The organism is Campylobacter corcagiensis (genome assembly GCF_013201645.1).
Taxonomy (GTDB): Bacteria; Campylobacterota; Campylobacteria; order Campylobacterales; family Campylobacteraceae; genus Campylobacter_B; species Campylobacter_B corcagiensis.
In genome coordinates, this window is record NZ_CP053842.1 from 1,607,825 (window position 1) to 1,655,616 (window position 47,792).

Genomic DNA, 47,792 nt, shown 5'->3' on the forward strand with positions numbered 1-47,792 from the left:
TTTATTTTTTTCAAGATTTTTAGCCTCTTCTTTTATCTCTTTAGCTTTTACAGCATCAATTACTTCAAAATCTTCATCTTTTGGAGTCTCTTTTATGTAGAGGCTTTGACTGGGATATGCAAAATCAAGTTTGTTTTTAGCCAAAATATCCATCATCCTTAACATAACATCTTGCTTAACTTCTAAAAATTCACCCCATATAACACTTTTTGTAAAACAATACACCATTATGTTGATTGAAGAGTCTGCAAATGAATCAAGGCATACAAAAAGAGTGCTTTTATATCCTGCCAAATCATCAATAGATACTATGTTTTGTCTATACTTAAACATTGAGTTATTGTAATTTGACTGTGCTGATTTGGCAATTCCAGGATGTTCCATTAGCATTTTTCTTATCTCATTTATAGCACTTTCTATCTGCTCTCTTGATGAAGCGTAATCTATCTCAAGATACATTTTTATCTGTCTTCCCATTTTTCTTCTTGACCAGTTAATGATATTTCCGCCAATAATTGTTGAGTTTGGTACAAAAATTAAGGCATTATCAAAGGTTCTAATAGTTGTCTTTCTAAGTCCTGTTTCAACAACAGTTCCTTCAACCCCACCAACAACTATCCAATCTCCTTGCGAGAAAGAGTTATCAAATAAAACCATAACAGAAGCAAAGAGATTTGCTATCATATCTTTTGTTGCTAAAGCTACGGCGATACCACCTATTCCAAGAGAGGCTACAATTGCTGAAACATTTACGCCTAAATTTGATAAAATTAACAAAATAGCCACAACTACAACAACTATATATAAAAGCCTTACTACAAGATTTAAAACCTCTTTTCTACTACCTTTATTTGCAAGTTTGCTTATTATCATTATTCCAAAACCATCAATTATCTCAATAACAAGCCACGCATATAAAACAATATAAACTATATTAAAAATACTAGCATAGATTAGCGGAACTGGATTTGGGTAGTAAAATATACTTGTACAAATATCAACACCGTATGCAATTAGTAAAATTCCCATTGGTTTTTTGATAAGATCTATTACTTGTGTTTTTATGCTTTCGCTTTGTTCTTTATTTCTTATAAAAAATGAAAATACAAAATATATAATATTTGCTAGAAATTTTCTGGTTGAAAAAAGAATAACCATTATAAAAATAATAGGTATGATTTTTCCTAAATTTATCTTATTTGGATTAAATGGTGACTTATCATTTATATAGTCAATAAAAAATTTCATATTAAGACCAGTAAACAGAGCACTTGTACTTAAAAGGTTGCTTTTTTTATTTAAAAAGTCCAAAACCTCTTCATATATCTTTTTACTAGCTACCAAATCATCATACTTATCTTTTAAAGCTTTAGTCTCTTCTTCGCTTCCTTTGAAATTCTCAACTGACTCTTTTAAAGGTGCTAAATCAAAAAGTTGAATTTTAAGATATGGATCTTGTATGGCATTTTTCATCTCTCTTTCACTTGCACCATCACTAAATAGCTTTTCAAGCCTTAAAATAACACCATAAAAAATTTCAGCAGTTTCCATTTTAGATAAATCAATACTTGATTCTATATAATCAAAACTTTTAGGTTTATTCTTATTTTTATCATTCCTATCTTTTATATCTTTTTTTGAAGCCAAATAGTTTATAAGCGTTTTTTCATCAATAACTTGCCCTGTTATAGCAGCTGGAATCTCATTTAGAAGTGAGGTTTTTGAGCTATTTAAAGCCTCTATTTCTGAACTTGAAGCATTTGTGTCTTTGTTTACATTTTTAAGAAGTTCGATTTTTATATTTATATCTTTTAAATCCATTACTATATCAAAAACGCTTCTTTTTGTTGGATCTTTTGGAACTGAATTAACAGCTTTTTCAGCAACAAGTTCGGCCATAGCCTTGCTCTCTTCACTTACATTCCCATCATCATTGACACTTGTTAAAAGCTCAACTATACGCTCTTTTTCGGCAGTTTTGTTCTCTTCGCTTAGCTTTGGAGCCTCTTGTTTTAAAACAGAACTAACATTTAAATCCAAAATAGATGTTTTATTGGATTCTGTTTTGTTAGTTTCATTTAAATTTAGATCAACTGTTGCATTATCGCCTGCATATAGCAAGCTAAGCATGCTAATTAGCAAAAATTTCGTTATAAACTTTTTCATAATCGCTCTCCTCGTTTAGTAATTCAAATTCTTTAGTAATCATATCGTATGAAAAAAGACTTCCTGTTTCTATGATATAGTGCCAGCCATAAATTCTTATTTTTCCTAGCTTAACACCCTCTTTTATGCCTGGATATGTTAAAAGGTTACTAACAGAATTTATAATATTAAGCCTTTCTATAAGCCAAAGTTTTTTTGCAGGAGTATTTAGCTCATCAATCGCATCTGCTTGGGCTTTTAAGTGTTTAATGCTTTCTAGCCAAACTTTAACATTTGGAGTTTTTTCAAATTTAAAGTCTTCATAATACAACGCTGCACATCCCCCACAATTACTATGACCACAGATTATTATGTCTTTTATACCAAGCACATAAAGTGCATACTCAATAGCAGAAGTAGTTGCTAAAAACTCATCGCTTACACGGTATTTTGGAATTATATTTGCTATATTTCTTACCACAAACATCTCACCAGGTTTTGTATTTGTAATCAAATTTGGAACAACTCTTGAGTCAGAACAGCCTATAAAAAGCGTATGTGGGGTCTGATGAGTTGCGATATTTTTAAAGTGCTGCTCATGCTCTTTAAAGTATTTTTCCATAAATTCGATACCGCCTTTAATAGCCTTATTATCCAAATTTTAGCCTTTTTTTAAATTTCAAATCCAAAATTCTAACCAAATATAACTAATACTTAGCTTACTTAAAACTTAAAATTTACAACTAATAGTAAATTTAATAAACATTTACTACTATTTTGTAAAATCATAAAAAAATTTAAAGGAGAGAATAATGAGTTTATACAACAGAGACTACGCAAGAGAGTCTTATGAAGTAGAAGAAGTTTATCAAGGACAGATTAGTACATTTGTAAAAAGCACTTACAAACTAATAGCCGCTTCACTTATAGCTGCTATTGCTGGGGCTTATATTGGTATGGGCTTAAAACCGATGGGATTTTTGATTCCACTTATTGTAGAACTTGGCTTACTTTTTGGTATGTCATGGGCTGATAAAAATGGCAAAGCAAACTTAGCCTTAACACTGCTTTTTGCATTTACATTTGCAACAGGAATCTTTTTAGGACCAGTTATTAGTATGTTTATTGGAGCAGGAATGGGACATGTTGTAACTCAAGCTTTTGTTGCAACAGCTGTTACATTTGGTGGACTTACACTATATGCTATGAATACAAAAAATGACTTTAGCTCATGGGGAAAACCGATGTTTTTCATCCTAATAGGAGTTATCATAGCTGGTCTTTTAAATGCGTTTGTATTTAGAAGCACAATGGGTTCACTTGTGATCTCAAGCATTTCAGCTATACTTTTTTCAGCTTATATTCTTTATGATACTCAAAACATAATAAGAGGAGCTTATGAGTCACCAGTTATGGCAGCAGTTGGAATGTACCTAAATATCTTAAATCTTTTTGTGTCACTTCTAAATATCCTTGGAATCGCAAATAGAGAGTAAAATTTACCGCGTCATTGACGCCAACCTCAACAGATACAAAGAGGGAATTAGAGTCGTAGAGGATATACTTCGCTACGGCTTTGATAATAAAGATATATCCTTAAAACTTAAAAATCTTCGCCACAAGGCAAATTTAAAGTCTAGCTTAGAATTTATAAAATTCAGAGACGCCCAAAATGATGCGTTAAAACCGACTTTAAATTTAGAGCTAAAAAGGGAAAATTTAAACTCCTTAATAACTGCAAATTTAAAAAGAGCCCAGGAAAGCTCTAGAGTTTTAGAGGAGTGTTTTAAGCTTTTTGACGCACAAATTTCAGAAATTTTTAAAAATGCTAGATATGAGCTTTATACAGTCGAAAAGGAAATTTTAAAGCTAAATTTATAAATTTTAAGGTATAATCTTGGGTTTATACAACAAAAAAGGATCAAATTTGACAACATTTTTTTTAGTTTTACAATTCGTTCTTGCAGGACTTTTAACTATCGTAATCCTACTTCAAAAGAGCGAGTCAATGGGCTTTGGCTCATATAGCGGAAGCAACGAGAGTCTATTTGGAGCAAAAGGAGCAAATGCATTTTTAGCTAAAGTTACAGCCGTTTTGGGCTTTGTTTTTATCGTAAATACAATCGCTTTAGGATATAGTTTTTCTCAAAGCGTAAGTAGTTCTGTACTTGATAAAGTAGATACAAAAGCTATCCAAACCGATAATTCAAAACCTCAAGTTCCACAAATTCCAGCAGCAAAATAACTTAAAGGAGAGATATGTTAGAAGAGATTTATGAGAGTCAAAAAGATAGCTCAAACAAAGCCATAGACTCGTTAAAAAGGGACTTTACAACACTAAGAACAGGCAAAGTTAATGTAAATATTTTAGATAATATCTATGTTGATTACTATGGAAACCAAACTCCACTTAATCAAGTAGCTTCAGTTTTAACAACAGATGCTACAACTATCACAATAAATCCTTGGGAAAAACCTATGCTTAAAACCATAGAAAGTGCAATACAAGCAGCTAATATCGGCGTAAACCCAAACAATGATGGTGAAACTATTAAACTTTTCTTTCCTCCAATGACAACAGAACAAAGGCAAGAAAATGTAAAAAAATCAAAAGCCATGGGAGAAAAAGCAAAAGTTAGCATTAGAAATGCAAGAAAAGACGCAAACGATGCTATCAAAAAAGTAGAAAAAGAATTTTCTGAAGATGAGATCAAAAAAGCTCACGATGAAGTTCAAAAAATAACTGATGCCTATATAGAAAAAGTAGAAGAAACTCTTAAAAACAAAGAAGTAGAGCTTTTAAAAGTATGATAAATATTGAAGAAATTTATAAAGAGTGTGGTGCTTACCTAAAAGGCCACTTCCTACTAAGTAGCGGTAAGCACTCACAGTTTTATCTCCAAAGCGCTAAAGTTTTAGAGTATCCGAATTTAGCTCAAAATTTAGCCAAAGAACTAGCTAACATAATCACAAAAAGTGGTATAAAAGTTGACTCGGTATGCTCTCCAGCAATTGGTGGAATTTTAGCTGGATATGAGTTAGCAAGAGCTCTTGATACTCGCTTTATATTTGCTGAAAGAGTTGATGGCAAGATGAATTTAAGGCGTGGTTTTAGCGTAAAAGATGGTGAAACTTTTATAATCTGCGAAGATATAATTACAACTGGTGGTTCAGCCCTAGAAGTTGCCAAACTTATAAATAGTCTAGGTGGCAATGTTTTAGCCTTTGCAGCCTTAGCAAATAGAGGCTTTTGTAAGGTTGAGAATTTAGAAAATTCAAGAAAAGATAGCTGTAAACTACCACTTGATAAACCGCTTTTTTCTCTTGGAAATTTTGAATTTGAAATTTATGACCCTGATGACTGTCCACTTTGCGAAAATGGAAGCAGAGCTATAAAACCAGGAAGCAATACAAACCATGGCTAAAAGAAAGGCTGTCATCGCACCTATTTTTTTGCGAGTTAAGGCCTTTATTTTAGATATTTTTTTTATTGCAATGCCATTTTTCGTCATAATGATGGTCTCATTTAGCTCTAAAGATATCACAGATGAGAAAAAAAATCTTATCACATTGATATGGATTTTTTATGGCATTATCACCTCTATACTCTATGCAAAAAAAGCTCAAACACCAGGATACAAAGCGTGTGAAATTTATCTAATAGACTTAAGAGATGGCAAAAAACCCACATTCTTACAGGCTATATTTAGATACGCTGTTTTTATCGTTTCAGCTGCGTTTTTAGTTGGAATAGTTCTTTGTTTTTTTAGAAAAGACAAGTTAAATTTACACGATATTATTTCAAAAACCGCCCCTATTAAGGAGAAAGTTTAGTTTAAGTTATAAAGTAACATTACCATAATAATATCCTAAATTTAGTTTGTTTTCAGACTTGCTGACTATAATATAAAAATACAATAGTTAAAAAACAAACCTTAAAAAGCGAGCACTGATGGATAAGCAAATTTTAAAACGCGACGGAATAAAAGAAGAATTTCACGCCTACAAGATAGAAGATGCCATTAAAGAGGCGTTTAAAAGCGTATCACAGCCATATGATAAAGATGTATTTTACGGCGTAATCGATGAGATAGCATTTAAAGAGATAGTAGCTGTTGAAGATATACAAAATATCATAGAAAAGGTGCTTTTCAAAAAAGGGTATTTTGAAGTAATGAAAAGCTTTATGCTTTATCGCCACACTCATAAAATGCAAAGAGAGCAAATTTTAGGGCTAAATGACGACACGACTTATATAAACTCGACCCAAACTATAAATGAGTATATAAACGGCACAGACTGGAGAATTTCAGCAAACTCAAACACAAGCTACTCAAACGCAGGACTTATAAACAACACCGCTGGAAAAGTCATCGCAAACTACTGGCTAGACGCTGTTTATAGTAAAGAAGAGGGTCTTGCACATAGAAATGGTGATTATCACATTCACGACTTAGACTGCTTGACAGGATACTGTGCTGGGTGGAGTTTAAGGGCTTTGTTAAATGAGGGATTTAACGGCGTTCGTGGTAGAGTTGAAAGCCGTCCGCCAAAGCACTTTCGTGAAGCACTTTATCAAATGGCAAATTTTTTAGGAATTTTACAAAGCGAGTGGGCTGGAGCTCAGGCGTTTTCTAGCTTTGATACATATTTAGCACCTTATGTTTTTAGAGATAAATTAAGCTATTCTGAGATGAAAAAGGCAATTACAAATTTCATCTTTAACCTAAATGTTCCTGCAAGATGGGGTCAAAGTCCTTTTACAAATATAACTATTGATTTAACGCCCCCACAGGATTTAAAAGATCAAATTCCAACTCATGATGATAGACATCTTTTTAGAGATTTAGAGGGTGATGAGGAACTTTTAGAGTTAGCTAAAAGCCGTGGTAAAAAGCGTTTAATTGATATGACATATGGCGATTTTCAGCCTGAAATGGACGCGATAAATAAAGCATTTTACGAAGTTATGACAAAAGGTGACCGCCTAGGTCAGCCATTTACTTTTCCGATCCCAACTGTAAATATTACAAATGATTTTAACTGGGATAGCGAAGTAGCGGATGCTTTGTTTGAAAATACAGCAAAAATTGGCTCAAGCTATTTTCAAAATTTCATCGGAAGCCAGTATATAAAAGATGAAAATGGAAATTTAGTAGAAAACCCAAAAGCTTATAAACCAGGTCATGTAAGGAGTATGTGTTGTAGGCTTCAGCTTGATTTAAGAGAGCTTTTAAAGCGTGGTGGTGGGCTTTTTGGAAGTGCTGAGATGACTGGAAGTATCGGCGTTGTGACTATAAATTTAGCCAGACTTGGATACTTGCATAAAAATGATAAAAACGCTCTTTATAAAAAGCTTGATTATCTTTGTGAGTTAGCAAAAAGCACACTTGAAAAAAAGCGAGTTTTTGTGCAAGAGATGTATGATCGTGGGCTTTATCCTTACACTGCAAGGTATCTGCCAGGATTTAAAAACCACTTCTCAACAATTGGCATAAATGGTGCAAATGAGATGATAAGAAACTTTACAGATGATAAAGAAAATATCACGACTAAATTTGGAAGAGAGTTCGCCCTTGAAATGATAGAGTATTTAAGAGAAAAGATTAAATCTTTCCAGCAAACTACTGGAAATTTATACAACCTTGAAGCAACGCCAGCAGAAGGCACAACATATCGCTTTGCAAAAGAGGATATTAAAAGATTTCCTGATATTATTCAAGCTGGAACGAAAGAAAATAACTACTATACAAACTCAACCCAACTTCCTGCAAATTTTGGCGATGATCCATTTGAGGCTTTGGACTTACAAGACGAACTTCAAAGCAACTACACAGGCGGAACGGTTTTTCATCTATATATGAAAGAAAGAATTAGCTCAAAAGAAGCGTGTAAAAATTTAGTTAAAAATATTGTCACAAACTATAAGCTTCCTTATATCACGATTACACCTGTTTTTAGCGTGTGTAAAATTCACGGATATATCGCAGGTGAGCATGAGTTTTGCCCACTTTGTGACTCAGAAATTTTAAAAAAAGCAAATTAATTTCAAAACAAGGAGAGAAAATGAGTAAAGAACAAATTTTAGAATTAAACAAAGACAAAAGAACAAAATGCGTTGTTTATACCAGAGTTATGGGATATCACAGACCAGTTGAGAGCTTTAATATCGGTAAAATTGGCGAACATAAAGAAAGAGTTCAGTTTTGTGAAAATCCTAAAAAAGGTGCAAAAACTGCGTGATTTACTCCATAACGCCTTTTACAACGCTTGATTACCCAGACAAATTAGCGTGTATACTCTGGTTTGGTGGGTGTAATATGCGTTGCATTTACTGCTATAATAAAGACATCGCACTATCAAAAGGAGAAATTTCCAAAAACGAAGCTTTGGAATTTTTAAAATCAAGAGTTAAAAAGCTTGATGGCGTGGTTTTTAGCGGTGGAGAGTGTACTTTAGATGAAGATTTCTTACCGCTTTTAAAAGAAGCTAAAGCACTAGGATTTTATACCAAAGTTGACACAAATGGCTCAAATTTAGAAATTTTAAAAAAGGCTATAAATTTTACTGATTACATAGCTCTTGATTTTAAAGCTTTAAAAAGCGAATACAAACTCATAACAAACTCAAATTTATATGACAAATTTATACAAACACTAAAATATCTCATCTCTATAGATTTTCCTTTTGAAGTAAGAACGACAGTTCATGCTGACTTTTTAAGTGAGTATGATATATCTTTGATGTCTAAAATGCTTGAAAATGTTGGCTATAAAGGAATTTATTATATTCAAAATTTTTTAGAAACTGGAAATGATTTTGGTTCATTAAACAAAGCAGTAGCAGATTTTAACCCCAAAAATATAAAATCAAACATAAAAATTAAACTAAGAAATTTTTGACCCCTTAATATATCCTAAGCTAAATTTGATACAATACTAAGAAATTTAAACTAAGGAAATTTCATTGGCACAAATAGTAGATAGAAAAAGAATTTATAATCCAGAGTCAAACGAAACTCTAAACAACAGAAGGGTTTTTGGCGGAAATCCACATGGAATTCTAAACTTTACAAAGGCCAAATATCAGTGGGCTTTAAAGCTTTGGGACATAATGGAAGCAAATACTTGGTTTCCAAAAGAAGTTGACACAACTGATGATGTAAGAGATTATAACTTCAACCTAACTCCAGCTGAAAAGCGTATGTATGATTTGGTTTGGAGTCAGCTTATATCAATGGATAGTTTTCAAACAAACAACCTAGCTGATAATATCAACCCTTATATCACAGCTCCTGAGATTAATGCAATTTTGGCTAGACAAGCTTACGAAGAGGCAAATCACTCAAAAAGCTATGCTGTGATGGTTGAGGCTATTTGTGAAAATACAGATATGATTTATGAGATGGAAAAACATGACCCCATACTAAAAAAGAAAAACGACTATATATCAAGCTTGTATGAAGAGCTTGCTGGAAATGTAACTGAAAGCAAACTTCTCCTAGCGATGGTAGCAAATCAAATTCTTGAAGGTGTTTACTTTTATAGTGGATTTACAGCCATCTATGCTTTAGCTAGAGCCGGAAAGATGCTAGGTTCAGCTCAAATGGTAAGATTTATCCAAAGAGATGAGATAACACACCTTCTTCTTTTTCAAAATATGATAAATTCAGTTAGAAAAGAAAGACCTGATCTTTTCACTCCTGAAGTTGTTGCTAAGATTTATGAGATGTTTGAAAAAGCTGGAGAACTTGAAATCGAGTGGGGAAAATACATCACCCAAAACCAAATCATGGGCTTTACTGATGATATCATCACAGAGTACATCCACTATCTTATAGATCAACGTCTAAATGCCATCGGACTAAATAGAATCTACAACGCCAAACATCCGATAAAATGGGTAGATGACTTTGCTAAATTTAACGACCAAAAGTCAAATTTCTTTGAAAGCAAGGTTACAAACTACAGCAAAGGAAGCCTTAGCTTTGATGATTTTTAATCAAAAATATTTAAAAAAAGAGAGTTGAAATTTACTAAATTTAGCTTAAAATTATGCTCTCTTTTATATAATTATTATAAATTTTACTAAATTAAGTTTATAAAATATAGCTTTTTAGCCCTAAATTTGATACAATTAAATATATAAATTTTTAAAGGTTTGGTTTGGTTGATTTGTGGGAAATTCATTGTCAAAGACTAGCTGATGATATAGCTGATATTATTGATATCACTCCAGCACTTTATGATGCTTTTTGCAAGGTAAATAGAAGTGAGTTTTGCCCGATACAAAAGCATGCCTACTCACTAGATCCCCAACCAATAGCTGGTATGCAGTGGATTAGCTCACCACTAACTGTAGCAAAGATGACCATAGCACTAGAACTTGATGGTGTTGATAAGATCTTAGAAATAGGTTGTGGAAGTGGCTATCAAGCAGCTATATTAAGCAAAATAGTAAGAAGAGTTTTTACTATCGAAAGAATTGAAAGCTTAGCAAAAGAAGCAAAAGAGCACTTTACAAATTTAGAAATTTCAAACATACATCTAAAATTTGATGATGGCAACTCAGGATGGAAAAATTACGCCCCTTATGAGAGAATTTTACTCTCAGCTGCTACTACGCAAATAGATGAAAGGCTTTTTTCTCAGCTTGAAACAGGTGGAATTTTAGTAGCCCCAATTGAGAAAAATGGAGTTCAAAATATAGTTAGATTTCGTAAAATTTCAGACAGCGAAATATCTCAAGAGATTCTTGAAGAGTGCCAGTTTGTACCACTTTTAAAAGGAAAAGAGCAATGAAAGAACAACTACAACTTTATAAGCTAAACAATAGTGAAGCTGATATTAAAAAAAATATCCACGCTTTAGAGACAGTCTTAGCAAATCTTAAAAATGCTGTAATAGCCTTTAACAGCGATGATATAAGCTATCTTCAAGGCTCATATATAGAATTTTGTAACGATATTTTAGATATAAGTATGCATTTTAAAAATACAAAATATTTCTTTTTGTCTAAAAATTTCAAAACTAACATTCAAACCTACTATGAAAATTCATTTTTAAAAGATGATATCTTAGAACTTGAAAATACTTTTAAACTAGCCACCAAAGAAAGCGACCCACAACAAAGCCTTGATGATACTAAAAGAGATATGGTTTGGCTATTTTCACTTATCGAAAACATAACTAGAAAATATGATAAAAGCAGTGATAATCACGAGTTTAAAATCAAAATCATAAAATTTTATAACGCCTTGCATGATCTATTTTTAAATTTTAGCGATATTTTATTAGCTAAATACTATGGCATCATGCTTTGTAATCATCCAGCTATACTTTTAGCTCTAATTAAATCATCACTAAAAGCCGCTTCTCTTGATTCAGTCCTTAAAAGCTTTAGCAGTGATTCTCTAATAAAAGAGTGTGATGATGATAAATGCACCCCTTTAAGTGATGAGTTGTTAGCAGAGCTTATTACAATATTTGCCATACCTAATCCAAATTTTAGTTGTCTTATATACTCAAAAACAAATGCTAAAACTCTAAATTCTACACTTAGTGATTTTGAGAAGAAAAGTAGCGAATTTATAGATAAAAATGAGATTTTTGACGGACTTAGTAAGCCCAGAAAAATCATAGCTTGCGAGCTATTTTTAAGATATTCAAACAAAACAGATGTTGGAAATATCTCTAAAAATATCCTTTTAATTGGACCTATGGGAAGTGGCAAACTCTCTATCGCAAAGAGCATGGTAGCTGGAAATAGCTGTAGAGTTATTAATATAAATAGCTCTTATACTTATGAGAATTTAATAGATGGTTTTATAAATGGTAAATTTATAGATGGCGAGCTAAAATTAGCTTGTAAAGAGGCTTTAGCAGATAGATCAAACAACCACTACATCATAATTAACAACATAAACTACGCTGATATGAACTCAATGTTTGGAGAAATTTTAGAGCTTTTAGATAACCGATATGATGGAACCAACGACTCAGTTTTAATAAGAAGCAAAAACTCTTATATCATCGATACTTTAGATGATCCAAAAGCAAATAGTGTGGTATTTAAAGATAATAAATCATACTTTGCTATACCAGATAACCTTTATATAATCGCAACTTATGATCTAATGCTTAGCCTAAAAAGTAGCGATACGGCATTAATGGCAAAATTTAGCATCATACCAGTAGAGTGCAATTATAGCGCTATGCAGTCAGCTCTTGAAGGCATTAAAAACGCTGAAAGCTATATAAAAGTTTGCCAAAATCTAAATAAAACCTTAAGTAAAATCTCACCAAATGCAAAGATCGGACATATGGTCTTTTTAAAGATCAAAGAGCAGATTAAAGGTGGGCAAATTTCAGCTAGTGATGCGGTTGAGTTTTTTAATAAAGAGCTTAAATTCTTACTTGTTAGCCTGTTTGCAGATTTTCCAAGAGATGAGGTTGGTGAAATTTTATCACAATGTGCTGAGTGCTTTAATGTGTGATATTGAAATTTATAAAGCACAATCGATTGCTAGGAAGCTAAACGGTCTTCAAACATCACTAAATTCCTACAAACTTGAGGCGAATTTGGGAATAAATTTAAAAACTAGTCTAAAAGAAGAAGCTTTTTTAATCTTAAAAGGAAAAGGAATTTTAAACCTTCATGGTCAAGAAAAAAATCTAGAAGCTGGAGATATGTTTAAAATTCCACCAAATAAAAACTTTAAAATTTTAGCCCTAAGCGATATAAAATTTATCCGCTCAACCAAAACAGAGCCAACTAAGCTTAAAACGCCTGAATTTGATAAAATAGAATTTCAAGATTAATAAATTTCAAAATTTTAAAAATTTAATTTAATTACGGCAAAGTAAGCCTTTTATTTTAAGTTTAAATTTAGCTCTATGTTAGAAGTTTGTTAGAGTCTTTTTGTATAATCTTGCTACAATTTAATATAAAGGAGAGAACATGAGTTCGATTTTAAACAAATTCACAAAAGGCGTTGCTGCACTAGCACTACTTGCAGGCGTTAGCGCATTTGCTGCTACAGAAGGAACAGACTATGTTAAATTAGAAAGAGTTATACCAAATGCTGAAGGAACAGTTATTAAAGTATATAGCTATGACTGCCCGTTTTGCTACAAATTTGACAAAGCTGTTACAAAACCTGCAATGGATAAAGTTCCAGAGATGAAATTTGTACCATTTCACCTAACTACAAAAGGCAAATTTGGCAAATACGCAAGTGAGATTTTAGCTGTTATGATGGTAAAAGATGAAGAAGCTGGCATCTCTTATCTAGATGATGCTTCAAATTTCAAAAAAGCTAAATTTAACCTTTATAAAGCATATCATGACAAAAAAGAGAGATGGGGTGATGATGCTACAAATGAGGCAAATGTTGATGCGTTTTATAAAACAGCACTTGAAGGCTTAAATATGACAAGAGCTGATGTTGATGCTGCTGCAAAAGATGAAAAAGTTCAAGCTCACCTAAACGCATGGGGTCTAGACAATAGCGGTGATGCATATATGGTTGCTAAAGTTCAAGGCGTTCCAGCATTTGTAGTAAATGGCAAATATTTAATCCTTACAAAATCAATCAAAGGAATTGACAGTTTTGCACAAACAATCAAAGAGCTTAACGAGCTTAAATAAGGTAAATTTATGAGTTTATGGAGTGATTTTAAATCTAGCCCTATTGCCACCATATCAAGGTGGCAAGATCAGAGATTTTTATGGGCATTAATGGCTGTAGCTATGGCTGGTATGGTACTACTAGCTCATAGTTTTTTTCAAAACTATCTATATATGAAGCCTTGCGAACAGTGCGTTTATATAAGATATTCAATGCTTGTAATGGCACTTGGCGGGATTATTGCTTGCATAAATCCTAAAAATGTTATTTTAAAGATAATAGCTTATGTTTTAGCAATTTATGGAGCAATTATTGGAATTGGATATAGCGTAAAACTTCATGGCATTCATAAAGCCGTTCATAGTGATGATCCATTTGCTATGATGGGAATGCAAGGTTGCTCAACAGATCCTAGCTATCCTTTTGGTCTACCACTTCACAAATGGGCACCTGATTGGTTTTTGCCAACAGGAGATTGTGGTTATGATAGTCCAGTAGTTCCAAGTGGTGTAGAACTTGATGCTATACAGACATTTTTTACAAACCTTTACGCTGATGGTTGGTATTTGATTCCGAGTATTAAATTTGCAGATATGGCGGTATGTACGCTTTTAGCTTATGTTGTAGCTTTGGTTTTACTTCTTATAATGCTTATAAGCTGGATAATAACAACTATAAAAAGAAAACGAGCTTAAATTTAAGGGGCCATGCCCCTTCTTAAAATACTAAAATTTACACATCTAATAGATTTAAAATATACTAGTTATAATTACTTTTTTAAGCTTTGGATCTATTGATATAAAGTAAGCGAAATTTTTTATTGGTCTTTTTTTAAATCTCTAATTATATATGTAAAATCTTTATCTATATCATATAAATAACACAAACCACTAGTTAAGATAATTTCTATACTTCCATCAACTATAATATATCTATCATGACGATAGCCCTCAAAGCGCGGATCATCACTCTTAATTGTCCAATCTTTACATAATCCTTTTATTATTGATATATTTTTTTGCTCTAATTTATAACAATACAACTTCTTTCTTGTCTTTTCTATGTTTTCATTAATAAATTCTTTAAATTTATCAAAATTATCATTTATATATTTATCATAAAACATAATCTCATTAGCATTTTTCAAAAGAGCGTTTAAATGATCTTTTGCTTTATTTCTATTTTCTTCAGCTTTAAAAGTTGCTGTAAAATTGTTTTCAATTTTATCGCCATTGATATTAATATAGGGAAAATCATTTTTATCTTTTGATAGTATAACTTTTAATCTAGTTTGCTTAGCCAAATCTTCAATTGTTGAATCTATAGCATAGCCTTGACGAACAAAAGATGAAATATGTTCATCTTTTAAATCAAATTCACTTATCTCTTTTCTTATAAGCTCAATTTGATTTTTTGTAAGTACAATACCATCTTTATAAAATTTCAATATTTTAAGTAAAATATATTTGTTATGCTTTTTATTATATTTAAATTTAAGGTATTCTAACAATAAATCATCTTCTAAAACCAAATAAATCACATTAACTCCATCAAATCCTTCAAATTTGCATCAAAAAACCCTGTTGGAAATTTTTTAATTTCTCCTATGCTGTCAACAAATCTTCCATCTTCATTTATATTAATCTCTTCAAATTTAGATTTGTCATCTTTTCTATAATAAATTACAGTTTTTTCTTTATTAATTTTATTTATAAGAACCTCATGCCTTAATTTATCTATAATATGTTCTGAATGAGTTTCTATAATGACTTGTACGCCATTACTAGCTAAAAATACGAAAAACTTCATTAAATTTGCAATAGCTTTTGGATGAAGGTGAATTTCTGGATTTTCAATTACAAATATATCTCCTTTTTTTAATGACAATCCTATTATTAAAATTCTAATAGCATAGCTAACACCAGATCCAACATTGTAAGTTGATATTGGGTTGCTAAAATCATCTATCTTATATTTGACACTTAAATTCTCATTACTAATTTTTTGAGTAATAAGTTCTAAATTTAAATCAAGTGTTTTATTTATCCAAAAAAGAAGCTGATCTCTAAGAGTAGTACCATACGCTTCTGCTATTACAATATCTATCTTATCATTTTTATTGTTATCAAAATAACCAAATGCATATTCTCCATTTATTCCAAATTTGGATTTACCATATCTGGATATATCTTCTTGACCTATACGATTAGAACTTATATAAAATAGATTTTCTTCAAATATTAAATCAGGAGAATTGACACTAAATTCCCAACTCTTATTTATAGAACATTTCAACTCAAATTCTATATTTTTATATGTAGTTTTAATAATACTTAAATCATCCTTCATATAGAAATTTCTTATATCCTCAAAATTATCAATTTTAAGAATAATTTCTTCAAGAGAAGAATTTTGTTTTGCATAATAAGACATAAGCAAAATACTTTGTACAAGTGTTGATTTTCCAGAAGAGTTAGTTCCTGTTAATATCGTCATAGGTTTTATTTTTAACTCTTCATCTGAAATACTTTTAAAATTTGAAATTTTAATTAAATCAATCATTGCAACCCTTTAAAAAATTATCTATTGTATTAAATCTGAATTTAATATTGTCTTTACTATCAATTCCATAAGTAAATCTTTCTGGTTTATCAAATTCATATTTTTTTAGCTTTTTTAATTTTTCAATATCTATTTTTATATTTTTCTCCATAGCTATAAAAAACATATAAGTTATCACTTCAAAAAGACCCATATTAATAGGTCTTTTTCTATCACTTCCGTCTTTACTTTCAAATCTAAAAACACAATCTCCATAATTTTTGGATATATATGTCATAACCTTATCAAATTGATTTATAAACTCTTTATAAAAATCATAATTTTGTTTATTTATACATTTCATAGCATTAGCTAAAAATTCATCAATATCACTACCGTATTCTATATCACACAACTGGTTTTTCTTTAAAAAATAAAAAGAGATAAACCTTAATATTAAATATCTATCTTTCATTGTTATTGGATTAAGACTATTGTCAGTTGCTATTTTAAAACTTTCAAGCTCACTTAGTTCTTTTATGAGTTTTGTTGAAGTTCCTTGATATAAAGCATTTCTCATCTCTTGGTTATTTAATTTTGTACCGCCTCTATTTAACCTATCAAATATATTAAATTTTACTTTTTCTGGAGTTGGCGGAAGTATAGTGTAAATTTCTAACTGATAATCTTCTATTTTGTTTTGAAGTATCGGTTCTAACTCTGAAAATTTTTTTCCATTCACATCTGGTATAATCTTTAACTTTTTTAATTGAAATTTATCATCTAAAAACTCAGCTATACAAGTAAGTCTTTGTCTTCCATCAACAACTTGATTTTTTCCATCTTTATCTTGAAAAAAATAAATAACTGGAAGAGGTATTCCCATAAGAATACTTTCTATAAGTTCTGATTTTTGATTATCGCCCCATCTTTTATCATCTCTTTGAAAATCTGGATTAAGAACAATATTACCTTTTATTTTATCATCATATTTACGCTTAAATTCAAAAATACTCATTCTGCCTTTGTCTATCCTAATACCTTTTAGTGGGTATATATCATTATAGTTATCCAAAGTAGGTTCTAATACTTCTTCACCTTCAAAGTCTTCTTTAAGATTGTAATATTTATATTCTGTTTTCATGATTTAAATTCTTTTTTATTATACTTTTTGTATTTTTAAGCTTCTAAAATCGCCCCACTGCTTGCATTTGTAACTAACTTTTGATACTGTCTAAGCCACCTACTTTTTACCTCTTTTCCTTCATATTTCCACTCTTTTTTTCGTTTTTCTATCTCTTCATCACTAAGACGCACATTTATAGAGTAGTTATCAACATCAATGTCTATTATGTCGCCATCTTTTAAAAGCCCTATCATTCCACCCTCTGCTGCTTCTGGACTTACATGACCGATGCTTAAACCCCTTGTTGCACCACTAAATCTACCATCTGTTATCAAAGCCACATCAGCCCCTAATCCACGCCCCATTATAAGGCTTGTTGGACTAAGCATCTCTTGCATTCCAGGGCCACCTTTTGGACCTTCATATCTTAAAACCACAACATCGCCTTTTTTAACTTTTCCAGCTGTGATTCCAGCAATTGCTTCATCTTGTGAGTTAAAGCATACCGCTTTTCCGCTAAATTTTCTCTCCCCTACAATCCCAGCAGCTTTTATCACGCAACCTTGCTCTGCCAAATTTCCAAAAAGTATCGCAAGTCCGCCAACCTTTGAAAATGGCTCATCAACGCTTTTTATAACTTTGTAGTCTTTTACAGGGTGATTTTTAACCCTCTTGCTCATCATCTCACCACTTACGGTTAGATTATCAAGTTCTAAAAGTCCATTATCTCTTTTTGAAATTTCATTTATTATAGCAGTTATTCCACCAGCTTTGCCGATATCTTGCATATGCACACTTGGAAGACTTGGTGCAACTTTTGCGATGTGGGCTATTTTTTTGCTGATTTCATTTAGCTCTTTTATATCTAACGCGCACCCAGCTTCGCGGCTAATTGCAAGCATATGTAAGATTGTATTAGAACTTCCTCCCATTGCCATATCGCAAACCATCGCATTTCTAATAGCTTTTTTATTTAAGATATTTTTGATTTTAAATTTTTCATCAAGTGCGATCTCGCAAATTCTCCTAGCAGCTTTTCTAGCAAGTTCTTCACGCTCCGGGGTTAGTGCTAAAATAGTTCCGTTTCCAACTAAAGCTATCCCCATCGCTTCACAAAGTGAGTTCATAGAATTTGCAGTAAACATCCCACTACAACTTCCTCCACTTGGACATGCCTCACATTCGAGCATTTTTAATTTTTTCTCATCAATTTTACCAACCTCATATGCTCCAACACCTTCAAAAACGCTATTTAAATCAAGTGCGTCACCGCTGTCTTTATCAACTCCAGCTTTCATCGGACCACCACTTATAAAAATCGTTGGAACATTTACCCTTAAAGCACCCATTATCATTCCAGGCACGATTTTATCGCAGTTTGGAATACAAACTAACGCATCAAGACTGTGAGCATTCATCACAGTTTCTACTGAATTTGCGATGATTTCACGACTTGGCAAACTATAAAGCATACCTTCATGCCCCATCGCGATGCCATCATCAACGCCTATTGTGTTAAACTCAAACGGCACACAGCCATTTTTTCTAATCTCATCTTTTATAATTTCGCTAAATTTATTTAGATAAAAATGCCCTGGAATTATCTCTATAAAGCTATTTGCAACGCCTATAAATGGCTTAGTAAAATCCTCATCTTTTAGCCCAGTTGCTCGTAAAAGTGAGCGGTGCGGAGCTCTTGTATAGCCTTTTTTAATTATATCGCTTCTCATAAACTCTCCCAAATTTTAAAATTTTATAATTTTATCTAAATTTAGGTTCAAACCTAGTTAAATTTTAAAATTTGTAGTATCATAACGCAAAAAATTTTTCAAAGGAAACAAATGCTCTATACTACGCTTTATTCTGTATTTTTTATACTTTTTGCGGGGTATTTTGCAAAGCGTGTTGGAGCCTTAAAACAGAGCCAAGCAGGTGTGCTTTTTGACTTCGTTATAATGTTTGCAATGCCTTGCTTAATACTAAGTAAAATTTATCATCTTGATATAAATCCACATCTTTTTATATATATTTTTATGGGCTTCATATCAAGTGTTATAGCCGCTCTTTTTGCTGTTTTGGTGGGTAAAATTTTTAAATTTAACTCAGCAACTCTTATATCTATCTTTTTGCTTACAACTTTTGGAAACACACTTTTTATAGGAATTCCTATCGTTACAACCCTTTTTGGCGATGATATCATCGGCGAAGTTGTGCTATATGATGCCTTTGCTGGAGCTTTGCCTATATCTATTTTTGGTCCATTTATCTTAAGTCTTGATAGTAAAAAACGACCAAGTATTATAAAGTTAGCTAAAAAAGTGCTGTTTTTTCCGCCATTTATAGGGCTGGTTTTAGGGCTGGTTTGTAAAATTTTTACCATACCTGAGTTTGTATTTGTACCGTTTGAATCACTTGGTTCAACAGCAACTCCAGTCGCACTTTTTGCTATAGGATTAAGCCTAAGTTTTGGAGCGATAAAGAGCTCATATAAAGGCACGATAATAGTTATTTTATCAAAAACACTTTTAACACCATTTATATTTATAAGTATAGTAAATTTGATTGGGCTAGAAAGAACCATTTCGATTTTAAACGCTTTTTATCTATGCTCAATGCCAACAGCCACCATAGCTTGTGCTTTAGTAATAAAAGCAAACAAAGACGCAGATTTAGCCGTAAGTACCGTTGCTTTTGGGCTACTGTTTTTAGCACTGTCTGCACCTTTAATAAAATTTATGCTTTAGTAAAATTTAAGTTTGTATTTATAGAAACAAAAGTAAAGTTTTAGTATAATAAACCTTTTTGATTAAAAGGATAAAAATGCTTACAAATCCCGTGCTTTTAAGCATCATTATGATGCTTGTTTTATGTGTTTTAAGGTGTAATGTCATGCTTTCTATACTTATATCGGCAATGTTTGCTGGTATTTATGGTGGAATTATGCCTGATGGTGAAGCATTTAGCTTTATAGCTTCTACAATGCACACTCTTAGTGTTTTTATAGAAGGAATGAAAGGCAACCTTGAAACTGCTTTATCATACATCTTACTTGGAGTTATTGCTGCTGCTATTTCAAGGACAAATTTAACAGCGATTTTAATAAATAAAATTTCCAAATTTATTACTAAAAATAAGTTTTATTTTATTGTTGCTATTGCCATAATATCTTGTTTTTCACAAAATTTAGTTCCAGTTCATATCGCCTTTATTCCTATTCTTATACCACCACTACTAGCCATTATGAATAAGATGAAAATAGACAGACGAGCAGTAGCGTGTGCGCTAACTTTTGGACTTCAAACACCTTATATATCCTTGCCTGTTGGCTTTGGACTTCTATTTTTCAACCTTCTTCAAAAAGAGATGGCAAACAACGGATTAACAGTTGCCATAAGTGATATAGCATCTGTTATGTGGATGGCAGCAATTCCTATGGTAGTAGGACTTATCTTAGCTATTATAGTATTTAGAAAACCTCGTGATTATCAGGTGATAGAAGAGGGTATGGCTAGAAATTTAGACGACTTAAAGATGGGGATAAAGGAGTGGGGAGCATTAGCTGGGATAGTTGTAGCTTTTATAATTCAAATTTGCTTTGGCTCGCTTCCACTTGGTGCTTTGCTTGGCATAATAACTATGATAATTTTTGGCGGGATTAAATATAAAGAGATGGATAAAACCTTTGATCAAGGCATTCATATTATGGGATTTATCGCTTTTGTTATGCTTGTAGCTGCTGGATATGGCGAAATTTTAAGAACAACTGGTGGGATACCTGAGCTTGTAAATGCGGTTGCAAGTGTAGCTGGTGGAAAGCTTGGCGGAGCATTTTTGATGCTAGTTATTGGGCTTTTGATAACAATTGGAATTGGTACTAGTTTTGGAACTATTCCGATTATCACAGCTATTTATTACCCTTTAGCTATTGAACTTGGTTTTGGAACAGAAGCTATTATTTTACTAATAGGCATCGCTGCAGCTGTTGGAGATGCTGGAAGTCCAGCAAGTGATAGCACTCTTGGACCAACAAGTGGGCTAAATTTTGATGGACAACACAATCACATTTATGATACTTGTATTCCAACATTTGTCTTTTTCAACATTCCACTAATTCTTTTTGGTGCAATATTTGCGATGTTTTTAGGATAGAATATGGATGTAAGATTGCTAAATTTTACCCCGCTTTGGGTTTGCTCAAATGCTATAAGAACTTGTTGGCAAAGCTTTGATAAAGGCGATAATGGCGGTGAAATCGATAAAGAACTAATCAATAGAGTTGGAAATAAATTTAAACACGCCTCAACGCTTGAACATTTGCATTATAATTTTTATATAAAAGGAATTTCAAGAGCTCTTTTACAAGAACTTGCCCGCCATAGAATGGCAAGTTTAAGCGTAAAATCAACCCGCTATACCCTAAAAGAGTTAAAAAATGAGAGTGAGTTTGAAGTTGGAGATTTTAAAAACGCTTCAAGATATATAGTTTTAACAGGAAATGAAATAGTAGATAATTACAGCATTAAAGCACTTGAAAATATCCGTCAAATTCTACAAGTTGTAAAGACTATTGATATTGCTAAATACGCACTTCCAGAGTGTTATAAAACAGAACTTACCTGGAGTATAAATGCTAGAAGTCTTCAAAATTTTTTGCATTTAAGAAGCTCCAAATCAGCCCTTTGGGAGATTAGAAATTTAGCTTATAGGATATATGAAGCCATTCCTGATGAGCATAAATTTATATTTGAAGAGTGCATTGAAAAGGAGAAAGAATGAAAAAACTTTTGCTTTTGGTTATACCATTTTGGCTATTAGCATTTAGCGGAATGACACAGGGTGATAAAAGCGTTTTACAAAGTGATAAATTCAGACAATTTGATCAAAACTGTACAGCTGGAGACTCTTGGTCTTGTAGTGAAGTAGGAATGACATATTATAAAATAGATGACATTAACAAATCACTTGAGTATTTTGAAAAAGCTTGTGATTTGAAGTGGGGAGTAGGGTGCGAACTAAAAGCGTATATGTTTTTAACCCAAAAAAGATATGATGAAGCTTTTCCTATTTTCACAAAAGCTTGCGATAATAATAGCAGCTACTCTTGCCTAAATTTAGCTGTTATGTATGACTACGGTCAAGGTGTTGAAGCAAACAAAACCAAAGCTGACTCATTATATCTTCACGCGTGTAAAATAGGCGATATAGAAGCTTGCTACATGCTAAATTTAAGATAAATTTGGAGTAAAATTTACTCCAAAATCTCTTTTATAACAAACTCAGGGGTGATTTTACCTTTAAATGAATTTTTTATAATAGTAGCTATAAAACTTACACTATCTCCTTCTTTTGGCTTTATATCGTAGTTAAAAAACAGAGCATCTTTTGTAGTACCATCTTTTTCAACTGTAATCTTAAGGTGATTTGCCTCTTTTCCTATCATTCTTACGCTTTTGACTAAGGCACTACTTATACTAAATATTGGCTTTGGGTTTTTCTGTCCATATGGCTCAAAAAACTCTAAAATATCAAGCATCTCAAGGTCAACTTCTTTCAAATCTATCTCGCCTAAAATTTCATCGCTATATGGCGATATATCTATATCTTGAAGAAAACAAGCAGAATTTATAGCAACTTTAAATTCCTCAAGTTTTGAAGGTTCTATCACAATACCAGCAGCACCTTTATGCCCACCAAAGCTAAGAAGCAGCTCTTTTTGCATAGCAATAAGACGCAATATATCAAATTTGCCCACACTTCTTGCACTTCCTTTTGCGCGGTGCTCATCTACGCTAAAAACAATGGCTGGTTTTTTATAAACCTTAGTAAGCCTTGAAGCAACGATTCCAATAACCCCTTCATGCCAATTATTACCCCAAGTTACAATTATCTCGTCATTTTCGCTAATATTTGGAAGCGAGCACTCGTAAAGATTTTTCTCTTCAGCTTTTCTGCTGTGATTGAGTGCTAGAATTTTCTCAAAAAAGGCGTTTGCCTCTTTGTAACTTTTAGAACGAAGAAATTTATATGATAGCGTAGCATCACTCATCCTGCCAGTTGCATTTATCAAAGGAGCAATTAAAAAACTTATATCATCAAATTCAAAGCTATCTTTGTTGTAGTAGTTTTTTATAACCCCAAAGCAGGGGCGTTTTGATGAATTTAGCTTTTTTATACCCATTTTTACAAGCACTCTATTTAGGTCTCTAAGTTCCATCATATCAGCAATTATCGCCATTACTAAAAGATCAAGCTGTGAGCTCATATCATACTCTATAGCACACACCTCTTTTAACGCTCCAACCAGATACCATGCCACCTCAGCACCGCAAATTTCAACATTTGGAAATGGACACTCATGTTGCTTTGGGTTGATAATAGCATATGCATCAGGTAGAGTAGGGGGTGGCATATGGTGATCAGTTATGATTAAATCAATTCCTCTTTTTTTACACTCATTTGCTGCTTCAACTGCACTTATTCCATTATCGACTGTAATAATGAGTGTAACATCATCTAAATCATCTAAAACTTTAGGATTTAAACCATATCCATCGCTAAATCTATTTGGAATTTTAACCCTATAAATAGCTCCTAAAAGATCAAAAAACTCAGCTAATATCACACTACTTACGATGCCATCAACATCATAATCCCCTACAATAGCAATGCGTTCGTTATTTTCTATAGCAGTTTTTATACGACTTGATGCCTTGTAGGTATCCTTTAAGTGACAAGGAAGGGGGATTTGTGAAATTTTTGTGTGAATATCATTTTCAAATCTTTTTTCTAAAATCGCCCTAACTTCTCTTTTACCTAGAATTTGCCGCATCGATAAAGCCTAAAATCACAGGATTTGGCTTTGTAAGACGAGATGTAAATTCAGGGTGAAACTGCACACCAATAAAAAATGGATGATCTTTTAGCTCAACTGCTTCTATTAATCCACTGCTCTCTCCGCTTACCATAAGCCCATTTTTCTCAAACTCAGCCCTATATTTAGGGTTTGCTTCATATCTATGGCGGTGACGCTCTTTTATGGTTTTAACTCCATTATAAAGTTTAGAAAGAATCGATCCTTTTTTAACATCACACTCATACCCGCCAAGCCTCATTGTTCCGCCCAAAGGGCTTTTATGTGTTCTTATCTGTTTTGAGCCATCTTTTCCAATAAACTCATCAATTAGATAAATTACTGGCTCAGGCGTATTTTCATCAAATTCTGCTGAGTTTGCATCTTTTAAATTTAGTACATTTTTAGCAAATTCTATTAGTGATAGCTGCATTCCAAGACAAATTCCAAGATATGGAATTTTATTAACTCTTGCAAATTTAATCGCTTCCATTTTGCCTTCAACACCTCTTTTACCAAAGCCACCAGCTACTAAAATTCCATCTACATCTTTTAAAATTTCATCTACATTTTCAGAGTAAATTTTTTCACTGTCTATCCATTTAATATCTACTTTTGTATCTAGGTGAGCTCCTGCGTGGATGAGTGCTTCAGTAAGGCTTTTATAACTCTCTTTTAGCTCTAAATACTTTCCTACAAAAGCGATTTTTACTAAATCGCTAGGTGCAATTACTCTTTTTACAAGAGTATTCCAATCACTCATATCAACTTTTAATTGTCCTAAATTTAGCATCGAACTTATAGGATCTAAGATATTTTGTTGCATAAAAAGAAGTGGAATTTGATATATACTTTGACAATCAAAGCTTTCTATAACGCAGTTTTTATCTACACCACAACTTCTTGCTATTTTATCTTTTAAATCCTTATCAAGTGGCATCTCACTTCTACAAATTACCATATCTGGTGTTATTCCGATGCGTCTTAACTCACCAACGCTATGTTGGGTTGGTTTTGTTTTTAGCTCACCTGAAGCCTTTAAGTAAGGCACAAGAGTAAGGTGGATATTCATCGCTAAACCTTTATCAAGCTCAACTCTCATAGCTCTAATGGCTTCTAAAAATGGAAGCCCTTCGATATCGCCAACAGTTCCGCCTATTTCAACGATCAAAATATCTTTATCTTTGCCAGCTGCTTTTATCCTATCAACTATCTCATTTACGATATGTGGGATTACTTGGATAGTTTTACCAAGATAATCCCCACGCCTTTCTTTTTCAATAACTGAACTATAAACTCTACCTGTTGTAAAGTTATTATCCTGACTTAAATTTTCATCTAAAAACCTCTCATAATGCCCCAAATCTAGATCTGTCTCAGCCCCATCATCTGTTACAAAAACTTCACCATGTTCTAATGGACTCATCGTTCCAGGATCAACATTTATATATGGATCAGCTTTTAAAATACTTACCTTTAAGCCAGCCTTTTTAAGCAAAGTTGCTATACTAGCAGCTGCGATTCCTTTACCAAGAGAGCTTAAAACGCCCCCCGTTATAAAAATATATCTCGTCTGTTTTGACATAATTATTCCTTAAATTTTATATATGGTAATTATACTATGATTTGCTGTTATCAAGTTAAACTTAAGGCTTAATGTCAAAAATTTCAGCAATTTTTCTATAACTATCTTCTCTTTTTTCTGGACTATAAATAGGACTATAAACCATTATTTCATCAAGACTATATTTTTTAGCCTCGTCATGTAAAATTTCTGAAACACTTTGTTTATCGCCTTTTATAAAGTAGCGTTTTTCGTATTTGCTTTTTATCAAATTCTCTTCATCTTGACTAAATTTATAATCTTTTACCTTTTCTGGATTTAAAATTTTAAGCTGTTTGGTCCCTCTTGCAATGGATAAAAACATCATCTCAATTGGCTTAGCAAGGTAGTTAGCCTCTTCTTTAGAATCAGCTACAACAACCATATAACTAAACATAAGCTCAGGCTTTTCAAAGAAAACACTTGGTCTAAAATTTCTTTTATACTCGCTAAATACCACATCAGCAACATCTACACTAAAAAATTTAGCATGACTATAACCCAGCCCCATATATGCTGCAAAATTTGCTGAGTTTCCACTAGATCCTAGCATCCACGGGCTTGGAAGAAAGCTTGTGTTATTAGGTATAGCTTTTGCTTTGTAGCGTCTATCACGGATCTCTTCATCTTTAAAATAGCTTAAAATATACTCTATTTTTTGATATAAATCATCAACACTTACGCCTTTTCCTTCACTTAAAGCAATGATTGACTTTGCATCACCACCTGGGGCTCTACCTAAACCTATATCGATTCTATTTTTAGCAAGGGCTATTAGGGTTTTAAAATTTTCAGCCACTTTAAGAGGTGAGTAGTGCATTATCATAGTCCCTCCACTTCCTAGGCGGATTTTACTAGTTTGACTGATAAAATAAGCTATTAAAATTTCAGGACTTGTGCTAAGGTTTGCTTCAATTGAGTGATGTTCTGAAAACCAATAGCGATGATATCCTAAACTCTCAGCTGTTTTTACTAAATTTTTCGTTCTTAAAAAAGCATCTTCAACCCTTTCATTTTCATTTGCTGTGACTAAATCATGAATACTAACTCTCATATTTTCTCCTTATTTTAATAAATTTTATCAGATGACGGTAAATTTCTAAATATTAAAAATCAATACATTTAATACTATTTTAATCCTAAAAGTGCTATAATTTTTCTTATGAAAACTTTAAAAAATTTTATTAGTTTATATATTAATGGCTTTAAAAGCATGACTCTTGGCAAAACGCTGTGGGGCATAGCTATTGTTAAAATTATAATCTTTATTTTTGTATTTAAGATGTTCTTTTTTAACGAAACCATTCATACTAAATTTGACACCCAAGAAGATAAAATTAATTTTATATATCAAAATCTAACAAAGGATTAAAATGGAAGAGTTGGCAACCACCGTTAACTGGTCAAGAGCTCAGTTTGCACTAACTGCTTTGTACCACTTTTTGTTTGTCCCACTAACGCTTGGACTATCGTTTATAATAGCGTTTATGGAGACTATTTACTATAAAACTGGCAATGAAGAATGGAAAAAAATAACCAAATTTTGGCTAAAGCTTTTTGCTGTAAATTTTGCCATTGGCGTTGCAACTGGCATTATAATGGAGTTTGAATTTGGTACAAACTGGGCGAATTACTCATGGTTTGTAGGAGATATTTTTGGAGCACCTTTAGCAATTGAGGGGCTATTTGCCTTTTTCTTAGAAGCTACATTTTTTGTTGTGCTTTTCTTTGGTTGGGATAGAGTTAGTAAGGGTTTTCACCTCTTTTCAACTTGGATGGTTGCGATTGGTTCAAATTTAAGTGCGTTTTGGATTTTGGTTGCAAATGGCTGGATGCAATTTCCTACAGGAACAGTTTTCAACCACGAAACCCTAAGAAATGAGATGGTAAATTTTGCTGAAGTTGCACTTTCTCCTGTTGGAATTAGCAAATTTCTACACACAGCAGCAAGTGGATATATAGTTGCATCTTTGTTTGTGGTTGGAATTTCAGCTTGGTATATGTTAAAAGGAAGACACTTTATAAAGGCTAAAAAAAGTTTTATAGTTGCTGCTAGTTTTGGGTTTTTAAGTTCGCTATTTATTCTTTTTAGTGGCGATGAGAGCGCATATCAAGTAGCACAAAAACAGCCGATGAAATTAGCCGCTATGGAAGGACTATACAAAGGAGAAGAAAATGCCGGTATAGTCGTAGCTGGGCTTTTAGATCACTCAAAAGAGCTAGGTGATGGCAAAGATCCATTTATCTTTGAACTAAACTTTCCTTACGCACTTGGTCTTATGGCTACTAGAGGAATAGGAAATTTCACACCTGGAATTGAAGATTTGGTTTATGGTAATGAAAAACATGGTATTGTATCAGCTAAAAGTAGAATCGAAAGTGGAAATTTAGCACTTAAAGCCCTAGAAGATATCAAAGTAGCAATGGATAACAACGACCAAACAGCAGTAGAAAAAAACCGTCAGATTTTAGATGAAAATATGGAAAATTTCGGTTATGGATATTTAGAAAAACCTGAAGATATCGTCCCACCTGTTGGTCTTACATTTTATAGTTTTCACATAATGGTAGCTCTTGGAGTTTACTTTATAGCACTATTTTTTGTCTGTTTATACCTAAGCATGGCAAATGATATTGAGAAATTTAAGAAAATACTTTGGATTTGTGTATTTAGTATACCACTTGGCTACATAGCTTGTGAAGCTGGCTGGGTAGTAGCTGAAGTAGGGCGTCAACCTTGGGCGATACAGGATTTAATGCCAGTTGGAATTGCTGCAACTGATCTAGCAAGTGTGAATGTTAAAATTTCATTTTCTCTCTTTGCTATTTTATTTACGGTGCTATTTATAGCTGAGATAAAGATAATGCTTAAACAAATAAAAATAGGATTTTAATATGTATGAAGCTTTACAAATTTACTGGTGGTGTTTGATAAGCCTAATTGGTGGGTTATTTGTTTTTATGATGTTTGTTCAAGGAATTCAAACCCTTACAATAGAAGTAAACAAAGAGCAAAAAGAGCTTATGATAAACTCAGCTGGAAAAAAATGGGAACTTACTTTTACAACCCTTGTTATGTTTGGCGGTGCTTGTTTTGCGGCTTTTCCGCTATTTTATGCGACTAGTTTTGGTGGGGCTTATTGGGTATGGATGGCGATACTTTTTTGCTTTATCGTTCAAGCAGTTAGTTATAAGTATAGAAATAAACCTAATAACTTTCTTTCACAAAAAACATATGATGCGTTTTTATTTATAAATGGCTCACTTGGGGTTATTTTAATTGGAATTGCAGTTTCAACATTTTTTAGTGGAAGTGAATTTAGACTTAACTCAAGCAACTTTGTTAGCTGGGATAGTGGATTAAGGGGCTTAGAAGCTCTTAAAAACCCTCTAAATTTACTACTTGGTATAGCTTTGTATTTTCAAGCTAGAACTGGGGGTAGGCTCTATCTTATAAATCATATAAATGAGAGTGATTTAAGGATAAAGCTTAGAGCAGGACTTAAAAAAGACGCTTTGCTATTTGTTTTGTTTGTGGTGGCTTTTTTAGCATGGATATTATTAAAAGATGGATATGCTATCAGTCAAAATGGCATTATAGTTGTAGAAAGCTTTAAATACACTAAAAATTTCATCCAAATGCCTTTAGTTTTGATTATACTTTTAGTTGGGCTTATACTAACTCTTTTTGGAATTTATAAAGGTGTTTTTACAGATAGTATAAAAGGAATTTTTCCATACGGACTTGGAGTGACACTTGTAGTAATGAGCGTGTTTTTAGTATCAGGACTAAATAAAACATCTTTTTATCCATCATATACTGATTTACAAAGCTCACTTACGATATATAATGCAAGTTCAAGTTATTATACCCTAAAGGTGATGTTTTTTGTATCTCTTTGGGCACCTGTAGTTTTAGGCTACATTGCATATGTTTGGAAGCTTATGGATAACAAAAAGCTTACTAGCGAAGACGCTAAAGAAGATGAATACTAAGGAGATATGATGATAAAGTCGCTGTTTTTATTAATAACTTGGTTTTTACTAATATACTTTAGCTGGAAATTTATAAAGCTAAATATTGACCATATAGAAGAACACGAAGATAGATTTTTCACAAAAGATTAAAATATGGGGCTTTGCCCCTTATTAATAAAATAAACCCTTTAAACTCCACTAAATTTATAGCTAAATTTTAAATTTATTAAAACTATCATTTATGCCTAAAGTTTATAATTGTCAAAACAAAGGAGCAGATTATGAATTACAAAATAGTCTTCATTTCAAATAAACCAAGAGTTGAGTTAAAAGAGTCTAAATTTGGGTGATGCTAAGATTTATATAAAGCAAGTGGCAAAAGAGCGATAAAAGCTATAACTAAGCTTAAATTTGCCTGTATTCAAGTAAAAGATGAAAATCTTCAATAGCGGACTAACACCGATGGTATAATTTATGAAAATATTAAACCAAGCTGGTTTTGAGTTTTAAAAAACATTATATAAAATATTTAATCATTATATTTTAACTAAATATTAAACTTATTTATGATACTATTTAAGTATAGAGTCAAGGTTTGACTATTACCCATACAAGGACTTATATGAAAAGAAGAGATTTTTTTAAAACAGGAGCGTTAGTTGCTGGTGGCGTTATGCTTCCAAGCGTTAGTTTTGCGAGTCAAAACGAAGACCAAAAAGGTCACAATATCTTTGATATAACTCTAAAACATGACATTAAAACGGCTGGAAAGGTAACAAAACTATGGCTACCACTTCCTTTAAATTCAAGCTATCAAAGCATGGTTAGTGCTATTAAAAATAGCGGTAACTACGATGAAATTTATCAAAGTGATTTTGAAATTCCAACCCTTTTTGCTAAATTTAGCAAAGAAAATCCAACAATTACTACAAATTTCAAAATTTTAACAACAGATAGAACAACAGACTTTTCAAAAGTAAATTTTGATGAAAAAGAAAAGCTTAGCCCTGAAGTTGCTAAATTTTTAGAACCAACTAAAAGTATCCAAATTAACGGTATTGTAAAACAAAAATCTGATGAGATAGTAAAAGGTGTAAGCGGGGATTTAGAAAAAGCTAGAGCCATTTACAACTGGACAGCTAATAATATGACAAGAGATGAAAGCATAATAGGGTGTGGTTTAGGTGATGCAAAAGCTATTTTAGAATCAGGTAAACTATATGGCAAATGCACAGATATTAGCTCAGTTTTTGTTGCTCTTGCAAGGGCTGCTGGAATTCCAGCTAGAGAGATATTTGGTATCAGAGTTGGTAAAAGTAGATTTAGCAAAGCTATGGGAAGTGGCGATGGCAAAAGTGCAAATATCACTGGTTCACAACACTGTAGAGCTGAGTTTTATATCAAAGGTTACGGATGGATACCATGCGATCCAGGCGATGTAACTAAATTTCGCTTAGCAGAAAAACTTACAAACGAAGATGAAGCTGTTATTAAAATAAGAGAGTATCTTTTTGGAAACTGGGAGATGTGTTGGATAGGTTACAATATGGGGCGTGATTTTGTGTTAAAACCAGAGCCTTTTGAACAACCACTTAATAACTTTGGCTATCCTTACGCAGAAGTTGATGACAATGTTTTAAACTACTACGATCGATTTGCTTATGAGTACAAATCACTCACCATTAACTAAAGTTAAAAATAGTAAAATTTGGCTAGGAGCTACAGCACTTTTTGGTGCTCTCCTAGCATCTAGTTGTTGTCTGCCAGCACTTGCATTTTTGCTATTTGGAAGTAGCTTTGGATTTTTAAGCATTTTTGAACCACTTTATAAATTTAGATGGATTTTGACTATTATTTCTATTTTATGTTTTATTTTGTTTGTTAAATTTCGCTATTTTACTAGCTGTAAAGATAAAAGCTGTGAAATAAAAAAGACAAGCAAAGGTGAAATTTTTAGCGTTATAATATTAGGAATTTCGCTTATTTTTATACTATTTTACCCTGAAATTTTAGGAGTTTTATATGAAATTTTTAGTTAAATTTATGCTTATTTTGTCTATTAGTATGCCTGTTTTTGGTGTAACTTATACTATAAATGTGCCTGGAATGCACTGTCCGCTTTGCACTGCTATGGTTAGAGAAGCTCTTAAAAAAGTAGATGGTGTAAAAAGCGCAAAAGCAAGTCTAAAAGACAATAACGCCATTGTTGAAGCAGAGGCAAATGTCACAAAGCAAAGCCTACTTGATGCGATAAAAACCACAGGGTATGAAGGTAAATTTATTGATTAGATTTAAATAAATTATCTCCTAAAGTATAGATAAAAAGTCCTACTATAAACAAACCTAAACCCACAATCTTACTTAGCGAAATCTCTTTTTTGCTAAGTCCTAAAAGCCCAAAACTATCAATCAAAAAGCTACTTAAAAGTTGAGCAAAAATTATCATCATAAACATCAAAATAAGCCCTATTTTAGGAGCGATAAATGTTGTAGAAAAAACAGCAAACGCCCCTAAAAGACCACCTATTAATTTATAAATTTCAATACTTTTTAAGCTTTTAATATCAGCAAAACTAAACTCTCCTAAAATTATTGCCACAATTAACAAAGCCAAACTTCCTATGGTAAATGAAATAAATGCCGCCATTATCGGCTTAGCACCTAAAAACGCGGCTAAATTTGCATTTATCACAGCTTGAACTGATAAACAAGCCCCGGCTAAAAACGCCATAAACAAAAACATAATTTGCATATTTTTCCTTTTTTTGTTTAGAATTTAGCAAAAATTTCTGAATTTAAAGGCAGAAATCTTATAAAATACAGTTTTATTAAACTAAAAAATTTTGAAAACAGATGAGTCGTTTTATTAAGATAGATTGTCTTTGCGTTAAGCATAAAGATGTAAAATGTCACAAATTTATATAAGGAGATAGTATGGCAACAGTAACAGTTGGTGGAAATACGGTTAGTTTAGCAGGAAATGAGCTTAGCGTTAGCGATTTAGCACCAGTGGTTGAGCTTGTAGGCAAAGATTTAAAAACAGTAAAAGTTGGCGGAAGTAGTGAGTTTATCCAAGTAATAGCAAGCGTGCCATCACTTGATACGGGCGTATGTGCTACAGAAACTAGAAAATTTAACGAAAGCATCGCTAAAATGGATGGTGTTAAACTTACAGTTGTATCTATGGATTTACCATTTGCCATGGAGAGATTTTGCTCAACTCAAGGCATTGAAAATGTAGTAGTTGGAAGTGATTTTAAAAATAAAGATTTTGCTAATAAATATGGCGTCTTACTAGCCGATGGCAACTTGGCTGGACTTACTGCTAGGGCTGTTTTTGTAGTTGATAAAGCAGGCAAAATCATCCATAAAGAGATAGTAAAAGAAGTAACTACCGAACCAGATTATGACGCTATAGTAAAAGCTGTAAATTCTAAAGGTTGTAGAAACTGCTAAATTTAAGGAGCAAATTCAGTGCTCCTTACTTTTGTTTAAAAAATACTTATACTCCATAATTAAACCCAAAAATATAAAAAAAGCCACAAATCCCTAAAAAGCTTATGAAGGTTAAATTTATAAGCTAGTAAATTTATCTTTTAGTAGAACATCTATTTAAAAAATAGCACGCTGGACAAAAACCAGTGATTCCAACAATAACTGGTATCAGCCCAAGCAAAGCCCACCAACTCATAAACATAATGCCAACAACAATCATAAATATCAAACCTAAAGCGATTCTAATGATTCTATTTTCTCTGCTCATTTTTTCTCCTTTTAAAAATTTACTAAATTATAGTATATTTTTCTTACTTTTATTTTAAGAATTTGTAATAAAGTCACATTTAAATTTAAATGCTAAAATTATAGAAATTTAAAAAAGGAGAAGTTATGAAAGATTTAACTTTTGATGAGTTTAAAGATATAAGCAAGAGCAGTGTTTGCGTAGTTGCTTTTAAAGCAGCGTGGTGTAAGGATTGTAAAATAGCTACACCAATGCTTATAGAACTATCTAAAAAATACCCAAAAGTTGATTTTTACGAGATTGATATAGATAAAGAAGAGGGCGTTAGAGATGCTATGGGCATAAGGCACATTCCAACTATTATCTTTTTAAAAGATGGAGATGAAATTTGTAGTAGGGTTGTAGAACCAAGAAGTGTTGATGAGATAGAAAACTGCATTAAAAGCTTATATAAATTTATTATATTTTAATTATAATATAGAAAAATTTTAAGTACAGCCTTTACACATTTATGATAAAATACTACATTTCCAAACAAAGGCTAAAAGATGAAATGGCGCGGTAGAAAAACAAGCTCAAATGTAGAAGATAAAAGGATGCAAACAGCTCAAGGTGGTATGAATTTACAAGTCCTTTTGCCACTTATTAGGTGGCTTATGGGATCTAAAATAGGGCGTATTATTCTTATAATAGGTGGTATTGCTATGCTTATGGGCTATAATCCACTTGGAATTTTTGGACTTAGTTCTAGTAGCTCAAATAAAGCTCCATTAACCCAAAAAGATATGGAGATGAGTGAATTTGCAGGCGTTATCTTAGCTGAAACTGAAAACGTTTGGAAGGAAATTTTAACTCCTTATGAAGAGCCAAAAATGGTTTTATTTAGAGGGGCTACAAACAGTGGTTGTGGTTTTGCAAGCTCGCAAGTTGGGCCATTTTACTGTCCTTTAGATAAAAAACTATACCTTGATTTAAGCTTTTTTGATGAACTTGCTAAGCGTCATGATGCACCAGGAGATTTCGCAGCAGCTTATGTCATAGCTCACGAAGTTGGACATCATATCCAAAATTTACTAGGACTTTTAAATCAAAAACCATATAGCAACAAAAATCAAAATAGCGTCGCAATAGAGCTTCAAGCTGACTGTTTTGCTGGAATTTGGGCTAATCACTCAAAACATCTACTAGAAGATGGAGATATTGAAGAAGCACTAAATGCAGCTTCAATGATAGGCGATGATGTATTACAAGAAAAAGCTCAAGGTTACGCCGTGCCTGACTCATTTACTCATGGAAGTGCTAAACAAAGAAGAGATGCATTTTACTTAGGGTATAAAGAGGGCGATGTTAAAAAGTGCAGGTTTTAAGCTAAATTTTAAGCGTCCTAAATTTAGTCAAATTTATAAAATTTCCTAACTTCTAAATCTCCTTATTTTAGTTATAATAGACAAAAAATAAGGAGCTATATTGGAAGATCAAAAAAGCAGCTACGGTCTAGGCATTATTGTTACATTGTTAAGTGCCTTATTTTGGGGGTTTTCTTCAGCTTGTGGACAGTATCTTTTTGAACAAAAAAATATCTCTCCTGAGTGGCTTGTAACAACAAGGCTTATTTTAAGTGGAATTTTACTTCTTTCTTACTCTATTTATAAACAAAAAGCCCAAATTTTACTTATCTTTACAAATAAAAAAGATACATTAATACTTATCTTTTATGCTATTTTTGGTCTTTACGCTTGTCAATATACATATTATTTAACGATAGATTTAAGCAATGCTGCTATTGCTACTATTTTACAATACACTTCGCCGATATTTATCATAATTTTTGTTGGTATAGTAGATAAAACTCTACCTAGTTTAAAAGAAATTTTAGCTCTTATTTGCGTGGTAATTGGCGTTTTTATCCTTGCTACTCATGGCGATCCTTCAAATTTAGTCATACCGCCTAAAGCTATCATTACAGGACTTTTATCAGCTCTTTGTATTTTGGTTTATAGCATAACTCCTATTAAGATAAATCGCCGTTATGGCATTCTTACATGCCTTGCTTTAGGGCTTAGTATGAGTGGCGTTATGTCTTCAGTGATGTGTAGAGCTTGGAGTTTAGAAGGAGTTAGTGATCTACCAGGAGTTGGGGCTTTACTTGGTGTAGTACTTTGTGGAACGGTCTTATCATTTAGCCTGTATATGAAAGGTTTATCAATACTTGGTCCAACAAAAGCTAGCCTTATAGCATCTATAGAGCCTGTAACCTCAGCATTTTTCATATGGATATGGTTAGGCGTAACATTTGTAGCATTTGATTTTTTAGGCTTTTTTCTGATAATAGCCTCTACGATAATTTTGGCAAAAAAATGATAAATTTAATTAGACAAAAAGATCCTGCAAATTTTGGATTAATATATGCTATAAAGGCTCTGTTTGGTGTAAGTTTAACTTGCTTAATCACATTTACATTAGCTGGTAAAGCCTTGATGCTTTGGGCTATAAGTGGGTGCGTTAGTGTGTTTTTTATCACAACTTTTAAAGGCTCAAACAAAGATAGAATTCTAGGGCTTATGCTGTTTGTGTTTTTATCTTTTAATCTAATTTTGCTATCAAATTTTATAAATGCCTTAGGAATTTGGCTATTTTTGCCCGCATTTGTATGGATATTTTTAGCTCAAATTTTATCTTTATACAGCATAAATTTAAGTATTGCCATGATAAATTCAGCATTTATCTGCTTTGTGGTTTTAGTGGTTAGTTCTGGAATTTCAAATTTCAACTCAAAATTTGCAGCATTTGGCTTTATACTTGGTTCAGTTATAGCTTTAATAATTAGAGGATTTTCTAACTACGGCAAATTTACAAAAAGAGCTTTTAAAGTGATATTTAATGAACTCTCTTTTTTAGCAAAAGGTCAAATTTCAACTGCTCAAATCCTAGATAAAATATCAAAAACAAAAGATATACTAAATGTTAAAAGCTCCCAGTTTAGAGATGATAACCTTATACAAAATCACACAAAAGTAGCCTTTTATCTATACAAATGTGAAGAGTTGGTTCACGCTTTGGCTTTATTAAATTTAGACCATACTGATGAGATTGTAGAAAATATAAATGAGCTAAGAAAGCTCTTTTTAGATGAAGAACTAATTTTTAAGTATGAATTTAAAAACAGTAAAAACGCTATCGTATATGAAATTTTAGATGATATTAAAAATGGCAGTAACGCTCCTTTGCTTCCAAAAAAAGCAAAATTTAGCCTTAAATCCTTCATAAATAGCCTAAATTTAAACAATCAAACCTTTAAATTTAGCCTTAAATTCGCTCTTGCTATTGCAATATCGCTTATAATTGCAAATTTAGCCCAAATTGAGCGTGGAGTTTGGGTAGCTATTGGAACGCTATGTGTGATGAAAGTAAGCGTTACAGAAGTTACTAAAGCAACATTTCAGGCCATCATAAGCACAACTTTAGCAGTTGTTTTTGCTGTTTTTATGATAAACTTACTGAGTGGATCGTTTATGATTTATCCATTTATTTTTGTTGCTATTTTTATGCTTTTTTACTTTAAGATTTTTAGCTATCCTGTTTCAAATTTTGGGCTTATTGTATGCGTAAGTATCTATTTTTTTGCTATAAGTGGGGATTTTAAATCACTTATGATTTTACGATTAATGGATATGAGTTTTGGCTTTTTAATAGCTTGCTTTGTTAGTTTTTTTATATTTCCAGTTAAAAACTCTCAAAAATTTAAGCCTTTAGTAAATGAGATATTAGAAAATTTTGTAAATATTTCTAACTCAATCATACAAAATCAAAAAACTGGAGAATTTACTACTTTAAATAGCAAAAACACAGATAAAATAAGCCAGTTTAGAGGGCTATTTAAAAGCCCTTTGAATACAAAATTTGATGAAATTTCTAAAGCTTTAGTAAATATTAGAATTTACTCTCTTAAAAACGGCATCAATAGTGAGCTAAAAAAGGATATTTTAGATCTTAAAATCCGCTTTATTATGCTAATCTCAAAGCTAAACAGTAGACCTTATTACTTTAAAGACGAGCAAGATTTTAGTCTAAATTTAACTAAACACTTAGCAAATTTACAAAGCCAAATTTATAATGATATCTCGCCAAATAGCCTAAATTAAGAATTTCAGGCTATCTTAAAACTACTTAAATTTAGGCGATACAAATACCAAATATAAGCCCATTGCTAAAAGCATAATAAATGATGATGCTATATAAACGCCACTAAAACCAAAACTCGGTTCTAAAAATCCAAGAAGTGGCGGACTTATGCCAATGCCTAAATTTGCAGCGATGAAAAAAGTAGAATTTGCTAAGCCTATTTTACTTGATGGAGCAAGCTTTACTACCATGCTTTGAGCTAAACTTTTAAATGTTGCCCAGCCAAAAGCTAGGAAAAAAGCCGAAGCTAAGATAAAAATTGAGCTTTTTGCAATACCAAGCAGAAAAACACTTAAAGCCAAACTAAAAAGTGTTGCTAAGCTTACTAAATTTGGACCAAATTTATCAAAAACACTTCCACAAATCCAAACCGCAAAAAGAGCTACAATAGAGTAAAATGGATAGTATAAAGCTCCAGAATTTGTTAGGTTTAATCCTTGCGTGTGAGCACTTAAAAAAGCTAAAATCCCACCATAAGCACATCCTGCTAAAAACATAATCAAAGATACCCCAAGACTTGTTTTTTCTATGAGAGTAAATATGCTAAATTTTAACTTTTTTCCGTCCAAATCTTTACTTTTATAAGTTAAGAAAAACACAGATAATAAGCCAATTGCCATGGCTATAGCAGCAGTTATAAAGCTTGTTTGATACGCCTGAGTTGAGTTAAATTTAATAGCTACAGCTGGCGATATGGCAGAAGCTATAATCACGCTCATATTATAATACCCTATCCCAACGCCCCTTTTGGTCTTAGGAACGAGCTTTGAGATGGTAGTATTACATATACAAGTTCCCATACCAAAAAGAGTTCCTGTCATAGCCCTTAATACAAGTAAAAAGCCAACATTTGTAATTTGTGTGTAAAGTAGGCTTACTATGAGATCTAAAACCATGACTATAAAAATAGTTTTTTTAATGCTGATTTTATCAACGATTCGCCCCATATATAGTGTGCCAAATATAACACCAAGAGTGTACATCAAGGTTATAAGTCCTGCTGTACTCACACTTGCACCAAGAGTTTTGATGGCAAAATTTGTCCCACTTATCAAAGTAAGATAACTTGAAATATAAAGAGTAAAGTTTATAGCACAGATGCTTAAAAAATTTCTACTAAAAATCATAAAATCCTAAAATAAAAAAATTTTGTGATTATATCCTAAATTTACTAAAATATTTATTTTAAACCTATTTTAAAGCATTTTCTACATATTTACTATTAAAATTTATATAATGATTTATTATAATAAATTTAAGTTTATATAAGATTTACCGCTAAATTTAATAAATTTATTTAAATTTAGCGGTATTTATTATTGTGCAACTAGTTTTACGATTTGAGTAATTACTTCACTTGACTTTTTTAACGAATTTACCGGCAAATACTCATAAATTGAATGAAAATTATGTGCTCCTGTAAAAATATTTGGTGTTGGAACGCCTTTTTGAGAAATAACAGCCCCGTCATATCCGCCACGCATTGGCTTTATTTTCATTTCAACTCCTGCATTTTCAAAAGCTTGTTTTGCAAATTTTATCGCAGGTGCGTTATCATTATTTAAAAAATTATAAACATTTGCGTATCTGTCATTAAGACAAATATTAATTCTATTATCCCAAATCTCATTTAAATTATCAGCTAATTTTTGCAAAAATTCCATTCTTTTTTTATAAATTTCTTGATCAAATTCTCTAATATCGATCTTTAAAACAGTTTTTGCACTATTGCCACTTAACTCTTTAACCCAAAAATACCCCTCTTTATTTTCTGTATACTCAGGTGCTTCACCGCCTGGTAAAAGTGAGATAAATTTATGTGCCATTAAAAGCGAATTTATCAAATTTCCTTTTGCATTCATTGGATGAGCACTACGACCTGTAAAAGTAACTACGCAATCTCCAGCATTCCAGTTTTCATAAATAAACTCACCAATCTCACAACAATCCAAACAATATCCAAAATCAGCCCCTAACAAATTTACATCAAGTGCTTTTGCACCCCTTAAACCTTGCTCTTCATCAGGCACAAAACACGCAATAATTTCTCCATGCTTAACTTGCGGATTACTCATAAAATATTGACACATATTTACAATACTTGCAATCGCTGCTTTATCATCAGCACCTAACAAACTAGTTCCATCAGTTACAATAATATCATCGCCGATATAGTTTTTAAGTTCAGGATTTTCACACTCTTTTAGATAAATTTTCAACTCTTCATTTAAACAAATATCACCACCTGTATATTTTACTATCTTAGCTTTTGTGTCATTTGTCTGTTCTGCACTTGTATCAAGGTGTGCAAAAAATGCTACACTTGGCACTTTTTTATCTAAATTCGATGGAATTTTAGCTATTAAAATAGCTTTGGAGCTTAAATTTATATCGCTAATGCCCATTTGTTCTAACTCATTTTTGATTAATTTAGCAAGTTCTAACTCTTTTGGGTTTGATGGCATTATGCCGTTTGCACCATTTTCTCTGTTTGTTGTTGTATTGATTTTTGTATAATTTAAAAATCTACTTACTATATCCATAATTTTATCCTTTATAAAATAATAAATGCAATTGCAATTACAGAAATTACCATTCCTAAAAATGTTCGTTTCGCAATAGCAAAAGGGTTTGTATTTGCTAATCCAGCACATACAATGCAAGCTCCTGCTAATGGTGAAGCTGTTCTACCCAAAGCACCACTTATTGTAGCAGCCATTCCAAGAACATCTTGGCTAAAACCAAACTCAGCTGCTTTAGAAGTTATTGCATCGTTAAAAGCAAAAGTTGCCGCATCACCTGAGCCAGTAACAACTGCCATTAAAAATGGTATAAAAGTTCCACCAAATTTAACATAATCTTGCTCATTTTTTAAAATAGCAATAATAAAATCAATTGCCCCACAAGCCATAAGTCCAGCCACAAACACACCTGCAGCAATTATAATACCTATAATATTTGCATAAGCTGTTCCCATTCCACTGAAAAATTCTTTCACGATTTTTTCAGGATTTGTCATTGTTACAATAAGCGTTACAATCGCACCTAATATCATAGCCTCAGCAACTCCCATTTTTGTCCATTCTAAAAATGAAATTTCACTTAATGGTGTACCTGCGACTATCAAAATAGCAAGCGGAACTAATGGCATTAAAGCGTGTATGTAATTAGTTTTTGTATTTTTTGAAACATTGACATTGTTTTGATTGCTAGATAAATAATTTACACCTTTTGTATAGTCTTTTAAAACAAAAGCAACTACGCTAATTGAAATTAAAACTATAGCTAAAGATAAAAATGCACTTGGCATTTGCACTTTTATAATATCTTGTACAGTATAAGCAGTGTTTCCACCTTTTACAATCATATCAGTAACATAAATATTATGCGCTGAGCCAGGACTTAAAACTCCACCATAAGTTCCAGCAAAAACTGCAGCTCCAGCCATCGCGGGTTTAACACCACTGGCCATTAAAAGCGGAATTAAAGTTGCACCGACTGCAGCCGCACATCCAGAAGCTGATGGAATAGCAATATTAATAAACCAAGTTAGGATTACAACTGCAGGAATTAAGAAAAATCCAATATTTCCAAGTGGTTTTGTTAAAGTATCTACTAACGCTTGATCACACTTTGTAAATTTAAGCACAAAAGCAAAGCCCATTGACGCACAAATTGCTTTTATAAGTCCAACTTTTGTCATGGAAGCTGTAAAAGCACTTAAACCATCCATTGGCTTTAATGATAATAAACAAAGAACTAAACCAACACCAAGTAAAACAGTTTTTGTATCACGCTTTTTAATTAATAATACCACAACAGCTATGATTCCAAAAACAGCTAACCATAATCTAAATGTTTCCATAAATTTTCCTTAAATTTTAATTTTTTCGCCGATTTTTATAGTTTGGACATCTTTTTTATACTCAAATTTTAAAATATCTGAGTGTCCGATAACTTCGGCTTTATCACCATCTATTAAAAACGCTGTGCCTTCTGGCATCGCATAAACTATCTCACTAGGATTTGCTATTAAAAACTCATTTAGCCTAGTTTCTCTGCTTTCGCCGTTATGACCTTTGATCTGGCCGCTTATGAAATGAGGATTTATTTGATACGAGAATAAATTTAATGACTCAAAGCTTTTTGGCATAATTATTGGCATATCATTTGTCGTCATCATCGTCTTTCCAGCGATATTTGCCCCAGCACTCCAACCAAAGTATTTCGCGCCATTTCTTACGGCATTTTTTATCTCATCAAGCAAATCAAACTCATAAATTTTTGCCATTAGCATAAAGGTATTTCCGCCCCCAACGCAGATTGATTTTGCATTTTTTATAGCATTTTTCATATCTTTATAGTGGTGAATGCTTTTGATGTTTGAGTTTTCTAGGCAATTTTGAACCCTTTTTTCATACTCATAATTTGTCCTAGTAACGCCAGCAAACGGAATAAATAAAATCTCCTCATCCCAGTTTTTTCCTAAAAATTCTTTAATCCAGCCTTTTGAGTGGTTTAAATATCCAGTATCTTTATAGCTTGATGCACTTAAAAGTAGGGCGTTCATTTATCGCCTTTGTTTATTGCATAAGCACTTCTTACAAAAACATCAACCCCTGCTAAAAGTGAATCCTCATCAAAGTCAAATTTAGAGTTATGATGACCTGCTTTTAGGGTAGTTCCTACCATTAAATAAGCACTTTTTCCACCTTGAAGTTGGACTGCATGCATAAAATGCGCAAAGTCCTCGCACGCACCAAAGCTAAGTTCGGTTAAAATTTTATCATTATCGATAAATGGACTCTCTTTTGCTGCGTTTTCATAAATCTGGGCAACTTCTTCATCGCTATTTCCACCACTTGTGCCACCAGTGATTTTTATATCATAACTTACGCCATAAATTTCACTAACGCCTTTAACTATTTTTTCACACTCGTTTTTCATAAACTCATTAAGTTCGGTTGTTTCGCCTCTAGTTTCGCATGCTAAATAGGCATTTGGTGCGATTACATTTCGTCCTTCACCAGCTTTTAAAACGCCAACATTTATTCTGGTAACTCCTTTTGCATTTCTAGTAATTCCGTGCATATTAAGTGCCATTTGACAAGCTGCTAAAAGTGCGTTATTTCCCTCTTCTGGAGCTCCTGCTGCGTGGGCTGATTTGCCTGTTAAAGTAATGTCAAATTTAGTCGTAGCAAGAAGTTTATCGGTTTTACAAATTATGCTTTTCATCACGGTTGCTTGAAAGCCGATATGTCCGCCAAGCAAATAATCAACTCCTTTTACAACTCCTGCTTTTTCCATACCAACTGCACCACGAGTTCCCTCTTCTGCTGTTTGAAAAATAAATCTAAACTTACCTTTAAATTTATCTAAATTCTCAGCTATCATTTTTGCAGTAAAAAGTCCAATTGTGATGTGTCCATCATGCCCACAAGCGTGAGTTATACCATCTATATCAGAACTAAATCCCTCTTTAAAAGGGCGGTGGCTTTCATCTTTGCACTCAGTTACATCAACTCCGTCAATGTCAAATCTAAATGCTACAAATTTTCCAGGTTTTCCAGTGTCAATGTCTGCAACAAGCCCAGTTAAGCCATCTTCCATTTTATCTAAATATTTGATTTGTTCATCATTTAAAAGAGTTTTTGCTCTTTTTAGATATTTTTCGCAGTCTTCTTTTGAACCAAGTCCTTGCCTGGCATCTGGATCTACAACTTCACGACCTAGCTTTACATCATAACCCATTTTTGTCATTTTATCAGCAATTACAGCTGTGGTAAAAAAGGTAAACCAACCAGTTTCTGGGTGAGAGTGGAAAAATCTCCTAGTTTTTACAATCTCATCTTTTAAGCCTAAAATTTGTTGTGAAATATTCATTTTTTACTCCTTTAATAAGTTCTAAAAATTTCTCTTATTTTTTCTATATCATCTGTTTTTGTAAGTGCAAGCATTAATAAAACCCTTGCTTTTTGTGGATTTAGGGTATTTGCAGAAATAAAGCCATATTTTTCATCATATAAACTAACCCCTGGTCCTGCATCAGTTGTGCCACTTCCAACTCTATTTGATCTAACCACAACAACGCCTTTTTTCATAACCTCTACCAAAGCTTTTTCCACACTTGGATAAAGACTTCCACTTCCCATTCCAGCTACGACTATGCCTTTTGCTCCATTTTCTACGCAAAAATTTACTAAGTCTTCGTTATCTGTTGTATGAGCGTATAAAATATCAACTTTTGGAAGTTTGGTTAAATTTTTAACTGAAAATTCACTATTTAAAGTATGTTTTTTCTCATCAAAATACTCAACCTTGCCGTAATTTACAATGCCGATTTTACCAGCATTTGATGAGGTAAAAGCTGCGACATTTGTGGTGTTTGTTTTGCTTACCTCTCTGGCTTTGTGGATTTCATCATTCATAACGAGTAAAACGCCTTTATTAAAGCTATTTTTGTCTATTGCCACGCTTACTGCGTTAAAAATATTTAAAGGACCATCTGCACTCATCGAAGTTGCTGCTCTCATAGCTCCAACAAAAACAACAGGTTTATTGCTTTTTACAACTAAATTTAGAAAATAAGCACTCTCTTCAATGCTGTCAGTTCCATGAGTTATCACAACACCATCAGCGTTTTCATCGTTTAAAATTTCATTTACTCTATTTGCTAGTTTTAGCCAGACATCATTATTCATATGATGAGAGCCGATATTTGAGATTTGTTCGCCTTTGATGTTTGCGATTTCGTTTATTTTTGGAACTGCTGATATGAGCTTATCAACCCCAATCGCACCAGAAGTGTATGAAGCATTTAGCTCCCCACTACTTCCACCAGCGATCGTCCCACCAGTTGCAAGGATATAGATAGTTGGCTTTGCAAAAGTAGCCACAACAAAGACAAACATCAAACTAAGGATTTTTTTCATACTTTATCCTTTAAATTTATAAGTTAAACAAGTTATTTTATCTTAAAATTGATATGATATTTCTTAAAATTATATAAAATATAAAATTATTGTAGATTTATTAAGATTATAGTTATTTTATGTTTTATTTTATAAATTATCAATAAGTGTGTAAATTTAGATATTCTATTAACTTTAAAAATTTATCTATCTCAAATTTAAGCTCATTTGAGTTAAGATTATTTATACTTTTAAAAATATTTGGTTCAAGAAAGTCTGTTTTTGTTTCAAGAACTATTATCAGTTTTGAGTTTTTAAAAAGTATATCAGCTCTTAAATTTTTGTCGTTTACTCCCTTACAAAGAGCTTCAAATTTCTCTATCAAACTTGGCGTTAAAATATACATCGCTTCTTGTAAATCTTTAGCATAAAGGATAAAATTTTCATTTATATATGAGTTATCTATCTCAAATTTAGTTAAATTTTCAGCTCTTAAAAGTCCTAAATTTGTGATAAAAATTTCATTTTTAAATGGCTTTTTAAAACTAGCTTCAAAAACTTTGCCTTTAAAATCAATTTCGCCAAATTCCACTCTAACATCACAAAAACTAAAATTTACACCTCTATACTCACCACTAAATTTATCATTTGCTATGACTTTTCCTAAATTTGGGGCTAAATTTTCTACTTTTGTTCTACGCTCATAGCTTATGTTTTTAAAGCCACCTTTATCAAACAAAGCCTTGTTTAACTCCCCTATAAATGAACTCGTAACTCTAAATTTAAGACCATATAATACAAAAACATATATAAAAACTAAAAAAATAAAAGGAATAAATTTAAACTCGCCACCTTTTATAAACATAACAAAACCAAAGATAAAAACCAACCCAAATCCAACTGTAGCGATGATTAACTTTTTTAAAAGCTCTTTTCTTTTTCTTTCTAAATTTTTAGTTATACTGTTTTGTTTAAATTTCATTGCTAGTAAAAATTTTGCGGTTTAAATTTAGCTCATTTATGATATTTAAAAGCTCTAAAATTTCAGCTTTATATCGTAAAATTATTGAATCATCACCAATTAAACTCTGTCTTACATCAGGTTCAAAACTATCTCTTCCAAACTCTATATAAATGTAAATTTTATTATCTAAAAATGCTAAATTTAGAGGTGATTTAAATAGATTTTTAAGCCTTAAAATACGCTCCATAAGGTTTGGTGTAAGGATATAAAAAGCATTTATTTTATCGCTACTATAGACATTAAATTCCTTTTCAAACTCACTATTATCCATAGTTATTCTAAAAAGCGAAACATTTCTATTACGACTTAAAGCATAAGTTGTTGAAGTAAAGTTTTTATTAAAATTAGCAATAAAGCAAATTCCACAAAAAATAGTCTCATAGCTTACATGAACTTTGCCTTTTTCATCAACTCTTTGAACTCTTCTTTGTGAAAAAAGATCACTAAATTTAAAACTAACACCATTATAACTGCCATAAACTAAGTCATTTCCGCTATAAGTGTCGGGTTTTAAATAGATATTTGGAGTAATAAAATCACTATATTTTATAAAATTTTCGCTTTCATAAGTTAAACCAAAACTTTCAATCACTTTTTGCATCGCTATTAATTTAAAATCTTTATTAAAATCGCTAGTTAAAAAATTTCTTATAAAAGCATAGAAAAAAAGAGTACTAAATACTCCCATAAAAATTGAGAGTAAAATCTCTCTTTGCATATAAAAATAAAATATTACAAAAGCTACAAGCCCTATAAATAAAGAAAAAATAGAAACTAATTTAAGCTTTACAAGGAGACTTAAACGCTCCTTTTCAAGCTCATAAATTTCTCTCACTTAAAGAGTTCTCCCACATTTGGAGCAGATTTTTCACTATCTTCTGCTTTAAAAAATAACTCATCTTTAAAGTTAAAAATATTTGCTATGATATTACTTGGAAACATCTGTATAGCGTTATTATAAGTCATAACACTTGAGTTATAAGCCCTTCTTGCTGCACTGATTTGTTCTTCTGTTTCTGTTAAAGTAGCTTGAAGATGCATAACATTTTCATTAGCTCTAAGCTGAGGGTAAGCCTCTATTGCTACATTTATGCCACCTAAAAGCTTTGTTAATTCGTTATTTAGAGCAAATTCTTCACTTTTATCATTTGTAGCCATAGCTCTACTTCTAAGAGCAGTAACCTTTGTAAGTGTTTCTTTTTCATGAGTTAAGTACTCTTTTACAGTTGAGACTAAATTTGGTATTAAATCATAGCGTTTTTTAAGCTGAGTATCAACGCCAGCTCTTATATTTTTTACTTGATTTTTTTTAGCAATAAGCCCATTATAAATTCCAATAGCCCACAACACAACCGCGATTGCAATAATTAAAATAACTAAAAATGCACTCATTTTTTCTCCTTTTAAAATTTACATATTTTACTAAATTTAGACTTGAAAAAATATAAATTTAATGCTAATTTTATAAACCTTTTAAGCTTTTAAATTTCATCCCATTTGCGTGAGCTAAAGAGACCGCAATAGCATCAGTTATATCAAGTGGTTTGATCTCTTGTTTTATACCTAAGATTTTCTTTACCATAAAGGCAACTTGTTCTTTACTAGCTTTTGCTTTTCCTGTTACGCTTTTTTTAACCTGAAGTGGCGTGTACTCATAAAATTCACCATGAATTTGTAATATCCTAAGACTTAATGCACCTCTAAATTGAGCTAGTTTTAAAACACTTTGTGGATTATAAGCAAAGAAAATATCCTCAATTGCCACATCATCAATGCTGTGTTTTCTAAAAATGATATCTAATCCTTCACAAAGCTCAGTGATTTGGTAGTTTAGAGTTGATGGTTTTATTTTGATTAGTCCAGCTTCAATTAATTTTATATTCACACCATCTTTTTCTATTATAGAATACCCACAGTTTCTAGTTCCTGGGTCTATTCCTAAAATTTTCATTCACGTCCTTTTCACACTATTTCACGATCTATTCACAAACTTTTATCATAAATTTATAAAAATTAAGGTAAAATATTATATCAAATTTCACTATTTAAAAGGAACAATTT

The 47,792-nt window shown here is 32.1% G+C and carries 52 protein-coding genes (1 of these 52 cut by a window edge); 31 read left to right on the plus strand and 21 right to left on the minus strand.

Translation table 11 applies throughout. The annotated features are described in order from the left end of the window. Positions 1–2,166: the 5' portion of a mechanosensitive ion channel family protein gene (locus tag CCORG_RS08370; protein ID WP_025802092.1), read on the minus strand. The gene continues 21 nt to the left of window position 1, outside the view; only the first 2,166 of its 2,187 coding nucleotides appear in the window; its start codon is at positions 2,164–2,166; its stop codon lies beyond the left edge, outside the window. Continuing rightward, on the minus strand, positions 2,132–2,767 hold the full coding sequence (locus tag CCORG_RS08375) for a carbonic anhydrase (RefSeq protein ID WP_051487249.1): 636 nt from the start codon (positions 2,765–2,767) through the stop codon (positions 2,132–2,134). Before CCORG_RS08375 ends, CCORG_RS08370 begins: the two co-directional genes overlap by 35 nt. Before the next feature lie 190 nt (positions 2,768–2,957). On the opposite strand from CCORG_RS08375, the gene CCORG_RS08380 reads away from it, so the two are divergent. The 15 genes from CCORG_RS08380 to dsbI all read left to right on the plus strand — a co-directional run bounded on the left by CCORG_RS08380 (position 2,958) and on the right by dsbI (position 14,469). Continuing rightward, positions 2,958–3,641: a Bax inhibitor-1/YccA family protein gene (locus CCORG_RS08380; RefSeq protein WP_025802096.1), complete on the plus strand. Its 684-nt coding sequence runs from the start codon at positions 2,958–2,960 to the stop codon at positions 3,639–3,641. Beyond that, positions 3,619–4,026 carry a hypothetical protein gene (locus CCORG_RS08385; protein ID WP_025802098.1) on the plus strand — a complete coding sequence of 136 codons (408 nt, stop codon included), beginning with the start codon at positions 3,619–3,621 and terminating at the stop codon, positions 4,024–4,026. The genes CCORG_RS08380 and CCORG_RS08385 overlap by 23 nt, the downstream gene beginning before the upstream one ends. Before the next feature lie 46 nt (positions 4,027–4,072). Beyond that, positions 4,073–4,390, plus strand: a complete 318-nt coding sequence (secG, locus tag CCORG_RS08390) for a preprotein translocase subunit SecG (protein ID WP_025802100.1) — start codon at positions 4,073–4,075, stop codon at positions 4,388–4,390. A gap of 14 nt (positions 4,391–4,404) precedes the next feature. Then, positions 4,405–4,956 carry a ribosome recycling factor gene (frr, locus tag CCORG_RS08395; protein WP_025802101.1) on the plus strand — a complete coding sequence of 184 codons (552 nt, stop codon included), beginning with the start codon at positions 4,405–4,407 and terminating at the stop codon, positions 4,954–4,956. Further along, positions 4,956–5,570 (plus strand): orotate phosphoribosyltransferase, encoded by a 615-nt coding sequence (pyrE, locus tag CCORG_RS08400; RefSeq protein WP_025802102.1) that lies wholly within the window; start codon positions 4,956–4,958, stop codon positions 5,568–5,570. The genes frr and pyrE overlap by 1 nt, the downstream gene beginning before the upstream one ends. Further along, complete coding sequence (locus tag CCORG_RS08405) at positions 5,563–5,979, plus strand: RDD family protein (RefSeq protein ID WP_025802104.1); 417 nt, start codon at positions 5,563–5,565, stop codon at positions 5,977–5,979. Before pyrE ends, CCORG_RS08405 begins: the two co-directional genes overlap by 8 nt. Before the next feature lie 118 nt (positions 5,980–6,097). Continuing rightward, the gene (locus CCORG_RS08410) at positions 6,098–8,191 is read left to right on the plus strand and encodes a ribonucleoside triphosphate reductase (protein WP_025802106.1); all 2,094 of its coding nucleotides are present in this window, start codon (positions 6,098–6,100) and stop codon (positions 8,189–8,191) included. A gap of 20 nt (positions 8,192–8,211) precedes the next feature. Then, complete coding sequence (gene nrdD / locus CCORG_RS09070; RefSeq protein ID WP_025802108.1) at positions 8,212–8,388, plus strand: anaerobic ribonucleoside-triphosphate reductase; 177 nt, start codon at positions 8,212–8,214, stop codon at positions 8,386–8,388. Continuing rightward, positions 8,385–9,047, plus strand: coding sequence for an anaerobic ribonucleoside-triphosphate reductase activating protein (locus CCORG_RS08420; RefSeq protein ID WP_025802110.1), 663 nt, complete (start codon positions 8,385–8,387; stop codon positions 9,045–9,047). The genes nrdD and CCORG_RS08420 overlap by 4 nt, the downstream gene beginning before the upstream one ends. Before the next feature lie 73 nt (positions 9,048–9,120). Next, complete coding sequence (locus CCORG_RS08425) at positions 9,121–10,146, plus strand: ribonucleotide-diphosphate reductase subunit beta (RefSeq protein ID WP_025802112.1); 1,026 nt, start codon at positions 9,121–9,123, stop codon at positions 10,144–10,146. Positions 10,147–10,310: 164 nt separating this feature from the next. Then, the gene (locus CCORG_RS08430) at positions 10,311–10,946 is read left to right on the plus strand and encodes a protein-L-isoaspartate(D-aspartate) O-methyltransferase (RefSeq protein ID WP_025802114.1); all 636 of its coding nucleotides are present in this window, start codon (positions 10,311–10,313) and stop codon (positions 10,944–10,946) included. After that, a complete protein-coding gene (locus tag CCORG_RS08435) occupies positions 10,943–12,640 on the plus strand; it encodes an AAA family ATPase (protein ID WP_025802116.1) in 1,698 nt (565 codons plus the stop codon). The genes CCORG_RS08430 and CCORG_RS08435 overlap by 4 nt, the downstream gene beginning before the upstream one ends. Then, entirely contained in the window at positions 12,633–12,965 is a 333-nt protein-coding gene (locus CCORG_RS08440; protein WP_025802118.1) for a cupin domain-containing protein, read from the plus strand. The genes CCORG_RS08435 and CCORG_RS08440 overlap by 8 nt, the downstream gene beginning before the upstream one ends. A 139-nt stretch (positions 12,966–13,104) precedes the next feature. Beyond that, positions 13,105–13,794, plus strand: coding sequence for a thioredoxin domain-containing protein (locus CCORG_RS08445; RefSeq protein WP_025802120.1), 690 nt, complete (start codon positions 13,105–13,107; stop codon positions 13,792–13,794). A gap of 9 nt (positions 13,795–13,803) precedes the next feature. Continuing rightward, positions 13,804–14,469 carry a protein-disulfide oxidoreductase DsbI gene (dsbI, locus tag CCORG_RS08450; protein ID WP_025802122.1) on the plus strand — a complete coding sequence of 222 codons (666 nt, stop codon included), beginning with the start codon at positions 13,804–13,806 and terminating at the stop codon, positions 14,467–14,469. 122 nt (positions 14,470–14,591) lie between these two features. On the opposite strand, the gene CCORG_RS08455 is transcribed toward dsbI, so the two are convergent. The 4 genes from CCORG_RS08455 to ilvD are packed head-to-tail and all read right to left on the minus strand — an operon-like array spanning position 14,592 to position 19,171. Next, the gene (locus CCORG_RS08455) at positions 14,592–15,314 is read right to left on the minus strand and encodes a hypothetical protein (RefSeq protein WP_025802124.1); all 723 of its coding nucleotides are present in this window, start codon (positions 15,312–15,314) and stop codon (positions 14,592–14,594) included. Next, positions 15,311–16,336, minus strand: a complete 1,026-nt coding sequence (locus tag CCORG_RS08460) for an AAA family ATPase (protein ID WP_025802126.1) — start codon at positions 16,334–16,336, stop codon at positions 15,311–15,313. The genes CCORG_RS08455 and CCORG_RS08460 overlap by 4 nt, the downstream gene beginning before the upstream one ends. Then, entirely contained in the window at positions 16,329–17,459 is a 1,131-nt protein-coding gene (locus tag CCORG_RS08465) for a DUF262 domain-containing protein (RefSeq protein WP_025802129.1), read from the minus strand. The genes CCORG_RS08460 and CCORG_RS08465 overlap by 8 nt, the downstream gene beginning before the upstream one ends. A 35-nt stretch (positions 17,460–17,494) precedes the next feature. Further along, positions 17,495–19,171: a dihydroxy-acid dehydratase gene (ilvD, locus tag CCORG_RS08470; protein ID WP_025802131.1), complete on the minus strand. Its 1,677-nt coding sequence runs from the start codon at positions 19,169–19,171 to the stop codon at positions 17,495–17,497. A gap of 111 nt (positions 19,172–19,282) precedes the next feature. Here ilvD and CCORG_RS08475 point away from each other — a divergent pair, with 111 nt between their 5' ends. From CCORG_RS08475 to CCORG_RS08490, 4 genes are all read left to right on the plus strand, one after another. Next, positions 19,283–20,185, plus strand: coding sequence for an AEC family transporter (locus tag CCORG_RS08475; RefSeq protein ID WP_025802133.1), 903 nt, complete (start codon positions 19,283–19,285; stop codon positions 20,183–20,185). 76 nt (positions 20,186–20,261) lie between these two features. Continuing rightward, on the plus strand, positions 20,262–21,590 hold the full coding sequence (locus tag CCORG_RS08480; protein WP_025802135.1) for a Na+/H+ antiporter family protein: 1,329 nt from the start codon (positions 20,262–20,264) through the stop codon (positions 21,588–21,590). Between the two features lie 3 nt (positions 21,591–21,593). Beyond that, positions 21,594–22,217: an FAD-dependent thymidylate synthase gene (gene thyX, locus CCORG_RS08485; RefSeq protein WP_025802137.1), complete on the plus strand. Its 624-nt coding sequence runs from the start codon at positions 21,594–21,596 to the stop codon at positions 22,215–22,217. Then, a complete protein-coding gene (locus CCORG_RS08490) occupies positions 22,214–22,675 on the plus strand; it encodes a tetratricopeptide repeat protein (protein ID WP_025802139.1) in 462 nt (153 codons plus the stop codon). The genes thyX and CCORG_RS08490 overlap by 4 nt, the downstream gene beginning before the upstream one ends. A gap of 14 nt (positions 22,676–22,689) precedes the next feature. Here the strand turns inward: CCORG_RS08490 and recJ are convergent, their stop codons facing one another. The 3 genes from recJ to CCORG_RS08505 form a co-directional block, all read right to left on the minus strand. Further along, the gene (gene recJ, locus CCORG_RS08495) at positions 22,690–24,270 is read right to left on the minus strand and encodes a single-stranded-DNA-specific exonuclease RecJ (protein ID WP_172658573.1); all 1,581 of its coding nucleotides are present in this window, start codon (positions 24,268–24,270) and stop codon (positions 22,690–22,692) included. Then, positions 24,251–25,876 (minus strand): CTP synthase, encoded by a 1,626-nt coding sequence (locus CCORG_RS08500; RefSeq protein WP_025802143.1) that lies wholly within the window; start codon positions 25,874–25,876, stop codon positions 24,251–24,253. Before CCORG_RS08500 ends, recJ begins: the two co-directional genes overlap by 20 nt. A gap of 61 nt (positions 25,877–25,937) precedes the next feature. Then, the gene (locus tag CCORG_RS08505) at positions 25,938–26,948 is read right to left on the minus strand and encodes an MsnO8 family LLM class oxidoreductase (protein ID WP_025802145.1); all 1,011 of its coding nucleotides are present in this window, start codon (positions 26,946–26,948) and stop codon (positions 25,938–25,940) included. A gap of 108 nt (positions 26,949–27,056) precedes the next feature. Here CCORG_RS08505 and CCORG_RS08510 point away from each other — a divergent pair, with 108 nt between their 5' ends. The 7 genes from CCORG_RS08510 (at position 27,057) to CCORG_RS08535 (ending at position 32,161) form a co-directional block, all read left to right on the plus strand. After that, positions 27,057–27,266 (plus strand): DUF4492 domain-containing protein, encoded by a 210-nt coding sequence (locus CCORG_RS08510; RefSeq protein WP_081755056.1) that lies wholly within the window; start codon positions 27,057–27,059, stop codon positions 27,264–27,266. A gap of 1 nt (position 27,267) precedes the next feature. Further along, entirely contained in the window at positions 27,268–28,788 is a 1,521-nt protein-coding gene (locus tag CCORG_RS08515; protein ID WP_025802147.1) for a cytochrome ubiquinol oxidase subunit I, read from the plus strand. A 1-nt stretch (position 28,789) separates the two neighbouring features. Beyond that, positions 28,790–29,890: a cytochrome d ubiquinol oxidase subunit II gene (locus tag CCORG_RS08520; protein ID WP_025802149.1), complete on the plus strand. Its 1,101-nt coding sequence runs from the start codon at positions 28,790–28,792 to the stop codon at positions 29,888–29,890. A 9-nt stretch (positions 29,891–29,899) separates the two neighbouring features. Then, positions 29,900–30,022: a hypothetical protein gene (locus CCORG_RS09075; protein WP_265092844.1), complete on the plus strand. Its 123-nt coding sequence runs from the start codon at positions 29,900–29,902 to the stop codon at positions 30,020–30,022. 472 nt (positions 30,023–30,494) lie between these two features. After that, entirely contained in the window at positions 30,495–31,562 is a 1,068-nt protein-coding gene (locus tag CCORG_RS08525) for a transglutaminase-like domain-containing protein (protein WP_025802151.1), read from the plus strand. After that, on the plus strand, positions 31,534–31,911 hold the full coding sequence (locus CCORG_RS08530; protein ID WP_025802153.1) for a hypothetical protein: 378 nt from the start codon (positions 31,534–31,536) through the stop codon (positions 31,909–31,911). The genes CCORG_RS08525 and CCORG_RS08530 overlap by 29 nt, the downstream gene beginning before the upstream one ends. Beyond that, the gene (locus CCORG_RS08535; protein ID WP_025802156.1) at positions 31,895–32,161 is read left to right on the plus strand and encodes a heavy-metal-associated domain-containing protein; all 267 of its coding nucleotides are present in this window, start codon (positions 31,895–31,897) and stop codon (positions 32,159–32,161) included. The genes CCORG_RS08530 and CCORG_RS08535 overlap by 17 nt, the downstream gene beginning before the upstream one ends. Here CCORG_RS08535 and CCORG_RS08540 read toward each other — a convergent pair. Next, positions 32,151–32,624: a DMT family transporter gene (locus tag CCORG_RS08540; RefSeq protein WP_025802158.1), complete on the minus strand. Its 474-nt coding sequence runs from the start codon at positions 32,622–32,624 to the stop codon at positions 32,151–32,153. The genes CCORG_RS08535 and CCORG_RS08540 overlap by 11 nt on opposite strands. Before the next feature lie 182 nt (positions 32,625–32,806). On the opposite strand from CCORG_RS08540, the gene tpx reads away from it, so the two are divergent. Next, a complete protein-coding gene (gene tpx / locus CCORG_RS08545) occupies positions 32,807–33,328 on the plus strand; it encodes a thiol peroxidase (protein WP_025802160.1) in 522 nt (173 codons plus the stop codon). Positions 33,329–33,461: 133 nt separating this feature from the next. On the opposite strand, the gene CCORG_RS08550 is transcribed toward tpx, so the two are convergent. Next, entirely contained in the window at positions 33,462–33,635 is a 174-nt protein-coding gene (locus tag CCORG_RS08550; RefSeq protein ID WP_025802163.1) for a YgaP family membrane protein, read from the minus strand. 125 nt (positions 33,636–33,760) lie between these two features. Here CCORG_RS08550 and CCORG_RS08555 point away from each other — a divergent pair, with 125 nt between their 5' ends. From CCORG_RS08555 to CCORG_RS08570, 4 genes are all read left to right on the plus strand, one after another. After that, positions 33,761–34,084, plus strand: coding sequence for a thioredoxin family protein (locus CCORG_RS08555; protein WP_025802165.1), 324 nt, complete (start codon positions 33,761–33,763; stop codon positions 34,082–34,084). 78 nt (positions 34,085–34,162) lie between these two features. Continuing rightward, positions 34,163–34,981, plus strand: coding sequence for a KPN_02809 family neutral zinc metallopeptidase (gene ypfJ / locus CCORG_RS08560; RefSeq protein WP_025802167.1), 819 nt, complete (start codon positions 34,163–34,165; stop codon positions 34,979–34,981). 100 nt (positions 34,982–35,081) lie between these two features. Continuing rightward, entirely contained in the window at positions 35,082–35,975 is an 894-nt protein-coding gene (locus CCORG_RS08565) for a DMT family transporter (RefSeq protein ID WP_025802169.1), read from the plus strand. After that, a complete protein-coding gene (locus tag CCORG_RS08570) occupies positions 35,972–37,756 on the plus strand; it encodes an FUSC family protein (protein ID WP_025802171.1) in 1,785 nt (594 codons plus the stop codon). The genes CCORG_RS08565 and CCORG_RS08570 overlap by 4 nt, the downstream gene beginning before the upstream one ends. A 21-nt stretch (positions 37,757–37,777) precedes the next feature. Here the strand turns inward: CCORG_RS08570 and CCORG_RS08575 are convergent, their stop codons facing one another. The 10 genes from CCORG_RS08575 to ruvC all read right to left on the minus strand — a co-directional run bounded on the left by CCORG_RS08575 (position 37,778) and on the right by ruvC (position 47,682). Further along, the gene (locus tag CCORG_RS08575; RefSeq protein WP_025802173.1) at positions 37,778–38,923 is read right to left on the minus strand and encodes an MFS transporter; all 1,146 of its coding nucleotides are present in this window, start codon (positions 38,921–38,923) and stop codon (positions 37,778–37,780) included. Positions 38,924–39,112: 189 nt separating this feature from the next. After that, a complete protein-coding gene (gene pepT, locus CCORG_RS08580; RefSeq protein WP_025802175.1) occupies positions 39,113–40,339 on the minus strand; it encodes a peptidase T in 1,227 nt (408 codons plus the stop codon). A gap of 11 nt (positions 40,340–40,350) precedes the next feature. Next, positions 40,351–41,661 (minus strand): C4-dicarboxylate transporter DcuC, encoded by a 1,311-nt coding sequence (gene dcuC / locus CCORG_RS08585; protein WP_025802177.1) that lies wholly within the window; start codon positions 41,659–41,661, stop codon positions 40,351–40,353. Positions 41,662–41,670: 9 nt separating this feature from the next. Continuing rightward, positions 41,671–42,366: a dipeptidase PepE gene (pepE, locus tag CCORG_RS08590; RefSeq protein ID WP_025802179.1), complete on the minus strand. Its 696-nt coding sequence runs from the start codon at positions 42,364–42,366 to the stop codon at positions 41,671–41,673. After that, complete coding sequence (locus CCORG_RS08595; RefSeq protein WP_025802181.1) at positions 42,363–43,679, minus strand: amidohydrolase; 1,317 nt, start codon at positions 43,677–43,679, stop codon at positions 42,363–42,365. The genes pepE and CCORG_RS08595 overlap by 4 nt, the downstream gene beginning before the upstream one ends. 11 nt (positions 43,680–43,690) lie before the next feature. After that, entirely contained in the window at positions 43,691–44,728 is a 1,038-nt protein-coding gene (locus tag CCORG_RS08600) for a type II asparaginase (protein ID WP_025802183.1), read from the minus strand. A 139-nt stretch (positions 44,729–44,867) separates the two neighbouring features. Next, positions 44,868–45,689 carry a DUF3137 domain-containing protein gene (locus tag CCORG_RS08605; RefSeq protein ID WP_025802185.1) on the minus strand — a complete coding sequence of 274 codons (822 nt, stop codon included), beginning with the start codon at positions 45,687–45,689 and terminating at the stop codon, positions 44,868–44,870. Next, positions 45,679–46,566 (minus strand): DUF3137 domain-containing protein, encoded by an 888-nt coding sequence (locus tag CCORG_RS08610; protein WP_025802191.1) that lies wholly within the window; start codon positions 46,564–46,566, stop codon positions 45,679–45,681. Before CCORG_RS08610 ends, CCORG_RS08605 begins: the two co-directional genes overlap by 11 nt. Further along, positions 46,563–47,123: a LemA family protein gene (locus CCORG_RS08615; RefSeq protein ID WP_025802193.1), complete on the minus strand. Its 561-nt coding sequence runs from the start codon at positions 47,121–47,123 to the stop codon at positions 46,563–46,565. The genes CCORG_RS08610 and CCORG_RS08615 overlap by 4 nt, the downstream gene beginning before the upstream one ends. A gap of 70 nt (positions 47,124–47,193) precedes the next feature. Further along, a complete protein-coding gene (gene ruvC / locus CCORG_RS08620; RefSeq protein WP_025802195.1) occupies positions 47,194–47,682 on the minus strand; it encodes a crossover junction endodeoxyribonuclease RuvC in 489 nt (162 codons plus the stop codon). Positions 47,683–47,792: the final 110 nt, after the last annotated feature.

Coding starts and splice junctions, on each gene's coding strand:
- CCORG_RS08375 (WP_051487249.1), bottom strand. CDS start 2,767: ATGGAAAAATACTTTAAAGAGCATGAGCAGCACTTTAAAAATATCGCA.
- CCORG_RS08380 (WP_025802096.1), top strand. CDS start 2,958: ATGAGTTTATACAACAGAGACTACGCAAGAGAGTCTTATGAAGTAGAA.
- frr (WP_025802101.1), top strand. CDS start 4,405: ATGTTAGAAGAGATTTATGAGAGTCAAAAAGATAGCTCAAACAAAGCC.
- CCORG_RS08405 (WP_025802104.1), top strand. CDS start 5,563: ATGGCTAAAAGAAAGGCTGTCATCGCACCTATTTTTTTGCGAGTTAAG.
- CCORG_RS08410 (WP_025802106.1), top strand. CDS start 6,098: ATGGATAAGCAAATTTTAAAACGCGACGGAATAAAAGAAGAATTTCAC.
- nrdD (WP_025802108.1), top strand. CDS start 8,212: ATGAGTAAAGAACAAATTTTAGAATTAAACAAAGACAAAAGAACAAAA.
- CCORG_RS08435 (WP_025802116.1), top strand. CDS start 10,943: ATGAAAGAACAACTACAACTTTATAAGCTAAACAATAGTGAAGCTGAT.
- CCORG_RS08440 (WP_025802118.1), top strand. CDS start 12,633: ATGTGTGATATTGAAATTTATAAAGCACAATCGATTGCTAGGAAGCTA.
- CCORG_RS08445 (WP_025802120.1), top strand. CDS start 13,105: ATGAGTTCGATTTTAAACAAATTCACAAAAGGCGTTGCTGCACTAGCA.
- dsbI (WP_025802122.1), top strand. CDS start 13,804: ATGAGTTTATGGAGTGATTTTAAATCTAGCCCTATTGCCACCATATCA.
- CCORG_RS08460 (WP_025802126.1), bottom strand. CDS start 16,336: ATGATTGATTTAATTAAAATTTCAAATTTTAAAAGTATTTCAGATGAA.
- CCORG_RS08465 (WP_025802129.1), bottom strand. CDS start 17,459: ATGAAAACAGAATATAAATATTACAATCTTAAAGAAGACTTTGAAGGT.
- ilvD (WP_025802131.1), bottom strand. CDS start 19,171: ATGAGAAGCGATATAATTAAAAAAGGCTATACAAGAGCTCCGCACCGC.
- CCORG_RS08475 (WP_025802133.1), top strand. CDS start 19,283: ATGCTCTATACTACGCTTTATTCTGTATTTTTTATACTTTTTGCGGGG.
- CCORG_RS08480 (WP_025802135.1), top strand. CDS start 20,262: ATGCTTACAAATCCCGTGCTTTTAAGCATCATTATGATGCTTGTTTTA.
- thyX (WP_025802137.1), top strand. CDS start 21,594: ATGGATGTAAGATTGCTAAATTTTACCCCGCTTTGGGTTTGCTCAAAT.
- CCORG_RS08490 (WP_025802139.1), top strand. CDS start 22,214: ATGAAAAAACTTTTGCTTTTGGTTATACCATTTTGGCTATTAGCATTT.
- recJ (WP_172658573.1), bottom strand. CDS start 24,270: ATGCGGCAAATTCTAGGTAAAAGAGAAGTTAGGGCGATTTTAGAAAAA.
- CCORG_RS08500 (WP_025802143.1), bottom strand. CDS start 25,876: ATGTCAAAACAGACGAGATATATTTTTATAACGGGGGGCGTTTTAAGC.
- CCORG_RS08505 (WP_025802145.1), bottom strand. CDS start 26,948: ATGAGAGTTAGTATTCATGATTTAGTCACAGCAAATGAAAATGAAAGG.
- CCORG_RS08510 (WP_081755056.1), top strand. CDS start 27,057: ATGAAAACTTTAAAAAATTTTATTAGTTTATATATTAATGGCTTTAAA.
- CCORG_RS08515 (WP_025802147.1), top strand. CDS start 27,268: ATGGAAGAGTTGGCAACCACCGTTAACTGGTCAAGAGCTCAGTTTGCA.
- CCORG_RS08520 (WP_025802149.1), top strand. CDS start 28,790: ATGTATGAAGCTTTACAAATTTACTGGTGGTGTTTGATAAGCCTAATT.
- CCORG_RS09075 (WP_265092844.1), top strand. CDS start 29,900: ATGATAAAGTCGCTGTTTTTATTAATAACTTGGTTTTTACTAATATAC.
- CCORG_RS08525 (WP_025802151.1), top strand. CDS start 30,495: ATGAAAAGAAGAGATTTTTTTAAAACAGGAGCGTTAGTTGCTGGTGGC.
- CCORG_RS08530 (WP_025802153.1), top strand. CDS start 31,534: ATGAGTACAAATCACTCACCATTAACTAAAGTTAAAAATAGTAAAATT.
- CCORG_RS08535 (WP_025802156.1), top strand. CDS start 31,895: ATGAAATTTTTAGTTAAATTTATGCTTATTTTGTCTATTAGTATGCCT.
- CCORG_RS08540 (WP_025802158.1), bottom strand. CDS start 32,624: ATGCAAATTATGTTTTTGTTTATGGCGTTTTTAGCCGGGGCTTGTTTA.
- tpx (WP_025802160.1), top strand. CDS start 32,807: ATGGCAACAGTAACAGTTGGTGGAAATACGGTTAGTTTAGCAGGAAAT.
- CCORG_RS08550 (WP_025802163.1), bottom strand. CDS start 33,635: ATGAGCAGAGAAAATAGAATCATTAGAATCGCTTTAGGTTTGATATTT.
- CCORG_RS08555 (WP_025802165.1), top strand. CDS start 33,761: ATGAAAGATTTAACTTTTGATGAGTTTAAAGATATAAGCAAGAGCAGT.
- ypfJ (WP_025802167.1), top strand. CDS start 34,163: ATGAAATGGCGCGGTAGAAAAACAAGCTCAAATGTAGAAGATAAAAGG.
- CCORG_RS08570 (WP_025802171.1), top strand. CDS start 35,972: ATGATAAATTTAATTAGACAAAAAGATCCTGCAAATTTTGGATTAATA.
- CCORG_RS08575 (WP_025802173.1), bottom strand. CDS start 38,923: ATGATTTTTAGTAGAAATTTTTTAAGCATCTGTGCTATAAACTTTACT.
- pepT (WP_025802175.1), bottom strand. CDS start 40,339: ATGGATATAGTAAGTAGATTTTTAAATTATACAAAAATCAATACAACA.
- dcuC (WP_025802177.1), bottom strand. CDS start 41,661: ATGGAAACATTTAGATTATGGTTAGCTGTTTTTGGAATCATAGCTGTT.
- pepE (WP_025802179.1), bottom strand. CDS start 42,366: ATGAACGCCCTACTTTTAAGTGCATCAAGCTATAAAGATACTGGATAT.
- CCORG_RS08595 (WP_025802181.1), bottom strand. CDS start 43,679: ATGAATATTTCACAACAAATTTTAGGCTTAAAAGATGAGATTGTAAAA.
- CCORG_RS08600 (WP_025802183.1), bottom strand. CDS start 44,728: ATGAAAAAAATCCTTAGTTTGATGTTTGTCTTTGTTGTGGCTACTTTT.
- CCORG_RS08605 (WP_025802185.1), bottom strand. CDS start 45,689: ATGAAATTTAAACAAAACAGTATAACTAAAAATTTAGAAAGAAAAAGA.
- CCORG_RS08615 (WP_025802193.1), bottom strand. CDS start 47,123: ATGAGTGCATTTTTAGTTATTTTAATTATTGCAATCGCGGTTGTGTTG.
- ruvC (WP_025802195.1), bottom strand. CDS start 47,682: ATGAAAATTTTAGGAATAGACCCAGGAACTAGAAACTGTGGGTATTCT.